At 69.5% G+C, this 57,207-nt stretch carries 45 protein-coding genes and 2 pseudogenes; 24 read left to right on the top strand and 23 right to left on the bottom strand.

Annotated features, from left to right (window positions below):
- Window positions 1-7: 7 nt before the first annotated feature.
- Window positions 8-1,252, top strand: a complete 1,245-nt coding sequence (locus ABIA35_RS32300) for a hypothetical protein (protein ID WP_370360437.1) — start codon at window positions 8-10, stop codon at window positions 1,250-1,252.
- Window positions 1,253-1,265: 13 nt separating this feature from the next.
- Here the strand turns inward: ABIA35_RS32300 and ABIA35_RS32295 are convergent, their stop codons facing one another.
- The 3 genes from ABIA35_RS32295 to ABIA35_RS32285 all read right to left on the bottom strand — a co-directional run bounded on the left by ABIA35_RS32295 (window position 1,266) and on the right by ABIA35_RS32285 (window position 7,267).
- The gene (locus tag ABIA35_RS32295; RefSeq protein ID WP_370360436.1) at window positions 1,266-3,254 is read right to left on the bottom strand and encodes an alpha-L-fucosidase; all 1,989 of its coding nucleotides are present in this window, start codon (window positions 3,252-3,254) and stop codon (window positions 1,266-1,268) included.
- Between the two features lie 62 nt (window positions 3,255-3,316).
- Window positions 3,317-4,747 carry an arabinofuranosidase catalytic domain-containing protein gene (locus ABIA35_RS32290; RefSeq protein ID WP_370360435.1) on the bottom strand — a complete coding sequence of 477 codons (1,431 nt, stop codon included), beginning with the start codon at window positions 4,745-4,747 and terminating at the stop codon, window positions 3,317-3,319.
- Window positions 4,748-4,861: 114 nt separating this feature from the next.
- On the bottom strand, window positions 4,862-7,267 hold the full coding sequence (locus ABIA35_RS32285) for a ricin-type beta-trefoil lectin domain protein (RefSeq protein WP_370360434.1): 2,406 nt from the start codon (window positions 7,265-7,267) through the stop codon (window positions 4,862-4,864).
- Between the two features lie 209 nt (window positions 7,268-7,476).
- Here ABIA35_RS32285 and ABIA35_RS32280 point away from each other — a divergent pair, with 209 nt between their 5' ends.
- Window positions 7,477-8,232 (top strand): FadR/GntR family transcriptional regulator, encoded by a 756-nt coding sequence (locus ABIA35_RS32280; RefSeq protein WP_370360433.1) that lies wholly within the window; start codon window positions 7,477-7,479, stop codon window positions 8,230-8,232.
- A gap of 25 nt (window positions 8,233-8,257) precedes the next feature.
- Here the strand turns inward: ABIA35_RS32280 and ABIA35_RS32275 are convergent, their stop codons facing one another.
- Window positions 8,258-9,754, bottom strand: coding sequence for an arabinofuranosidase catalytic domain-containing protein (locus tag ABIA35_RS32275; RefSeq protein WP_370360432.1), 1,497 nt, complete (start codon window positions 9,752-9,754; stop codon window positions 8,258-8,260).
- Between the two features lie 352 nt (window positions 9,755-10,106).
- Between ABIA35_RS32275 and ABIA35_RS32270 the strand changes: the two genes are divergently transcribed.
- From ABIA35_RS32270 to ABIA35_RS32260, 3 genes are all read left to right on the top strand, one after another.
- Window positions 10,107-11,582 (top strand): endo-1,4-beta-xylanase, encoded by a 1,476-nt coding sequence (locus tag ABIA35_RS32270; RefSeq protein WP_370360431.1) that lies wholly within the window; start codon window positions 10,107-10,109, stop codon window positions 11,580-11,582.
- 26 nt (window positions 11,583-11,608) lie between these two features.
- Complete coding sequence (locus ABIA35_RS32265; RefSeq protein WP_370360430.1) at window positions 11,609-13,942, top strand: RICIN domain-containing protein; 2,334 nt, start codon at window positions 11,609-11,611, stop codon at window positions 13,940-13,942.
- A 64-nt stretch (window positions 13,943-14,006) separates the two neighbouring features.
- Window positions 14,007-15,086 (top strand): LacI family DNA-binding transcriptional regulator, encoded by a 1,080-nt coding sequence (locus ABIA35_RS32260; protein ID WP_370360429.1) that lies wholly within the window; start codon window positions 14,007-14,009, stop codon window positions 15,084-15,086.
- Here the strand turns inward: ABIA35_RS32260 and ABIA35_RS32255 are convergent.
- Window positions 15,064-16,395 (bottom strand): glycoside hydrolase family 6 protein, encoded by a 1,332-nt coding sequence (locus tag ABIA35_RS32255; RefSeq protein ID WP_370360428.1) that lies wholly within the window; start codon window positions 16,393-16,395, stop codon window positions 15,064-15,066. The two genes, ABIA35_RS32260 and ABIA35_RS32255, sit on opposite strands and share 23 nt — an antisense overlap.
- Before the next feature lie 186 nt (window positions 16,396-16,581).
- Here ABIA35_RS32255 and ABIA35_RS32250 point away from each other — a divergent pair, with 186 nt between their 5' ends.
- Entirely contained in the window at window positions 16,582-17,283 is a 702-nt protein-coding gene (locus ABIA35_RS32250; RefSeq protein ID WP_370360427.1) for a FadR/GntR family transcriptional regulator, read from the top strand.
- A gap of 162 nt (window positions 17,284-17,445) precedes the next feature.
- The gene (locus ABIA35_RS32245; protein WP_370360426.1) at window positions 17,446-18,165 is read left to right on the top strand and encodes a hypothetical protein; all 720 of its coding nucleotides are present in this window, start codon (window positions 17,446-17,448) and stop codon (window positions 18,163-18,165) included.
- Between the two features lie 4 nt (window positions 18,166-18,169).
- On the opposite strand, the gene ABIA35_RS32240 is transcribed toward ABIA35_RS32245, so the two are convergent.
- Window positions 18,170-18,634, bottom strand: a complete 465-nt coding sequence (locus tag ABIA35_RS32240) for a GNAT family N-acetyltransferase (protein WP_370360538.1) — start codon at window positions 18,632-18,634, stop codon at window positions 18,170-18,172.
- Here ABIA35_RS32240 and ABIA35_RS32235 point away from each other — a divergent pair.
- On the top strand, window positions 18,548-19,081 hold the full coding sequence (locus tag ABIA35_RS32235; protein WP_370360543.1) for a hypothetical protein: 534 nt from the start codon (window positions 18,548-18,550) through the stop codon (window positions 19,079-19,081). The genes ABIA35_RS32240 and ABIA35_RS32235 overlap by 87 nt on opposite strands.
- Here the strand turns inward: ABIA35_RS32235 and ABIA35_RS32230 are convergent.
- On the bottom strand, window positions 19,074-20,717 hold the full coding sequence (locus ABIA35_RS32230; protein WP_370360425.1) for an RICIN domain-containing protein: 1,644 nt from the start codon (window positions 20,715-20,717) through the stop codon (window positions 19,074-19,076). The two genes, ABIA35_RS32235 and ABIA35_RS32230, sit on opposite strands and share 8 nt — an antisense overlap.
- A 330-nt stretch (window positions 20,718-21,047) precedes the next feature.
- On the opposite strand from ABIA35_RS32230, the gene ABIA35_RS32225 reads away from it, so the two are divergent.
- Complete coding sequence (locus tag ABIA35_RS32225; RefSeq protein WP_370360424.1) at window positions 21,048-22,424, top strand: cellulose binding domain-containing protein; 1,377 nt, start codon at window positions 21,048-21,050, stop codon at window positions 22,422-22,424.
- 14 nt (window positions 22,425-22,438) lie between these two features.
- Complete coding sequence (locus ABIA35_RS32220) at window positions 22,439-24,844, top strand: ricin-type beta-trefoil lectin domain protein (protein WP_370360423.1); 2,406 nt, start codon at window positions 22,439-22,441, stop codon at window positions 24,842-24,844.
- A 134-nt stretch (window positions 24,845-24,978) separates the two neighbouring features.
- On the opposite strand, the gene ABIA35_RS32215 is transcribed toward ABIA35_RS32220, so the two are convergent.
- Window positions 24,979-25,377 carry an SDR family NAD(P)-dependent oxidoreductase gene (locus ABIA35_RS32215; protein ID WP_370360422.1) on the bottom strand — a complete coding sequence of 133 codons (399 nt, stop codon included), beginning with the start codon at window positions 25,375-25,377 and terminating at the stop codon, window positions 24,979-24,981.
- On the opposite strand from ABIA35_RS32215, the pseudogene ABIA35_RS32210 reads away from it, so the two are divergent.
- Window positions 25,268-25,780 (top strand): annotated as a pseudogene (locus ABIA35_RS32210) (AraC family transcriptional regulator N-terminal domain-containing protein); the annotation flags it as partial. The gene ABIA35_RS32215 and the pseudogene ABIA35_RS32210 overlap by 110 nt on opposite strands.
- 245 nt (window positions 25,781-26,025) lie before the next feature.
- On the opposite strand, the gene ABIA35_RS32205 reads toward ABIA35_RS32210, so the two are convergent.
- Window positions 26,026-27,756, bottom strand: a complete 1,731-nt coding sequence (locus ABIA35_RS32205; RefSeq protein ID WP_370360421.1) for an L-aspartate oxidase — start codon at window positions 27,754-27,756, stop codon at window positions 26,026-26,028.
- Between the two features lie 160 nt (window positions 27,757-27,916).
- Here ABIA35_RS32205 and ABIA35_RS32200 point away from each other — a divergent pair, with 160 nt between their 5' ends.
- The 3 genes from ABIA35_RS32200 (at window position 27,917) to ABIA35_RS32190 (ending at window position 30,630) form a co-directional block, all read left to right on the top strand.
- Window positions 27,917-28,837 carry an RNA polymerase sigma-70 factor gene (locus ABIA35_RS32200; RefSeq protein ID WP_370360420.1) on the top strand — a complete coding sequence of 307 codons (921 nt, stop codon included), beginning with the start codon at window positions 27,917-27,919 and terminating at the stop codon, window positions 28,835-28,837.
- A 70-nt stretch (window positions 28,838-28,907) separates the two neighbouring features.
- On the top strand, window positions 28,908-30,266 hold the full coding sequence (locus tag ABIA35_RS32195; RefSeq protein WP_370360419.1) for an NAD(P)/FAD-dependent oxidoreductase: 1,359 nt from the start codon (window positions 28,908-28,910) through the stop codon (window positions 30,264-30,266).
- Window positions 30,267-30,351: 85 nt separating this feature from the next.
- Window positions 30,352-30,630, top strand: coding sequence for a hypothetical protein (locus tag ABIA35_RS32190; protein ID WP_370360418.1), 279 nt, complete (start codon window positions 30,352-30,354; stop codon window positions 30,628-30,630).
- A gap of 97 nt (window positions 30,631-30,727) precedes the next feature.
- Here the strand turns inward: ABIA35_RS32190 and ABIA35_RS32185 are convergent, their stop codons facing one another.
- From ABIA35_RS32185 to ABIA35_RS32175, 3 genes are read right to left on the bottom strand one after another with little or no spacing between them, the layout of a single operon-like run.
- Window positions 30,728-31,468, bottom strand: a complete 741-nt coding sequence (locus ABIA35_RS32185; protein ID WP_370360416.1) for an SDR family oxidoreductase — start codon at window positions 31,466-31,468, stop codon at window positions 30,728-30,730.
- A gap of 45 nt (window positions 31,469-31,513) precedes the next feature.
- Entirely contained in the window at window positions 31,514-32,272 is a 759-nt protein-coding gene (locus ABIA35_RS32180; RefSeq protein ID WP_370360415.1) for an SDR family oxidoreductase, read from the bottom strand.
- Window positions 32,273-32,319: 47 nt separating this feature from the next.
- The gene (locus tag ABIA35_RS32175; protein ID WP_370360414.1) at window positions 32,320-33,078 is read right to left on the bottom strand and encodes a sigma-70 family RNA polymerase sigma factor; all 759 of its coding nucleotides are present in this window, start codon (window positions 33,076-33,078) and stop codon (window positions 32,320-32,322) included.
- Between the two features lie 190 nt (window positions 33,079-33,268).
- Here ABIA35_RS32175 and ABIA35_RS32170 point away from each other — a divergent pair, with 190 nt between their 5' ends.
- The gene (locus ABIA35_RS32170; protein WP_370360413.1) at window positions 33,269-36,034 is read left to right on the top strand and encodes an AAA family ATPase; all 2,766 of its coding nucleotides are present in this window, start codon (window positions 33,269-33,271) and stop codon (window positions 36,032-36,034) included.
- Between the two features lie 16 nt (window positions 36,035-36,050).
- Here the strand turns inward: ABIA35_RS32170 and ABIA35_RS32165 are convergent, their stop codons facing one another.
- A complete protein-coding gene (locus ABIA35_RS32165; protein ID WP_370360412.1) occupies window positions 36,051-38,807 on the bottom strand; it encodes an AAA family ATPase in 2,757 nt (918 codons plus the stop codon).
- A 26-nt stretch (window positions 38,808-38,833) separates the two neighbouring features.
- Between ABIA35_RS32165 and ABIA35_RS32160 the strand changes: the two genes are divergently transcribed.
- The 3 genes from ABIA35_RS32160 to ABIA35_RS32150 all read left to right on the top strand — a co-directional run bounded on the left by ABIA35_RS32160 (window position 38,834) and on the right by ABIA35_RS32150 (window position 41,738).
- Complete coding sequence (locus ABIA35_RS32160; RefSeq protein WP_370360410.1) at window positions 38,834-39,274, top strand: WhiB family transcriptional regulator; 441 nt, start codon at window positions 38,834-38,836, stop codon at window positions 39,272-39,274.
- A gap of 137 nt (window positions 39,275-39,411) precedes the next feature.
- Window positions 39,412-40,455, top strand: a complete 1,044-nt coding sequence (locus tag ABIA35_RS32155; protein ID WP_370360408.1) for a ferritin-like protein — start codon at window positions 39,412-39,414, stop codon at window positions 40,453-40,455.
- Window positions 40,456-40,532: 77 nt separating this feature from the next.
- A complete protein-coding gene (locus tag ABIA35_RS32150; RefSeq protein WP_370360407.1) occupies window positions 40,533-41,738 on the top strand; it encodes a low temperature requirement protein A in 1,206 nt (401 codons plus the stop codon).
- A 29-nt stretch (window positions 41,739-41,767) separates the two neighbouring features.
- Here the strand turns inward: ABIA35_RS32150 and ABIA35_RS32145 are convergent, their stop codons facing one another.
- The 3 genes from ABIA35_RS32145 to ABIA35_RS32135 all read right to left on the bottom strand — a co-directional run bounded on the left by ABIA35_RS32145 (window position 41,768) and on the right by ABIA35_RS32135 (window position 43,381).
- Window positions 41,768-42,178 carry a cupin domain-containing protein gene (locus ABIA35_RS32145; protein ID WP_370360405.1) on the bottom strand — a complete coding sequence of 137 codons (411 nt, stop codon included), beginning with the start codon at window positions 42,176-42,178 and terminating at the stop codon, window positions 41,768-41,770.
- 98 nt (window positions 42,179-42,276) lie between these two features.
- Window positions 42,277-43,104 (bottom strand): SAM hydroxide adenosyltransferase, encoded by an 828-nt coding sequence (locus ABIA35_RS32140; protein WP_370360404.1) that lies wholly within the window; start codon window positions 43,102-43,104, stop codon window positions 42,277-42,279.
- Window positions 43,105-43,243: 139 nt separating this feature from the next.
- Window positions 43,244-43,381 (bottom strand): hypothetical protein, encoded by a 138-nt coding sequence (locus tag ABIA35_RS32135; RefSeq protein WP_370360403.1) that lies wholly within the window; start codon window positions 43,379-43,381, stop codon window positions 43,244-43,246.
- A gap of 194 nt (window positions 43,382-43,575) precedes the next feature.
- Here ABIA35_RS32135 and ABIA35_RS32130 point away from each other — a divergent pair, with 194 nt between their 5' ends.
- The 3 genes from ABIA35_RS32130 (at window position 43,576) to ABIA35_RS32120 (ending at window position 46,123) form a co-directional block, all read left to right on the top strand.
- Window positions 43,576-44,460 (top strand): ABC transporter substrate-binding protein, encoded by an 885-nt coding sequence (locus ABIA35_RS32130; protein WP_370360402.1) that lies wholly within the window; start codon window positions 43,576-43,578, stop codon window positions 44,458-44,460.
- A gap of 125 nt (window positions 44,461-44,585) precedes the next feature.
- Complete coding sequence (locus ABIA35_RS32125; RefSeq protein ID WP_370360537.1) at window positions 44,586-45,368, top strand: amino acid ABC transporter permease; 783 nt, start codon at window positions 44,586-44,588, stop codon at window positions 45,366-45,368.
- Window positions 45,365-46,123, top strand: coding sequence for an amino acid ABC transporter ATP-binding protein (locus ABIA35_RS32120; RefSeq protein ID WP_370360401.1), 759 nt, complete (start codon window positions 45,365-45,367; stop codon window positions 46,121-46,123). The genes ABIA35_RS32125 and ABIA35_RS32120 overlap by 4 nt, the downstream gene beginning before the upstream one ends.
- A gap of 1 nt (window position 46,124) precedes the next feature.
- Here the strand turns inward: ABIA35_RS32120 and ABIA35_RS32115 are convergent, their stop codons facing one another.
- The 3 genes from ABIA35_RS32115 to ABIA35_RS32105 form a co-directional block, all read right to left on the bottom strand.
- Window positions 46,125-46,748 carry a glyoxalase gene (locus ABIA35_RS32115; protein WP_370360400.1) on the bottom strand — a complete coding sequence of 208 codons (624 nt, stop codon included), beginning with the start codon at window positions 46,746-46,748 and terminating at the stop codon, window positions 46,125-46,127.
- Window positions 46,749-46,850: 102 nt separating this feature from the next.
- The gene (locus ABIA35_RS32110; protein WP_370360399.1) at window positions 46,851-47,345 is read right to left on the bottom strand and encodes an iron chaperone; all 495 of its coding nucleotides are present in this window, start codon (window positions 47,343-47,345) and stop codon (window positions 46,851-46,853) included.
- A 27-nt stretch (window positions 47,346-47,372) separates the two neighbouring features.
- On the bottom strand, window positions 47,373-47,729 hold the full coding sequence (locus ABIA35_RS32105) for a VOC family protein (protein WP_370360398.1): 357 nt from the start codon (window positions 47,727-47,729) through the stop codon (window positions 47,373-47,375).
- A 128-nt stretch (window positions 47,730-47,857) separates the two neighbouring features.
- Between ABIA35_RS32105 and ABIA35_RS32100 the strand changes: the two genes are divergently transcribed.
- Complete coding sequence (locus ABIA35_RS32100; protein WP_370360397.1) at window positions 47,858-50,674, top strand: LuxR C-terminal-related transcriptional regulator; 2,817 nt, start codon at window positions 47,858-47,860, stop codon at window positions 50,672-50,674.
- Here ABIA35_RS32100 and ABIA35_RS32095 read toward each other — a convergent pair.
- The 3 genes and pseudogenes from ABIA35_RS32095 to ABIA35_RS32085 form a co-directional block, all read right to left on the bottom strand.
- Window positions 50,636-51,172, bottom strand: coding sequence for a hypothetical protein (locus ABIA35_RS32095; protein WP_370360396.1), 537 nt, complete (start codon window positions 51,170-51,172; stop codon window positions 50,636-50,638). The two genes, ABIA35_RS32100 and ABIA35_RS32095, sit on opposite strands and share 39 nt — an antisense overlap.
- A gap of 15 nt (window positions 51,173-51,187) precedes the next feature.
- Window positions 51,188-52,063 carry a metallophosphoesterase gene (locus ABIA35_RS32090; protein WP_370360395.1) on the bottom strand — a complete coding sequence of 292 codons (876 nt, stop codon included), beginning with the start codon at window positions 52,061-52,063 and terminating at the stop codon, window positions 51,188-51,190.
- A 778-nt stretch (window positions 52,064-52,841) separates the two neighbouring features.
- Window positions 52,842-53,873, bottom strand: a pseudogene (locus ABIA35_RS32085) (chloride channel protein); the annotation flags it as partial.
- Window positions 53,874-54,062: 189 nt separating this feature from the next.
- Between ABIA35_RS32085 and ABIA35_RS32080 the strand changes: the two are divergent.
- A complete protein-coding gene (locus tag ABIA35_RS32080) occupies window positions 54,063-54,611 on the top strand; it encodes a MarR family winged helix-turn-helix transcriptional regulator (protein WP_370360394.1) in 549 nt (182 codons plus the stop codon).
- 224 nt (window positions 54,612-54,835) lie between these two features.
- Window positions 54,836-56,365: a Na+/H+ antiporter gene (locus ABIA35_RS32075; protein WP_370360393.1), complete on the top strand. Its 1,530-nt coding sequence runs from the start codon at window positions 54,836-54,838 to the stop codon at window positions 56,363-56,365.
- 113 nt (window positions 56,366-56,478) lie between these two features.
- Here ABIA35_RS32075 and ABIA35_RS32070 read toward each other — a convergent pair whose 3' ends face one another.
- Window positions 56,479-57,105 (bottom strand): TetR/AcrR family transcriptional regulator, encoded by a 627-nt coding sequence (locus ABIA35_RS32070; RefSeq protein ID WP_370360392.1) that lies wholly within the window; start codon window positions 57,103-57,105, stop codon window positions 56,479-56,481.
- Window positions 57,106-57,207: the final 102 nt, after the last annotated feature.

The following is a 57,207-nucleotide window of genomic DNA, read 5'->3' as shown; positions in this document are numbered from 1 at the left end:
AGCGATCGTGACCGACGGCATGTCAACGTTCTCCTGGGGCCCCGCGAGGTTGCGCCTCGACTTCGTCCTCGACGCGCACCGCCGTGTCCGGGTCGCCGGACTGCCTCTCGTCGAAGTGCTGGTGGCTGGGTACGGACGGTGGGCGGCCACCGAGCGCGCCATCGGGACCGTGTTCGGCGAGCGCATGACCTATCAGGGCCACGAGGAGTCCCGCGAGGATGGATGGCTGTGCCTGCGCGTCGACCTGGCCGATCCGGATACCGGGCTGACCGCTCAGGTGCATCTGCGCAGCCCCGAAGGTGTCGCCGCGATACAGAGCCGGGTCCGGCTGGCCAACCGGGGCGAGCGGAGTCTGGTCCTGGAATCGGTCACGTCCCTGGTGCTCGGCGGCATCGCCGATGCCGACGGCGGCGTGGCAGGGCTGGACGTCTGGCACGCCGACAACGAGTGGCTGGCCGAAGGCCGCTGGCAGCGGCGCGCGCTGCGCGAGGTGCTCGTCGACATGAACTTCGGCGGGCGTCGGCAGCAGGCGCGCAGCAGTTTCTTCCGGGCCAGTCAGGGGACCTGGTCGACGGGACGTCACCTGCCGACCGGAGCGCTCACGGCACGCAGCAGTGGACGAACCCTGATGTGGCAGGTGGAGAACGCCGGGGGATGGCGCTGGGAGGTGGGGGAGTACACGGGCATCGCCTACCTCGCCCTGATGGGGCCCACCGACCGCGATCACCAGTGGCGGCACAGGCTCGATCCCGGTGAGGAGTTCACGACCGTTCCCGCTGCCGTCGCGGTCGGGACGTCCCCGGACGGCTCAGGCGATGACGCCGACGAGAACGCCTTCGCGCTGTGCAACGCGCTTCTCGGCCGCGTCCATCTGTCCGGGCACCTGGATCGGATGACGCCCGAGCAGCGCGCTCTGGTCGCCGACGCGATCGCCGTCTACAAGAGGATCCGGACGGACATACCGGCCTCGGTGCCCTTCTGGCCGCTGGGCCTTCCGGGCTGGACGGACCCGTGGATCGCGCTGGGGCTGCGCGGCCGGGAGAAGACCTACGTGACTGTGTGGCGCCGTCCCGGCGAGGATTCCGGAGACGCGCAGACGCTCACCGTGCCGCACCTCAAGGGACGCGAGGCGGCCGTCGATGTCCTGTTCCCGCAGGACACGAAGGCTGTGATCGCTTGGAACCCGGGGACGGGGGAGCTGACCGTGCAGCTCACCCGTCTCGGGACCGCGTGCCTGATCGCGATGCGGTAGGAACGCCTCCTTCTCACACCGCGACGATCGACCACTCGTTGTTCGGACTGGAGTTGGGGCTCCACATGACCGTGGTCGACCCCGCCGTCGTGCTGCCGGCGCCGTCCAAAGCGGTGCCGGTGCCGCGGTTGACGATGTGGTAGAGCCCGTTGCCGACGCTGGTCAGGCTCCACTGCTGGTTGTTGCCGCCGTTCCACGCCGCCTGGCGGGCCGGCGCCCCGTTCGCGCTGTTGCCCCAGCTGTCGGCGACCATGCCGTTGGTGTTGTTCACGATCCGGTAGTAGCCGCCGCCGAGCGGCACCAGCTGCCACTGCAGGTTGGTGCTGCCGTCGTAGCTCCACTGCTTCAGGTTCGAGCCGGAGGCGACACCGCCGCCGCTGTCCAGGACCAGCCCGCTGGCGGCGTTGACGATCTTCGCCCACCCCGTCGGGACGGGCCCGGAGCCCAGGGCCGGGATCTGCCCGGAGAAGGTCAGCTTGACGGTGTAGGCAAGGGCGGCGAAGGGCGGGTTCGACGACGGCATCGTGAAGTGCAGGCCGCCGGCGTCCTGGACCGGGGAAGGCAGGTTGATGTAGGTCCCAGCGGCGTTGTTCAGCAGCTGCGCGGAGACCAGGGTGCTGAGGTTGATCTGGTTGGAGTTCAGCGTGCTCACGGTCATCGTGCCGCCCTGCCAGCCCAGAGCCGTGGCGTACAGGACGGTGTTGTCCTTGCTGCGGGTGAAGCGGACGTCCTGCGGCGTGCCGGCCTTCGGGCCGGAGAAGGAACCGCCGCCCATCGCGGTGGGCCCCTCGCCGTAGGAGCTCCACGAGCGGGTGGCGTAGATCGCCTCGCCGAAGCGGCCGAGCCAGTCGCCCATGCCGAGCAGGATGCTCTGCTGGCCGGACGGGATGGTGCCGTCGGCCATCGGGGCGATGTTCAGCAGCATGTTGCCGCCCTTGGCCACCCGGTCGATGAGCGCGTGCAGCAGGGCCTGGGTCGTGTAGTAGCCGATGCCGACGGTGTAGCACCAGCTGGAGGAGGAGATCGAGTCGTCGGTGAGCCAGTACGGGGTCAGCAGGCCGCCGGGGCCGCCGCGTTCGAAGTCGAAGACCTCGCCGGAGGTGTCGAAGCCGTCCTTGTACGTGGCCACGACGTCCTTGTTCCAGGACACCGCCTGGTTGAAGTAGTACGCCAGGAACGCCAGGCGCTCGGACTCCTGGACGTTGCTCAGGTCGAAGTCCTGCCAGATCATGTCCGGCTGGTAGCCGTTGATGACCTCGACGAGCTTGGTGTACCAGAGCTGGTTCTCCGCGGTCGTGCCCATCTGCCCGTACAGCTTCTGCAGCGTCGCCGTCGACTGCTGCGGAACCCACTGGTAGTAGCCCAGGAAGTGGTACGCGTGGTGCAGGGACGTCATGAACTTCAGGCCCTGCCCGCGGATGGCCTGCGCGTGCAGGCCCACCAGGTCCAGGCCCGGGCCGGTCTTCACCGAGTTCCACTCGTTGACCTGGCTGTTCCACATCGAGTAGCCGTCGTGGTGCTCGGCCACGGGACCGGCGAACTTCGCGCCGGCGGCCTTGAACAGCTGGGCCCAGGCGTTCGGATCCCAGTTGCCGCCGGCGCTGGTCAGCTTGGGGGCGAACTTGGTGTAGTTCCCCGCCTTGTCATACGCGCCGAGGATGAAGTTGTGGTACGGCCACACCGACGGATCCCCGTAGGTGGCGATGTGGTGCTGGTTCTCGATCGAACTGGCGTTGTACATGTTGCGCGGGTACCACTCGCTGCTGAAGGCCGGGACGGAGAACGCGCCCCAGTGGTAGTAGATCCCGAACTTGGCGTCCTGGAACCACTCCGGCGTCGGCGGGTGCTGATCCACCGAGGACCACGACGCCGTGTAGCTCTGCGGGCCGTTGTTCGCCGAAGCCGAAGGAGCGAAGCGCAGCAGGCCGAACGCGGCGGCCGCGCCGGCGCTTCCGGCGGTGAGGAGAGTGCGGCGGCTGACGGGGAAGGAAGAGGAGGACATTCGACGTCCTTTCGGGCCGGGGCGACGGTCGCTCGCCGCCGCCCCGGCGTATGGGGAGGAGATCAGCCGAGGGTCCATTGCTGGTTGCTCTGGCCGTTGCAGGTCCACAGCTGGACCAGGGCCCCGTTGGCGGTGGAGGCGCCGGTGACGTCCAGGCAGAGGCCTGACTGCACTCCGGTGACGGTGCCGTTGGAGTTCAGGGTCCACTGCTGGTTGGTCTGGCCGTTGCAGGGCCAGATGATCACCTTGGTGCCGTTGGTGGTGCCCTTGTTGTTGGCGTCCAGGCAGTCGGTCGTGCCGCCGTCGGTGACCGTCAGCTGGCCGGACGAGGTGTGGGCGAACGTCTGGTTGCTCTGGCCGTTGCAGGAGTAGATCTGCACCTGCGTGCCGCCGGTGGTGCTGGCGTTCGGCACGTCCAGGCACTTGCCCGCGCCGACCGCGTGCAGCGCGCCGCCGGGCGGCGGGGCCGGCGCCGAGTAACCGGCGCCGGTGATGGAGGTCTGCACCGCGTTCTCTGTCGCGTCCGAGGGGAAGCCGGTCGTGACGGCGCCCTCGAAGAACTCGCCCTGGCCGCCGTTGCTGTTGTCGCCGCCGGTGCCCAGCTCGACGTCCGGCTGCACCTTCATCGGGGAGTAGTTGTTCGGCAGCGATCCCGAATATGTCGTGGTCAGGCCGCCGGTGGTCGCGTCGCCGTTCTTCAGGGTGAAGTTGGACGTGCCGTTGTTCTTCTCCCAGGCGCTGACGAACGCGTGGCTCACCCCGGGGTTGTTCGACGTGTTCGGACCGGTGTTCGTGCTGTACATGCCGTTCTCCAGGTCGGCCTCCACCCAGGGCCCGGGCCCGGTGCAGCCGCCGAACCAGCACGCGTTGCCCCACTCGATGGCGTTCATCGTCGCGTTGCCGTCGTCGCTGTGGTCGGTCTCGGCGCTGCCGAAGTCGAAGCAGCACTGCGAGTTGTAGTAGTTGGAGGAGGTGACCATGTAGTTCCCCTCCGGCTGCGATCCGGTGGGCACGCCGACGGTGTTGTCGACGCGGTAGCCGACGCCGGGGTGGACCTTCACGCCGAAGACCGCGTGGCCGTTGACGGTGACCGGCAGCGCCATCGCGTCCGCGCCGACGTCCGAGCCGTTCGGACCGGGGCCCTTCCAGAACCCGCCGGACGAGATCGGCATGTCGTTGTGGTGGGAGCTCTGGTCGTAGAGCTTCGTGATCGTGCACGACGTGTTGGCACAGAACGAGACCTGCGCGGCACCGTTGGCGTAGTCGCCGGCGGCCAGCAGACCGACATCCATGCGGCCGCTGTCGGACGCGCGCTGGATCTGGTAGAGCGGCCCGTCATACGAGGTGTAGAGCGCGCGCACGGTGCTGTACGCCGCGGCGCACGGCGTCCCGCCGCTGGCATAGACGTCGCAGGGCAGCGACGTGGCGGCGCGCGCCGTCGTCGCGCCGACCTGCATCCCGGCCACGGCCAGGATCGCCGCGAACGCGAGCATCAGGAAGGGACGCAGGGGCCTGTGGCGTTTGGTGAGTCTGTGGCCTCTGGTGAGGATGGATCTGAGCACTGTTTCACCTCCGAGATGTGGCTGTTCTCGAACCGATTCGATGTCTCAGCCGAGGGTCCATTGCTGGTTGCTCTGGCCGTTGCAGGTCCAGAGTTCGACCAGGGCGCCGTCGGCTGTCGAGGCCCCGGTGACGTCGAGGCACAGGCCTGACTGCACGCCGGTGATGGTGCCGTTGGAGTTGACGGTCCACTGCTGGTTGGTCTGGCCGTTGCAGGGCCAGATGATGACCTTGGTGCCGTTGCTGGTGCCCTTGTTGTTCGCGTCCAGGCAGTCGGTGGTACCGCCGTCGGTGACGCTGAGCTCGCCGGCGGAGTCATGGGTGAAGCTCTGGTTGGCCTGGCCGTTGCAGTCGTAGATCTGCACCTGCGTGCCGCTGGTCGTGGTGGCGTTCGGCACATCCAGGCACTTGCCCGCCCCGACCGCGTGCAGCGGGCCTCCGGTCGGCGGGGGAGGAGTGGTGCCGCCGGAGATGCCGGAGTTGTTGATGGCCTGCTGGGCGGCGCTCGGCCAGCCTCCGCTCACCTGGGTGTTGCCGGTCAGTACGTTGTTGTGCGGGGAGCCGGTCGCGACGTTGGTGGCGCCGGAGTTGTACCAGTTGTAGGAGAAGGTGCTGTCGTTCGTGTTGTTGTTCGCGTTGGCGTTGGTGAACGCCCACACGCCGGTGTCCTGGACGACGTTGTTCGTCAGCGTCAGATAGCGGGAGCCCTCGTCCAGATACAGGCCGACGGTGTTCTGGTTGTCGTAGATGTAGTTGTCGTCGATGACGCCGCCGGGGTTGGCCGACAGGTTGTAGATGCTGCCGCCGTCGTGGAAGACCTTCTTGGTCCCGTGCACCTTGTTGTAGCTGACGACGGTGTTCTTGAGCGTCGTCGGCGTGGTGTAGATCGGCTGGTAGTTGTAGGTGCCGCGGTTGACGTAGTCCTGGCTGCCGCCGGGGTCGTTCATGCCCCAGCCCCAGCCGACGTCGATGCCGTCGTAGGCCAGGTTCGACACCTCGTTGTGCTCGATGTCGGTGTGGGTGGCGTACGTCGACAGGATGCCCGGCATGTCCTTGTAGTCCTCGGCGACGCCGGTCACCGAGTTGTTGGTGATGGTGACGTTCTGCACGGTCATCGCGGTGTTGGACGGGTGGTGCGCGTCCGGCTCGACGCCGCCGACCACGATCCCGGCGCCGGAGTCGTCGGTGAAGGTGTTGTGGTCGACGGTGACCCCGGAGGCCCCGAGCCCGATGCCGGACGCGGTGGCGTCCGCGTCGTTGCCGATGCCGAGCGCGACCTGGCCCAGGTGGGTGAAGGTGTCGCCGCTGAAGGCGATGGTCGACGCGGCCGAGACCTGGACGGCCGCGGGGGCCTGGTTCCAGCTGTTGCGGGTGGCCTCGAAGAGCTGGCAGCCGGACTGGCAGGAGGTCAGGAAGTCCGACGGCTGGGTGTACTGCTTGGCCAGGAACGTGCCGGTCTGCTGGTCGGCGTAGCCGATCGACGTGCTCGGCCCGAGCCAGGTGGTGTGCTCGAAGGCCAGACCCTGGAACGTGATGTGGGAGACCGGGCTGCTGTAGCTCCCGCTCATCTGGATCAGCGAGGTCAGGCGGGGGAGCTCGACGTCGTGGCTGCTGGGCGACTGGCCGGAGGCGGCCTTGTAGTACAGCTGGCCGGCCTGCGGGTCTATGTACCACTGCCCGGCGTTCTTCAGGAACGAGTAGGAGTTCTCCAGGTACACCTGGCCGCCGGCGAAGGGCTTGGCCAGGGTGTCGTATCCCCAGTTGTTGTTGTTCCAGGCCGGCTGCTGCATCGTGATCGAGGTTCCGCTGATGCTCGACACCGGCGCGTACCGGTCGGTGAACGAGTTCTGGCTCTCCAGCTCGATCCGGTTCTGTTCCGGCAGCGAGGCCAGGTAGTCCAGGGCCGAGTTCACGATGGTCATGCCGTTGGCGGTGATCTGCACGTCGCTGCGCGAGATCGGGATCGCGGCGCGGGGCGCGAGCGCGCCGTCGACGTAGAGCTGCCGGGAGTCGGCCCCGGTCGGGATCGGTGCCGACCAGATGTTGTTCCCCGAGTCGTGCAGCGTCCAGCCGGTGACCTGCTGCCCGCCGGACAGGACCGGCGTCGCGCCGGGGGCGGCCTGCCAGATGACGGTGTGCCCGTTGGTGCCGGAGTCGGAGGCGTTGAAGACCAGCGGTGCGGTCAAGCGGTAGGTGCCGCCGGCCAGCTGTACGACGATGTCGCCGCTCATGCTCGAGGTCATCGAGCGCACCGAGGTCTGGGCCTGGGTGATGGAACACGGCGCGGTGGCCGAGCAGGCGGTACCGCTGCCTGTGGGGGAGACGTACAGCGTGGCGGCGGTCGCGGCGTGGGACAGCGCCGGCATGCCGAAGGCGGCCGTGACGAGGGTCGCCGCGGCCGCCAGGAACGTGGGGCGGGAGCGGCCGCCGCGTCGGCGGGTTCTGGGGATCATGGTCCTTCCTCGCTGTGAGAAGGGGACGAAATGTGTGCGACTTTGATCCCTCATCAGAGTCCCAGGAGCGTGCCCCGTCAAGAGAATGAGCATGCTTATCATCAAGATTCTTTAACGATGCGTTCACGACCTGGCATTCGGCGGTCGGGCCGTCATGAATGAGTCATACACATCGAGGTCCCGCTCGGCCGAGGTGTAGTTTCTCCGGCATGGTGAGCGTGACATCGCACGACGAGGACGGCGCTCAAAGCGCCGGCCCCTACCGTCCGGGCTACGAACTCGCGGCCGAGCGGATCCTCGAGCTCATTGCCGGGGCCGGTCTGCGTCCGGGGGACCGGATGCCGACCGAGAACGAGCTGGCAGCCCGGCTCGGCACCAGCCGGACGGTAGTCCGGGAGGCGGTCAAGATCCTTTCGGCGCTCGGCCGGGTCAGCGCGCAGAAGGGCCGCGGCCTCTACGTCGCGGACGACGAGGGGATGCTGGGCTCGGCCGGCTGGGGCGGCTTCTTCCTGCCGACCGACCTGGACCACGTCTACATGCTCTTCGAGTTCCGCCGGATCCAGGAGGCCGAGGCCGCCCGGTGCGCCGCGACCCGCGCCACGCCGGCGGAGCTGCACGCCATCGAGGCCGCGGCCGACCTGTGCCGCGAGGGCCACGCGACCGGCCGGACCGAGCTGTTCGACCGCGGCGACGACGACTTCCACCTCGGCATCGCCGCGGCGTCGCACAACGCCTTCCTGGTCGCCGCGGTCCGCGAGGCCCGCCGGTTGCAGCGCCAGTCCAGCATCATCGGCTTGCAGGGAACGCTCGGCGGCCACGCGGAGGAGGCGGTCGCCGAGCACGCCGCGATCTATCGCGCGATCAGGGACGGCGACGCCGACGCCGCGGCGCGGGCGGCCGCCGTCCACATGGACAACACGTTGGAGGACTACCGCCGCGAGATCCAGCGCCGGCTGTTCGGCTGACCTCGCGGCGGCTGCATCGTCCGCCCTAATTGAGCGTCCATTGCTGGTTGCTCTGGCCGTTGCAGGTCCACAGCTGGACCAGGGCTCCGTCGGCGGTGGAGGCTCCGGTGACGTCGAGGCAGAGGCCTGACTGCGCTCCGGTGACGGTGCCGTTGGAGTTCAGGGTCCACTGCTGGTTGCTCTGGCCGTTGCAGGGCCAGATGATCACCTTGGTGCCGTTGGTCGTGCCCTTGTTGTTCGCGTCCAGGCAGTCGGTGGTGCCGTTGTCGGTGACGGTGAGCTGGCCGGACGAGGTGTGGGTGAAGGCCTGGTTGGACTGGCCGTTGCAGTCGTAGATCTGCACCTGCGTGCCGCCGGTGGTGGTGGCGTTCGGTACGTCCAGGCACTTCCCGGCACCCACCGCGTGCAGCGCGCTGCCGGAAGGACTGGTGCCGCCGGTGGAGTACCCCGCGGCGACGATGTTGGCCTGCACCATGTTCTCGGTGGCGTCCGACGGGTAGCCGGAGGTCATCACGCCTTCATAGAAGGTGCCGTCGGAGCCGCGGCTGTTGTCGCCTCCGGTGCCCAGGATGATGGCGCCCTGCTTGCGCATCGGGTTGTAGCCGGAGACGTTCGGTCGCGGGCCGCTGTAGAAGGTGGACAGGCTGCCGGATTGGGCGTTGCCGCCGCGGATGGCCCACTGGTTCGCGCCGCCCTTGATGATGGCGGTGGTGAACCGGTCGCTGATGCTGGGGTCGTTGGGGTTGGAGCCGGCGTTCTGGCCGGAGTACAGGCCGTTCTCCATGTCGGCCATGATCCACGGGCCGTTTCCGGAGCCGTAGCCCCAGACCCGGATGTTCCCGAAGTAGATGGCCTCCATGGTGCCGTTGCCGTCGTCGTTGTTGTTGGTCTCGGCGTTGCCGTAGTCGAAGCAGCAGCCGCCGTTGTAGTGGGTGCCGTCGAAGATCGCGTACTCGCCCTCGGGGTTGTCGCCGGTGGCGATGCCGTTGGTGGAGTCGTCGCGGTAGCCGGTGCCGGCCGGGATGAACACGCCGTACGCCTCGTGCCCGCTCAGCGTGACCGGGGCGGCGGTGGCGACCGCGAGGTTGTCCGCGCCTTGTGCGGCGCCGCCGCCGAGGGCCTGGGTGAGGTTGTTGCCGCGTCCGGACTGGTCGTAGATCACGGTGATCACGCAGGTCGTGTTGGCGCAGAAGGAGTCCTGCGCCGCGGCGTTGGCGAAGCCACCCGCACCCAGCACACCGATGTTCGCGGTGGCGTTGTCCGACGAACGCCGGACCTGGTAGAGGTTTCCGGAATAGGCGCCATACAGCGCGCGCGTGGTGCTGTGGGCCGCCACGCATGGCGTGCCGCCGGACGCGTAGATGTCGCAGGGGCCGGTGGTCGCCGCCCGCGCCGGGCCGGCGTTGACCATGCCGGTCACCAGGACGCCGGCCACGAGGAGGATTGCCGCCGCGAGGAATGTTAGCGCTCGCAGTCGGTGACGAGGAGGCGGACTTCCGGATAGCAGTGCGCTGTGACCCATCTGAGCTCCTTGAACGTGACTCGTTCCGATGAAGTGCGCCGCTTTCCGATGCTCGCTGCTGCCGGTCCGGAGCGGCGGAATGTTAGCGCTAACATTTTGTTCCGCGCCGATCGCCCCATCAGGCGGCTGTCGCGGGGGTGTCTCGGCGGTAGACGGTGCTGCACGTTGCGTGTTCTGTCAAGAGCACTCTGATGACCAGTCACGTTGTTTCGGCGGGGCTACGAAACTTTCGCAGTTGCTTGACACCCGCGCTACGGCAGGCTTTTGTGTGAGTCGCAGCGTCGCCCATTGCGGATGCCGGGCCGATCATCGCGAGCTGCTCCCCAGTCATGTCCGACCAGCGGAGTTCCAGATGATCCATTGCAGAATCCCGGCACGTCGTGGCTTTGCCCGAAGCCTGGCCGTGGCGGCCGCGGCCGTCCTGGCCGTCCCCGTCGCCGCAGCCCTCACAGCCCAGCCGGCCGCCGCGGCCACGTCGCTGCGCAGCCTGGCCGAAGCGCAGAACCGTTACTTCGGCACCGCCCTGACCGACGGTGACCTCGGCGTCAGCGGCGAGACGAACATCGCCGGGGCCCAGTTCGACATGGTGACCCCGGGCAACGAGATGAAGTGGGACACCACCGAACCGTCGAACGGCTCCTACAACTTCGGCCCCGGCGACCAGATCGTCTCCTGGGCCCAGAGCCACAACGCCCGGGTGCGCGGCCACAACCTGGTCTGGCACAGCCAGCTGCCGGGGTGGGTCAGCAGCCTGCCGTCGAACCAGGTCCAGGGCGCGATGGAAGCGCACATCACCACCGAGGCGACGCACTACAAGGGCAAGGTGTACTCCTGGGACGTCGTCAACGAGCCCTTCAACGAGGACGGCACCCTGCGCCAGGACGTCTTCTACAACGCCATGGGTACCGGCTATATCGCCGACGCCATCCGCACCGCGCACGCCGCCGACCCCAACGCCAAGCTCTACCTGAACGACTACAACATCGAAGGCGAGAACGCCAAGAGCGACGGCATGTACAACCTGGCCAAGTCGCTGCTGGCCCAGGGCGTGCCGCTGAACGGCATCGGCCTGGAGAGCCACTTCATCGTCGGCCAGGTGCCGTCCAGCATGCCGGCGAACATGCAGCGCTTCGCCGCTCTCGGCCTGGACGTGGCGGTGACCGAACTCGACGACCGGATCCAACTCCCGACCAGCTCGGCGACCCTCCAGCAGCAGGCCTCCGACTACTCCACGGTCGTCAAGGACTGTCTCGCTGTCAGCCGCTGCGTCGGTGTCTCGCAGTGGGGCGTGGACGACGGCCACTCCTGGATCCCCGGCACGTTCCCCGGGTACGGCGCGGCCACCATGTACGACAGCAACTACCAGCCCAAGCCCGCTTACAACTCGTCCGTGACAGCCCTCGGCGGATCCTCCGGCGGTGGCGGCGGTTCGGGCGGCGGTGCGCTGCACGCGGTGGGCGCCGGCAAGTGTTTGGACGTACCCAACGCGACCACCACCGGCGGCACCCAGGTGCAGATCCACGACTGCAACGGCCAGGCCAACCAGAGCTTCACCCACAACTCCACCGGCGAGCTCACCGTCACCGACAACGGCACCACCGACTGCCTGGATGCCAACAACAAGGGCACCGCCAACGGCACCAAGGTCATCATCTGGCCCTGCAACGGCCAGACCAACCAGCAGTGGAACCTGAACTCCAACGGCACCGTCACCGGAGTGCAGTCAGGCCTCTGCCTCGACGTCACCGGCGCCTCCACCGCCGACGGCGCCCTGGTCCAGCTGTGGACCTGCAACGGCCAGAGCAACCAGCAATGGACCCTCGGCTGAGACATCGAATCGATTCGAGGAACGAGATGCGAATAAGAGTTCGATCAAGCGTGAGACGGCTCGCGATGGCGACCGCGGTGGTCCTGGCCCTGGCGGTACCGCCGCTGTCGTCGGCGCATGGACAGACGACGCTAGGACAGACGACGCCAGGACAGACGACGCAGGCCGCGGCCGGGCAGGCACAGGCCGCGGCGGCCGGTGAGGCGCTGAGTGTGAACCTCGCGGCGCCGACCAGCCCGGCCACTGGAGTGGGGGAGGGCTTCCTCTACGGTCTGACCGTCGACGGCACCCAGCCGGCCGACCAGTACCTGCAACCGCTCGGGGTCACGGCGCACCGGGGCGGCGGCTGGTACTCGGGCGGCTGGATCAAGGACGGCTACCGCAACGGCTCCGCCACCCAGGCCGACGTCGCCTCGATCGTCGATCAAGCACGCCGGCTCACGCAGCCTCCATACCACGCGCAGTACCAGGTGCTTCTCACCGACATCTACGGCCTGAACGGCGGCCAGCCCTCGAACACGACGTACCCGTGCGACAACGGCGACTGCTCGAACTGGACCGCGTTCATCGACGCCTCGGTCGGGGCGTTGCAGGCCTCGGGCCTGAAGCTCGCCTACGACATCGACAACGAGCCGGACATCTCGGTCTTCTGGACGCGGGGTGTGAACAGTGCCCAGTACTTCCAGATGTGGGACACCGCGTATCGGGAGATCCGGCGGATCGCGCCCGGCGCGCAGATCGTCGGTCCGTCGTTCGCCTACACCCCGCAGAGCCGGTCGAGCCAGTGGCAGACCTGGCTGGCGCACGTGAAGGCCGCCGGGACCGTGCCGGACATGATCACCAACCACGACGAGGGCGACGTGGACGATCCGGTCACGGTCTCCCAATCCCTGAACGGTGCGCTGTCGTCGGCGGGGATCGGCCCGATCCCGTTGTCGGCCAACGAGTATCAGCCCTCTGACCGGCAGACCGCCGGGGTGACCGCGTGGTACCTCGCACGGTTCGCGCAGTCGGGCTACACCAACGCGATGCGCGGCAACTGGCAGTGCTGCATCTCGCCGAACCTGACCGGCGTCATCGATCCGAACGCCAGCGGCGGCGCGGCCTATACCGGCAACTGGTGGGCGATGCGCGCCTACGCCGACATGACCGGTTCCCTGGTCTCCACCTCCGGTCAGGTCGGATCCACGGCGATCTCGGCAGCCGAGGACAGCACGCACCGGCGCGCGGTGGCCGTCATCGGCGACTCGAACGGTTACACCGGTGCGGCGTCGGTGACGTTCAACGGGCTGTCGTCGGTGCCCTGGCTGGCGAACAACGGAACCGTCGAGGCTGTCGTCTACCGGATCCCGGACCAGTCGGCGCTCACTGCGCCCCAGGTGGCGTCCGACCAGCTCGTGAGCGTCTCCGGGGGCTCGGTGACGTTGCCGTTCTCATTCCAGGCGTCGCACGACGCGTTCGCGGTCTATCTGCTGCCCGGCTTCGCGCAGGGGTTCGCCAGCGGTCTGGTGAACCAGGGCGACAACCTGTGCATGGAGAACCCCGGATTCACCACCGTGGCGTCGGCGCAGTTCGACCAAGGTGCCTGCGGAGCGGGCGCTGATCAGCAGTTCCAGTTCGTCCCGACCTCGGCGGGCGGCAGTACCTACTTCATCCGTTCCATGACCCCCGGCGACTGTGTGGAGGTCGCCGGCGGCTCGACGACCGCGGTTGCGGCGGTGACTCAGAACCCGTGCTCATACGGCGGCGACGAGCAGTTCACTCTGCATTCGGTGGCCACCGGCGTTTACCAGGTGACCGCTGTGAATTCAGGGCTGTGTGTAGCTCCCAGCGGCAGTAGCACCTCCGCCGGTGTGGGACTCGTCCAGACCGCGTGCACCACCGCGGCCTCCGACGAGTGGAAGATCCAGCAGGGGCAGACGACCGGCTTCCCCAGCGGCTACCACCAACTGGTGGTCGGGAACGACAGCCTGTGCCTGGACGTCTACGGTGCCAGCGGAGCGGCCGGAGCCGTGATCGATCAGTGGACCTGCAACAGCCAGACCAATCAGCGGTTCCAGTTCGTGCCCGTGTCCGGCGGGTACGGTGAGCTTCAGGTCCAGAACTCCGGCGACGACGTGGCGGTGTCCGGCGGCTCGACCACGGCCGGGCAGCCGGACATCGTGCAGCAGACGCCGAACGGGGCCGCCGGCAGCTTGTGGCTGCCCGTCCAGCAATCTGACGGCGGCTACTCGTTCCGGAACCAGAACAGCGGTCTGTGCCTGGACGTCTACGGCGCCGGCAGCAACCTGGGCCAGCAGCTCGACCAGTGGCAGTGCAAGAACGCCTCCGGCGGCAACCAGGACTTCACGGTCCGTTGACGTCCCGGCCGCGGCCGTACACTTCGGATCAGTCAACGGTTCGATCTGCCGACCGCGGAGGCCCATGAACATCGGAGAGATCGCGCGCCGCTCGGGGGTGGCGCGCAGCACCGTGTCGTATGCGCTCAGCGGCAAGCGGCCGGTCTCGGAGGAGACCCGGCGGCGCATCCAGGACGTCATCGACGAGCTGGACTACCGCCCGAACGCCTCGGCGCGTGCGCTGAAGGAGGGCCGGACCCGCACCGTGGGCCTGGTGATCCCGCCGGCCGGGGCGCGCATGACGTCCATGCAGCTGGACTTCGTCGCCAGCGTCGTGGAGGCCGCGGCGCGTGCGGACCTGGACGTCCTGCTGTCCCCGTCCGGCGGGGATCAGGACGGCTCGTTCGAGCGCTTGATCAGCGGACGGCGAGTGGACGGGGTGATCCTGATGGAGATCCGGCTGGAGGATCCGCGCGTCGTCCGGCTCGCACAGACCGGGATACCGTTCGTGACCATCGGCCGGATCGCGGACCCGGACGGGACGTGGTGGGTCGACGTGGACTACGCGACGCTGGTCGGCCAGTGCGTCGACCACCTCGCCGACCTCGGCCACCGCCACATCGCGCTAATCAACCGCTCGTCCGCGCTGGTGTCCTCCGGCTACGGTCCCGCCCTCCGGGCGCAGGAAGGGTTCGCCGAGGCGGTCGGCCGGCGTGAGCTGACCGGGTCGGAGTTCTGCTGCGAGGACGACGCCGCCGGGGGCGAGCGCTGTGTGGCGGAGATCCTGGCCGCGCGCCCCGCGACGACCGCGATCGTCACCGTCAACGAGGCGGCGCTGTCCGGCGTCCAGCGCGCGCTGGAGCGGGCAGGCCAGGAGGTCCCGAGGACCTTCTCCATCGCCGGGGTCGCGGCGGATCAGTGGGCTGAGGAGTTCCGCCCGCCGCTCACCGCCGCCGACGTCCCGTCGCTGGAGATCGGCGCCGTCGCGATGGCGCTTCTCATCGACCGCATCGCCGATCCGGACGCGGCCGCCCGGCACCGCATGTTCACCCCGCCCATCTCGCTGCGGAGCAGCACCGGTCCCGCGCCGCGGCCGTCGGCGCGACCGGCGTTCTTGAGCCCGCCGGCCGCGCCGCCGTGGCTCAGCGGAACAGACGAGGATTGAACGTCAGGGCGGGCACCGCGTTCTCGGCGAGGGTGAGCGCCTGGGCCGGCCACCAGGCGCCGGCCGCCGGGTCCACCGCGCCGCCGTACTCGGGGTCGCCGGGTCCGGCAGTGCCGCGGGTGCAGCTGCCGTCGGACTCGCCGATCGTCTTGATGTACAGGTAGGCGTCGACGAGCGCGACGCCGGTGGCGGCGGTGGGCTCGGCGCCGATGCCGCGACCCGGCGGATTGCACCAGACCTGGGGGTCGCCGGAGTACTTGCCGGGCGCCGGCGTCCAGGCACCTTGGCCGTTGCGGCTGGTGTCCACGACGAAGTGGGCCAGCTGCGCGGCCGGGGGCGTGCCGACGTTCTGGTCGAACCAGGCGTCGGTCCAGTGCCAGGTGCTCGGATCGGTCGGGGACACCGCGTCGCCGGGCTTGCCGTCGTTCGGCGCGGCCGAGGAGTAGTACTGGCTGGCGCAGTAGTCGGTGTGTCCGGCCGCCCACGCCGGACCGTCGGTGGCGAACCATATGCACTTGGAGATCCAGGTGCCGTACTGGTCGGTCTGGTCGGTGGGCTGGTAGTTGGACACGTTCAGGAAGAAGCCCTGGACCTGGCCGACGCCGGCCTGGATCAGCCGGCTGGCCATGTCCCCGACGGAGTGCCACTGGCTGTTGCCCGCATCGAGGTAGACGACCGTCTGCGGCTTGGCCTCCAGCGCGGACACCGCGTACTTGATGTCGGCGACGCGCCCGGCGGTCAGCGCCCCGGTCGGGTCGGTGGCGGCGCCGCAGTCCGAGGGCAGGTTCGCCAGCGCGTCCGGCTCCACGATCACCACGGCCCGGCTGGAGCCGACACCTTGGGCGAACGCTGATATCCACTGCTGGTACGCGGCGTCGGACGCGGCACCGCCGGCCGAGTACTGACTGCAATCACGCAGCGGGATGTCGTAGGCGACCAGCACCGGCACGGCGCGCTCGGCCGCGGCGGTCCGGATCGTCGCCCGCACCTGGTCGCGCACCTGCTCCGGCGTACCGCCGGTGAACCACGTCGCCTCGGGCCAGGTGGCCAGCTTTGCCATGGCCGCGGCGCCGGTCAGGTCGCCCTGGTGCAGATCGGTCAGCGCCTGCTGGGCCGCCTCGTTGTCGGGGCTGACGGCGAAGCGGGTGTTCGCGGGCAGGGTGTGGCCGGTGGCCGGGGCCGTCGGCGTGGTCGCGGTGGCCGCGGTGGCCGGGCCGGTCGCGACCGAGGCGGTGGCCGCCGGGCCGAGGGCCACGGCCGACGCGGTGAGACCCGCGGCGAGCAGGAGTTTCGCGGTTTTGGACAGCATGATCCCCCACAGGTGTAGGTGTCGGTGGAAGCAATGTCCACGCGCTGCGAAATCGTGTCAACGCGTCGCTGTGCCGTCCCGGGCGGCTCGCTTCTCAAGGGCGGTCCGCCTTCCGCCGCCGATGAAAGTTTCATCCGGTCAGCCCTTGATCGGAAGACATGGGATGTCGCTGTTACGCTGCCGCCCATGTCCCTGTCCGACAAGGCGATCGCCCGCATCCGTGAGCTCATCCACTCCGGCCACCTGCCGCCCGGCTCCCGGCTCCCGCCCGAGCAGCAACTCGCCTCGGAGCTGGGCCTGTCCCGGAACCTGACCCGCGAGGCGGTCAAGGCCCTGGTGGTGGCCCGGGTGCTGGAGATCCGGCGAGGTGATGGGACGTATGTGACCAGCCTGGAGCCGGCGGTCCTGCTCGAAGGGCTCGGCGCGGCGGTCGAACTGCTGCAGGGCGACACCCAGCTGGAACTGGCCGAGGTGCGCCGGCTGTTCGAACCGGTCGCCACCGGTGTGGCCGCCGCCCGGATCACCCCCGCCGAACTCGGCGAGGTGGAGCGCCATCTGGCGGCGATGTGTGCGGCCAAGGACGACGTGGAGCTGCTCAACGAGCACGACGCCGCGTTCCACCGTGCCGTGTTCGCCGCGACCGGCAACCGGACCCTGGCCTCCCTGCTGGAAGGCATATCCAGCCGCACCGTCCGCGCCCGTATCTGGCGCGGACTGGTCGACGACGCCGTCGCCGACCGCACCATCGCCGAACACCAGGCCATCTATGACGCGCTCGCCGCGGCCGACCCGGCGTTGGCCCAGGCCGCAGCACTCCTTCACATCAGCGCCACGGAGAAATGGTTCCGCGAGCATCTGGCCGGTTTCGAGGACGAAGCGGCAGGCTAGTCGAAGCGCTTCGAGCGGTTTCGCGAAAACGGGATGTCTGTTCGATGACGAATTCTTTACCCCTCCACGGTTCGTGAGTGTATTGACTCAGTGATGTAGCAGGCTGATTATTCGAAGCGCTTCGACTTTCGTTCGCACCACTTCCGGACCGGAGGCTTCGCCATGGCAAAACTCCTCCCCCTGTTCAAGCGCCGCAGCGTGCTCGTCCTGACCGCGGTCCCCGCCGCCGCGGCGACCGTCGCGCTGGCGGCCGGGCCGGCGCAGGCGGCCGTCTGGTCCTCGTCGGACCAGTGGGCGTCGTGGAGCAACAACGGCTACACCCTCTACAACGACGTGTGGGGCAGCGGTGCCGGGCCGCAGACGATCTGGGCCAACTCCGCGAGCAACTGGGGCGTGTGGTCGAACCAGCCGAACACCGGCGGCATCAAGTCCTATCCCAACGTCAGCAAGTGGGTCGGCACGCCGATCAACTCGCTGAACTCCGTGACGTCCGGCTACTCGGTCTCGGTGCCGTCCTCCGGGGCCTTCGAGAGCGCGTACGACATCTGGGACTCCTCGAACGCCGACGAGATCATGGTGTGGCTGAACAAGACCGGCGCGATCGGCCCGATCGGCTCCTACGTCACCAACGTCTCGGTAGGTGGGTACGACTTCAACGTCTACAAGGGCTGGAACGGCTCCAACAACGTCTACTCGTTCCTCAACACCGGCTACGCCACCTCCGGAACGGTCGACATCCTCGCCGTGCTGAAGTGGCTGGAGAACTCCGAGCACTGGATCGGCGACGTCACCCTGGGGAACGTCCAGTTCGGCTGGGAGATCACCTCCTCCAGCGGCGGCATGAACTTCCAGGTGAACAACTATTGGGTGTCCGCCTACTGATGGATCAGAGCCGTCTCGTGGTGAACAGGGTGGTCCCATGCACCGGGTCCACTTCTTTCCGCTCGGTCTCGGTGAACCCGAGCTTGGCCAGCACGCGGCGAGAAGCGGTGTTCCAGTCCCAGACCGTGGCCCACAGCCGTTCGTAGCCAGACGTTCTCGCCCATTCCAGCACCGCCAACGAGGCCTCGGTCGCGTATCCCTGACACCAGACCCGTCGTAGCAGTTCGAATGCCAGTTCCGGTTCCCCTGCCGCTCCACGCCCGCTGTCGGCCAGCCCGCAGTAACCGATGACGTCACCAGAGCCCTTCCGCTCGACCGCCAGCAACCCGATCGACCGAATCTGGTTGGTGCGGATTGCATCCTCGAGCTCCGCGATTGTGGGATGTCCGCCCGCGTCAATGCGGCGGTGCGGCGGCACCCGTGGATCACGTTCGGTCCACAGCTCACGCTGGACGACAGCCTCGGCCACCCGCCAAGGTCTGAGCAGCAGGCGGCTCGTCTCGAGGACAACTTCGCCGCTCGGAGTCGCGCCAACTGTCATGACAGCAACCATCTCACGGGCGAACGCGCTGCCGTGCCGCGGGACGCGCGGCCGGTCCTACGGATCGTCGAGCGCAGCGAACTCAACCGCACCATGCCGGTACTCTTCCGTGGCCGCTTCTGGGGGCCGGCCCTGCTGATCACCCACAGCGCCGAAAAAGGTGCCCTGCCGATCCTGCGGGCAGCCACGGACCCTGACGCGCATGGCGGCCAGTACTACGGCCCGGACGGCTGGAACGAGTTCAAAGGCCACCCGAAAGTACTGGCCTCTACCGACTTGTCCCATGACACCGAGACCCAGCACCGCCTTTGGCAGGAATCGGAACGCCTGACCGGCATCGTGTACTCCTTCGCACCCCCCACCAAGCTCAGCTGAGCGTCCACTGCTGGTTCGTCTGGCCGTTGCACGTCCACAGCTCCACCGGTGTCCCGTCGGCGGTGGCCGCTCCCGTGACGTCCAGGCAGAGCCCGGACTGCACGCCGGTGATGGTGCCGTTGGAGTTGACCGTCCATTGCTGGTTGGTCTGGCCGTTGCAGGACCAGATGATGACCTTGGTGCCGTTGGTGGTGCCCTTGTTGTCGGCGTCCAGGCACAGCTGGCCGCTTCCGGTGTAGACCGTCAGCTGGTTGGAGCCGCTGTGGGTGAAGGTCTCGTTCGCGCCGCCGGAGCAGTCGCTGATGTCCAGCTGGGTGCCGCCGGTGGTGGAACTGTTCGGCACGTCCAGGCACTTGCCGGCGCCGACGGCGTGCACCTCGCCGGGGCTCGATCCGCCGCCTCCGCCGCTGGTGCCGCCGGCGACCCGGACCATGACCGTTCCGTGCCCGGGGACCGCGGCGCTGATCGTGTTCGTGGTCGTCGACGTCGCGCCGCTCCACAGGTCGGTCAGGGTGTAGCTGCTCGCGCCGGTCTTGCCGATCGCCGCGGCCGTGGTGGAGATGGTGGCGGTGGTGCTGTTCTCGTTGAACAGCGCGACCGAGACGTCGCCGTTGGCCAGCGGCTTGGCCAGCACGTCCAGGCCGCCGGAGGAGGAGACCTCAGTGCCCTGCTTGCCGAGTGAGTCCTGGTCGACGGCGATCACCCGCGAGTTGGTGAGGGTGGCCAGGGTCGTGGAGCTGGCGTTGGCGACGTTGGTCCCGGAGATCAGGGGAGCGGCCATCTCCGCCCACAGACTGAACTCGCTGCGGTCCTCGGTGGCGGACATGCCGTTGCCGATCTCCAGCATGTCCGGGTCGTTCCAGGCGCCGGGGCCGGCGGAGGAGGCCAGGCCGACGTTGCTGTGGAAGATGGACAGCATGCTGCCGAAACTGGCGTTGATGTCGCCGGTGGTGCGCCAGGAGTTCCCGACGCCGGCACCCCAGGTCCACGGGTTCTGGAAGCCCCAGTCGCACAGGCTGAAAAGAATCGGCCGGCCGGTCGCGGCCAGCGCGTCGCGCATCGTGGTGTAGCGGCTCTGGGCGCTGGGGCCGCCGTTGCTGGTCTGGTTGACGCCGTCGGAGTAGCAGTTGTCGTACTTCAGGTAGTCCACGCCCCAGGAGGCGAACGAGTTCGCGTCGGTGGTCTCGTGGCCCAGGCTCCCCGGGTAGCCGGCGCAGGTCATGGTGCCGGCGTCCTCGTAGATGCCCAGCTTCAGACCGAGGGAGTGGACATAGGCGGCGGTGCCGGAGATCCCGTCGGGGAACTTGGCGGGGTCCGGGACGAGGTGCCCGGAGGAGTCCCGGTTGTGGGTGAGCCAGCAGTCGTCGATGTTGACGTACTGGTAGCCGGCGGCCTGCATGCCGTCGTTGTGCATGGCCAGAGCCGTGGACTTGATCAGCGACTCGGACACGTTGCAGCCGTAGGCGTTCCAGTCGTTGAACCCCATCTGCGGCGTCAACGCCAGTGAATTGTTCAGTGCGTGGGCGGGCTGCGCGGCCCCGAGGGCGAGAAGTGGCGCGGCGGTCAGCGATACGGCGACGGCCACGGTCGCGCGCCACGTCCGCCGCAGGCGTGTTCGCAGATTGTTTCGAGCCATGGGGCGCCTCCGGAAGCGGGCGATGAATGTTAGCGCTAACAATCTGTGCGCCGACGTAGACGGTGCATCGTTCAGTGCGCTGTGTCAAGGTGCGACGAAGGGAGTGTGGCCTGGAAACGTCGGGTTTCCTGAAAGTTTCGGCTCCACCACACGACCGGCCGGACCGGGCGTCTGTCGCCCTGACATGTGCTGACCTGCACGGTCCGACGCGACGCCTTCCCGGGCACCTGCGAACCGGTTCGACGATCGCTTGCGATCCGGCTCCGGCCTTGGCAGCTTCACCGGCGAGGCGTGTGTACGTCGGCGGATGTTCGAAAGGATGGCAACCGGGTGTCTCGTCTTCTCAGGCTGCGTGCCCTCGCGGCCGCTCTCGCGATCGCCTTCACGGCGGCGCTCTCGGCGGCCGCCATGCCGGCCGCGCAGGCCGCCACGACCACGTGCTCCGGGACCGGCACGATCCCGGCCGGCGACTACATGATCCAGGCCAACGAGTGGAACTCGACCGCGCAGCAGTGCATCACCTACAACGGTGGGACCGGTTGGACGGTGAGCACCGCGAACTTCAACCTCAGCGGCGGCGCGCCGGCCACCTACCCCTCGATCTACAAGGGCTGCCACTGGGGTTTGTGCACCAGCAACAACAGCTTCCCGATCCAGATGAGCAAGCTGGGCAGTGCCACCACCTCCTGGAGCACCACGCAGCCCTCGTCGGGTGCCTATGACGTCTCCTACGACATCTGGTTCAACTCCACGCCCACCACCACCGGCCAGCCGGACGGCACCGAGGTGATGATCTGGCTCAACAGCCGCGGCGGGGTGCAGCCGTTCGGCTCGCAGACCGGGACGTCGAACGCCGCCGGCCTGAACTGGAACGTGTGGACCGGGCAGCAGACCTCGTGGAAGATCATCTCCTACGTCCTGAATCCCGGTGCGACCTCCGTGTCCAACCTCGATCTCAAGGCGCTGTTCCAGGACGCGGTGTCCCGCGGCTCCATCAACCCCTCGAACTACCTGCTCGACGTCGAGGCCGGCTTCGAGATCTGGCAGGGCGGCCAGGGGCTGGGCACCAACAGCTTCTCGGTGACGGCGACCACCGCCGGATCCGGCGGTGACACCACGCCGCCCTCCGTGCCGGCGAACCTCGCGGTCACCGGGACGACGTCCTCGGCAGCCTCGCTGTCCTGGTCGCCGTCCACGGACAACGTCGGCGTGGCCGGATACCGGGTGTACCGCAACGGCGTCCAGGTCGGAACGACCGCCGGGACCACGTTCACCGACACCGGACTGTCCGCCTCGACGCAGTACACGTACACCGTCGCCGCCTACGACGCGGCCGGCAACGTCTCGGCCCCGTCCTCCGGCGTGACCGCGACGACGGCATCGAGCGGGGGAGGAGGAGGCAGCGGATGTACGGCGGCGTACTCAGTGACCAACCAGTGGAGCACCGGGTTCACGGCCAACGTGACCGTGACGAACAGCGGGACGGCGCCCACCAACGGCTGGAAGGTGGCCTGGACCTGGGGCGGAAACCAGCAGATCACCAGTGTCTGGAACGGTGTGCTGGCTGGCAGCGGGCAATCGAGTGTGGCGGTCACGAACGCGGCCTACAACGGCTCGATCGCCGCGGGAGGGAACACCTCGTTCGGCTTCCAGGCCGGCTACTCGGGTACTAACGGGTCTCCGACGCTGACCTGCACCGCGAGCTGAGAGAGGCGACGACCGTGTCAAGACTCATCGGAATCCTCAAGCGCCTGCGCGGGTCCACGGCGGCGCTCGCCGGCCTCGCGCTGGCCGCGAGCGGCGTGGTCGCCGTCGTGGCCGCGCCGGCCCACGCGGCCACGTCGATCACCATCAACGGCGCGTCCGGCGGCCGCACCTTCGACGGCGTCGGGGCGATCAGCGGCGGAGGCGGCAACAGCAGACTGCTGATCGACTATCCGGAGCCCGAGCGCAGCCAGATCCTGGACTACATGTTCAAGCCGGACTACGGCGCCGCGGCCCAGATGCTCAAGATCGAGATCGGCGGGGACACGAACTCCACCTCCGGCGCCGAGCCCAGCATCGAGCACAGCCGCGGCGTGGTGAACTGCGACGTCGGCTACGAGTTCTGGCTCGCCGAGCAGGCCAAGGCCCGCAATCCGAACGTCAAGCTCTACGGGCTGGCCTGGGGTGCGCCCGGCTGGATCGGCAATGGGAACTTCTGGTCCACCGACATGGTGAACTACCTGGTCTCCTGGCTCGGCTGCGCGAAGTCGCACGGTCTGAGCATCGACTACCTCGGCGGCTGGAACGAGCGCAATTACAACGTCTCCTGGTACGAACAGCTGCGCAGCGCGCTCAACGCCAACGGATACAGCGGCGTCGAGATCGTCGGGGCGGACTCGGACTGGTCGGTGGCCAACGACGTCGACTCCGATTCTTCCTTCGCCTCCGCGGTCGGCGTCATCGGAGCGCACTACCCGTGCGGGTATCGCTCATCGCAGGCCACCTGTACGGTGCCGTCGGCGGCGAGCTCGTCCGGCAAACAACTGTGGGCCAGCGAGAACGGTTCGGACGACTACAACGCCGGCGCGCAGGCGATGGCGCGCGGCATCAACCGCGGCTACATCGACGGACGGATGACCGCGTACCTCAACTGGCCGATCGTCGCCGCGATCACACCGAACCTGCCGTATCCCACGATGGGCGTGGCGTCCGCCCCGCAGCCGTGGTCCGGCTACTACTCGGTCGGCAAGAACGCCTGGGTGATGGCGCAGACCACGCAGTTCACCGCACCGGGCTGGAAGTATCTGGACTCCTCCAGCGGCTACATCGGCGGCAACCGCGACAACGGCAGCTATGTGTCGCTGAAGGCGCCGAACAACAGCGACTACTCCACCATCATCGAGACGATGGACGCCGGAAGCGCGCAGACTCTGAACTTCACCGTCAACGGAGGCCTGTCCACCGGCCAGGTGCATGTGTGGGCGACCAACGTGAACTCGAACAACTCTGCTGACTACTTCGTGCACAGCACGGACATCACGCCGTCCGGCGGGAGCTTCAGCCTGACGGTGCAGCCCGGGTATGTCTACTCCCTGACAACGACGACGGGCCAGGGCAAGGGCACGGCTGCGGGCCCTGCACAGGGGGCCATGAGCCTGCCGTACAGCGATACTTTCGACAGTGACGCCACCGGCAGCGAAGCGAAGTACCTGATGGACTGGCAGGGCTCGTTCGAAGTCGCGGCTTGTGGCGGTGGCCGCAGCGGCCAGTGCGTGCGGCAGGTGAGCCCGCAGACGCCGATCACTTGGGACACGCTGTCGGACCCGCATGCCCTGCTGGGTGAGGTGAGCTGGAGCAACTACACCGTCAGCTCGGATGTACTGCTGGAGAAGTCCGGCTATGCGGGGCTGATGGGCCGTGCCAACACCCAGTCTTACACCGGAGCCGGTGGCCTGAACGCGTACCACCTGCGCGTCAGTGACACCGGCGCGTGGTCGATCCTGAGCTCGAACACCGGCGGCACCGTCAGCACCCTGGCAAGCGGCACCGTCGCGGCACTGGGCACCGGCCGCTGGCACACCCTGTCCCTGACCTTCGCCGGCAGCACCATCACCGCATCGATCGACGGCACCCAAGTCGGCACCACGAACAACACCACCTGGGGCGCCGGCCAGATCGGCTACGCCACCAGCCAAGGCGAGACCGCGCAGTTCGACAACCTGTCGATCACACCTGGCAGCGGCGGTGGTGGCGGCAGCAGCGGCGAGATCATCGGCACCGCCTCCGGCAGGTGCGTCGACGTCCCCAACGCCTCGCAGACGCAGGGCACGCAGGTGGAACTCTGGGACTGCAACGGCGGCACGAACCAGCAGTGGACCGCCACCTCCGCGGGCGAGCTACGGGTCTACGGCAGCGACTGCCTCGACGCCTCCGGCCAGGGGACCAGCACGGGCACCAAGGTGGACATCTGGCCCTGCACCGGCGGCGCCAACCAGAAGTGGACGCTCAACGCGGACGGCACGATCACCGGCGCCCAGTCCGGCCTGTGCCTGGACGCCACCGGGGCCGGCACCGCCAACGGCACGTTGCTGGAAGTATGGACGTGCAACGGCGGCAGCAATCAGAAGTGGACGCACAGCTGATCGGCTGATCAGCTGACCGGCTGATCTCGACACATTGACACACATTGACATGGAAGGCAGGCCGCGCCGCCGTTCTCACGGAACCGGCGCGGTCTGCTCCTGTGCCGTGTGGGTGGGTGCCGGTCCGGCTTCGTTCAGACCTGCTCGGTCGGGCGTACGAGCAGCTCGGCGACGGCCACGTGCCGGGGCCGCGTGACGATGTAGCCGACGGTGTCGGCGACGTCCTGGCTCTGCAGCCGCTCGATCTCGCCGAAGGTCGCGGCGAGCTGCCGCTGGACCGCGTCGGAGTTGTGCGTGCGCAGCTCGGTGTCGACGCTGCCGGGCTCGACCACGGAAACCCTGACGTGCTGGCGGGCCAACTCCTGACGCAGCGCCTCACTGAACGCGCCGACGCCGAACTTGGTGGCGCAGTACACCGCGGACATGGCGAAGGCGCCGCGGCCGGCCAGCGAGCCGACGTTGACCACGTCGGCAACCCGGCGCGGTCCCTGCGCGGCCGCCTTGAGCAGGTGTGGAACAGCCGGCCATTTCATCGACGCCACCCCGCGGCGCCCGGCCCTCGGACTCTGCCTGCTGCTGCACTCCTCGGACGTCGCCGATCTACTCATGCGGGCCGCGTCCCACCCCTTCGCGCAGACCGAGCCCGTCCCACCACCCGCCGTCGCCTTCAGCGACGCCTCCGACACCCTCCTGGACGCCGCGATCCGACTGGTCCGCCTCCTCGACCAGCCGCGCGACAGGGAGGTGCTCGCCCCACTGGTCAAACGCGAGATCCTGTGGCGCCTGATCACCAGCGAGCACGGTGCGACCGTCCGCCGCATAGGCCTCACCGACACCAGACTCGCCCCGATCGCCAAAGCCCTGCGATGGATCCGGGAGAACTACAAGGACCCGTTCCAGGTGGAGGACCTCGCAGCACTGGTCGGAATGAGCGCCTCCGCCTTCCACAGGAACTTCCAGGCCGTGGCCGGAACCACCCCCATCCAGTTCCAGAAGAAGATCAGACTCCAAGAAGAAGACTCCTGCTGGCGGCCAACCCGCAGGACATCGCAAACATCGGATACCTCGTGGGATACGACAGCCCGTCTCAGTTCAGCCGGGAATACCACCGTCACTTCGGCGCACCGCCCAGCCGAGACACATTTCCCCGCCGATGACGACCACACGAGCGACCACTGTGCTCACTCAACGAGTTTCCCCTCGGTGGACACGTCGCGCATGAGCGCGGCGATCTCGTCCGGGACGGGGGCGATCTCCTCATGCTCGACCTGTCCGGGGCCGGACCAGACGAGGTTCACGCGAAGTGACGGGTCCGGGTGCGGGTAGTCGGACCGGTTGTGGCAGCCGCGGGTCTCGCGGCGCTCGAGGGCCGATTCGAGGGTGGCGCGGGCGGCCAGGGCCGCGGACTTGAGGTCGAAGGCGTGGGCGAGGTCCTGGCAGCCGGCGATGTCGGGGTGGACGCCGACGTCCTTCATGCGGGTCTGGAGTTCGTCGAGTTCCGCCAGGCCCCCGCGCAGGCCTTCCTCGTCGCGGACGACGCCGGCGTGTTCGGTCATCGTGTTGCGCAGGGTGCGTTGCAGGGCTCGGACGTTCTCCGGGCCGTCAGCCGCGAGCAGGTCGTCGATCTCGGCGCGGGCCTGTGCCGTCGCCTCCGCCGACCGCTGTTGCGCGTGCAGGTTCCGCGAGTAGCCTGCCGCGGCTTCGCCGACGATGCGGCCGTAGACCAGCAGCTCGATCAGGGAGTTGCCGCCGAGGCGGTTCGCGCCGTGCAGGCCGCTGGCGGCTTCGCCGAGGGCGTACAGGCCTTCGACGCCGGTGCCGTGGTCTTCGGGGCGGACCCAGATGCCGCCCATCGAGTAGTGCGCGGTGGGTGCGATCTCGATCGGCTCGCGGGTGATGTCGAGCATCTGGAGTTCGAGCAATGTCTGGTAGACGCGGGGCAGCCGTTGCATGATCGTCTCCCGGGGCAGATGGGAGACGTCGAGCCACACGCCGCCGGCCGGGGTTCCGCGCCCCTCTTTGATCTCGGTGTAGGCCGCCAGGGCCACCCGGTCGCGGGTGGACAGTTCCATCCGCTCGGGGTCGTAGCGCTTCATGAACCGCTCGCCGAGCGCGTTGCGCAGCACTCCGCCTTCGCCGCGCGCGGCTTCGGAGACGAGCGTGCCGGCGGCGTTCTCCGGGGCGATGAGCCCTGACGGGTGGAACTGCACGAGCTCCGCGTCGCGGATCCGGCCGCCGGCCAGCAGAGCGAGCCGGAAGGAGTCACCGGTGTTCTCGTCCCGGCGTGATGAGGTTCTGCGCCAGATGCGGGTGTGTCCGCCCGCGGCGAGGACGACGGCGTCGGCGTGGATCACATACCGCGTGCCGTCCTCCAGGTCGAAGCCGTAGGCGCCGAACACGACGTTGTCCCGTACCAGGATCCGGGTGATGTAGACCGTGTCCAGGATCGGGATGTCGAGCTGCGCCGCGCGGTGGATCAGCGCACGCTGGATCTCCAGCCCGGTGTAGTCGCCGGCGAAGGCGGTGCGCCGATAGGTGTGGGCGCCGAAGAACCGTTGGGAGATGCGGCCGTCGGCCTCGCGCGCGAAGGGCATGCCGTAGCGTTCGAGGTCTGAGATGCCGCGGGCGGCGTTCTCGGTGACGATCCGCACCGTCTCCGGATCCCCCAGCAGGTAGCCCTCCTTCAGGGTGTCCGCGGCGTGCTGCTGCCACGAGTCCTCGGGGTCCATGGTCGACAGCGCGGCGTTGATGCCGCCGGCGGCGAGGCTGGTGTGCGCGTCGTTCTTCGGCCGCTTGCCCACCGCCAGCACGTCGATGCCGCGCTCCGCCAGCTCGATGGCAGTGCGCAGGCCCGCGCCGCCGGTGCCGATGACGAGAACGGATGTCGCGATCTGCTGCTCGTTGCTTTTCATGCCTACTCCTGCTGCCCCCGGCTGGTCCGGAACGTCGATCACCAGCTGAGACCGGACAGCGCCCGTTGTTGTGACAAGGGCCCTCCGAAGTTGGTGCGGACGGCGGCCTAGGCTCAGGATGAAAGAAGGTGCACGCAGTGACGCGATCAGACAGAGGCCGATGGTGACCGATTCGCACGTGGACGTCGAGGTGGCCGCCGCCGACGATGACAACACAAGTCTTGAGCAGGCCGTGACCGTGTTCGAGAGTGTGCGGCCGCGTCTGTTCGGGATCGCGTACCGCATGCTCGGCAGCGCCGCCGAGGCCGAGGACCTGGTGCAGGAGGTGTGGCTGCGCTGGCAGACGTGCGATCGGGGCAAGGTGGCCAATCCGGCGGCGTTCCTGGCCACGGCGATGACCCGGCTGGCGATCAACGAGCTGCAGTCGGCGCGGGTGCGGCGGGAGACGTACGTCGGACCGTGGCTGCCGGAGCCGGTCGACACCAGCGCCGATCCGTATCTCGGTGCCGAGCGGGGCGAGGCGCTGGAGTTCGCGGCGCTGGTGCTGATGGAGAAGCTGACGCCGAACGAGCGGGCCGCGTACATCCTGCGGGAGGCGTTCGGCTACTCGTACGCGGAGATCGCGAACATCGTGCAGTCGACCGAGCCCGCGGTGCGTCAGCTGGTGAGCCGGGCGCGCAAGCACGTGACCGGCGAGCGCCGCACCCCGGTTCCCGCGGAGGCACAGCGGGAGTTGCTGACCAAGTTCCTCGCCGCCGCGCGCACCGGCGAGATGGGCGCGCTGGAGAAGCTCTTCGCCGCCGATGTGACCAGCCTGTCCGACGGCAACGGCCGGCATCAGATCGCGCGCCGGGCGGTGGTGGGTGCGTCGTGGGTGGCGAAGTTCCTGGCTGCGATGTCGTGGTTCTGGGAGGGCGTCGAGACGGAGTTCGCGACCATGAACGGGCAGCCCTGCGTCGTCTTGATGGCCGGCGGGTCCGTGTACGGCCTGCTCGCCATCGAGGCCTCGGCGGACGGCATCGACCAGCTGTTCTGGATGCTCAATCCGGAGAAGAACGCGCAGGTTCCCGCCCCGGCCTGACCCGCCGTCGTCACGAATCGGGCTGCTGCCCGGTCATAGCTGGCGACTCCGAGAGAACGGCGGGACCGGCGTGCGTACGATTCTGGTGGTTGGCGGCGGCTACGCGGGCTTCTACACGGCCTGGAGGCTGGAGAAGAAGCTTCGGCGGGACGAGGCGCGGATCGTCGTGGTCGATCCCCGGCCGTACATGACCTACCAGCCGTTCCTCCCCGAGGTGCTGGCCGGGTCGGTCGAGGCGCGCCATGCCGCGGTGTCGCTGCGTCGGCATCTGCGCCGCAGTACGGTCATCGCGGGTTCGGTCGTCGCGATCGACCATGCCCGGCGCACGGTGACGGTCCGGCCTGCCGAGGGCCCCGAGTTCGCGATGGGGTACGACGTCATCGCCGTGACGGCCGGCGCGGTGACCCGCAAGCTCGCCGTCCCCGGCGTGGCCGAACAGGCGATCGGGCTGAAGCACGTCGAGGAGGCGGTCGCGATACGGGACCGGTTGCTGACCGCCTTCGACCGGGCCTCGACGCTCCCTGGCGGGCCGCGGCGCCGCAAGCTGCTCACCGTCACCTTCGTCGGCGGCGGCTTCTCCGGGGTCGAGGGCTTCGCCGAGTTGCTGTCGCTGGCGAACGCGCTGCTCCGGTCCTATCCGGAGCTGGACCCCGCCGAGCTGAGCTTCCACCTCGTCGAGGCCGGACACCGGATCCTTCCCGAGGTGTCCGACCGGCCCGGGCAGTGGGTGGTGCGCTCGTTGGAGAAGCGTGGAGCGCGGGTGCACCTGGGCGCCACGCTGGTCTCCGCGCTCGACGGGCATGTGGTCCTGTCCACCGGTGAGGCGTTCGACTCCGAACTGATCGTGTGGACTGTCGGCAATGCCGCGAATCCCATGGTCCGCGGTTACACCGATCTGCCCGTCGACGCGCGCGGGATGCTGGTTGTGCGGTCCGACCTGCGGGTCGGCACCGAGAACGAGCCGGTCCCGGACGCCTGGGGCGCGGGCGACGACGCGGCCGTCCCGGACCTCGCCGCGCATCGGCCCGGAGCCACGACGGTGCCCAACGCCCAGCACGCCGTGCGCCAGGGGAAGCTGCTGGCCAAGAACATCACCGCCGACCTGCGCGGACGCACAGTGCGGCCCTACGTGCACCACAGCCTCGGCGTGGTCGCCACCCTCGGCCTGGGACGCGGGATCTTCCAGTACCGTGGCATCGTCATCAAGGGCTTCCCGGCGTGGCTGATGCACCGCGGGTATCACGTCCTGGCGGTACCGAGTTGGGAGCGGAAGGTGCGCGTGTTCGCGATCTGGCTCACCGCCGCGGTGTTCGGCCGCGACTTCGTCTCGCTGGCATCAGTGCAGGACCCGCGCCGGGCGTTCGTCACCGGCGGCGAGCCGTCCGAGCCGTCGCCAGAGCCGCCGGGTCACTATGCGCGATCCGCATGACGATCTCGTACACGGTTTCGCAGAAGCCTGCCGGAACCGGGACACTGTCGCGCTTCGCGACACGCTGGACGCCGATGTCATAGCCGTGACCGACAGCGGAGGGCTGCTGCCGGCCGTACCGGGATTGGTCCACGGCGCGCGGGACGTCGCGCGACTCGCCGCGGTGCTGTTGTGCGAGTCGGGCGGCACAGGGCTGACAGAGCTGACAGAGCTGAGCGTCGAGGCTGTCAACGGTCGGCCGGGGCTGGCACTGCGCCGTACCGGTCGGGCCGTCGCGGTGGTGGGTATCGACGGGAGCGGCACCGGAATCACCGCGCTGTGGATCGTGCTCGACCCGGACAAGCTATGCGGCTGGCACCGCTGACGCCGATGACCGGGCCCGCGCGAGTCGTGTCGCGCGGGCTCGGTCTTGTCCGGTCAGCGGTCTGTTGAAAGCCCGTCAGAAGCCCGTCAGAAGCCTGTCAGCGTGCGAGCCAGTCCTGATAGGCGGTCTTCGCGATGACCGCGTAGTCTGCGTCCTTGGCGATCAGGGCGTTGCCCGACGCGGCGGCGAACAGGCCGGCGGTGTCGTCGACGACGACCGGACGCGGATCGTCGTTCGCGGCCAGGGTGATCCTGCCGAGTTCGGCGAACGTGAAGACGTCCGGGCCGGCGATGTTGCGGGTGCCCATCAGCGGGCTGCCCACGCTGACCTCGGCCACCGCCTGAGCCACATCGGCGGCGGCCATCGGCTGGATGAGCGTGGCGGGCAGACGGACGCCGGTCTCGTCCGAGGTCCAGGACATCGCCGCGTCCATGAACTCGAAGAACTGCGTGGCCCGGACGATCGAGTACGGCACGGGGCCCACCTTGAGCATGGCCTCCTGCAGCACCTTGGCACGGTAGTAGGCCAGATCCGGCACCAGTTCGGCGCCCAGGATCGACAGGACGACCGCGTGCCCGACACCGGCCATCTCGGCAGCCGCGAGCAGGTTGTCCATGGACTCCTCGAAGAATGTCGGCGAGTCCTCGTCGAAGGTGGGCGAGTTCGTCAGGTTGACCACGACGTCGGCCCCGGCCAACGCATCGGGCAGGCCCCGCCCGGTCACCAGGTTCACACCGGAGGACTGCGAATGCGGGACAGCCTCGTGCCCGTCGTCGTTCAGGATCTTCACGACCTGCGACCCGATGAGGCCGGTGCCGCCGATGACTGCGATCTTCATTGCGTTGATCTCCTGGTTTCGGTTCGTCTGCGGGGGCTGGGCCGGCTACTTCGCCGGGGGCGGGTTCAGCGGAAGCCACTCCTCCAGGCGCGTCGCACCCAGCTGCGCGTCCGGGCCGGGCAGCAGCGTGTCCTTCTCCAACAGGACGCCCCAGTAGCGCGCCTCCGGGTGGGTCACGATCGTGCGCGGGTCGCCGCGGAAGGCCAGAGCCGTGCGGACGAACTCGTCCACCCCGAACCGCTCGGGGCCGCCGATCTCGACGGTGCCGTTCACCGGGGTGCCGACCGCGACCCGGGCGACGCCGTCGGCCACGTCCTGGGAGGCCATGGGCTGGATGAGGGCGTCGGACACGTGCACCTCGTCCCCGTGCGTGGCCTCGTCGGCGATGCCGCCGACGAACTCGAAGAACTGCGTGGCGTGCACGATCGAGTACGGCCGGCCGGAGTCCTTGATGAGCTTCTCCTGCACCTCCTTCGCCCGGAAGTACCCGCTGTCGGTCAGCCGGTCGGTGCCGACCACGGACAGCGCCACGTGGTGGCCCACCCCGGCCTTCTCCTCCGCGGCGAGGATGTTGGTGGTGGAGGTGCGGAAGAAGTCCATCACCGGGTCGTCTGCGAAGGAGGGGGAGTTGGAGACGTCCACGACCACGTCGGCGCCGGCCAGCGCCGCGTCCAGGCCTTCGCCGGTGAGGGTGTCGACCCCGGTGTTCGGCGCCGCGGGGACGGCCTCGTGGCCGTGTTCGCGCAGGTTCGCCACGAGCTTCGACCCGATGAGGCCGGTGCCGCCGATGACCACGATCTTCATGATGGAGCCTTTCCGTCGGTGCCCCGGTGGGTCCGGGGCGTCGGTCATCAACTGAGACCGGACAACCCCGCGATCTGTGACAAGGATCCGGGGGAGGACGGCGCAGGCCGCGCTCTGCTTGAGGCATGCGGGTGACGGCAGGCTGAAACGGGATGGCTCACTGTGCGTTCGTAGTGAGCGATGACGTCTTCGATCAGGACGCGCTCGAGGTCGGCCACGGCACCGTCCTGCGCGGCGGCGAGGAAGGCTTTCAGCAGGCGACTGGAGTCCACCGCCGGCGCCAGCGCCGGGTCGCGCCCCCGTTCGGCGAGTCGGACACGGGCCCTGCGAGCCAGTTGCCGCGCGTTGGCGTTGCTGATCGCGAGAACTTCCGCGATCTCGCCGAATCGGTAGCCGAACGCTTCCCGGAGTACGAAGACGGCACGTTCGATCGGCGAGAGCCGCTGGACCAGAAGCCGGACGGCGATCTCGACTTCGTCCAAGCGTTCGGCCCTCAGCGTCGGGTCTTCGTGGGTGGGAACCCATTCCGTCATCGGGCGGCCGACCGTGATCTCCCGACGGAATCGGGCTGAGGTGGCGACGTTGAGAGCGGCGTTCGTCGTCGTCTTGACCAGGAATGCGACGCGATCATTCACCCGCGCCCGGTCCGTTCCCTGCCAGCGCACCCAGACGTCCTGGACGATGTCCTCGGCGTCGGGCACCCGACCCAGCATTCGATACGCGATCCGGAAAAGGCGGGGCCGGACGTTCTGGAAGTCCTCTATCCCCTCGGCCGATCCGCGGACGTTGACGTCTGACGTGTACATCGCGATCTTCCTGTTCTCTGTGGACCTGGACCTGGACTTGGACCTGGACCAACGCCAGTGACACGACAACGTTCGCTCCGCCCGGGGCGGGTTCGCGCCAGTCGAAACCCCGGGCAAACCCACACCGTGGGATCATTGACGTGACCCGCGCCCACCGGCGTCGGGCCCGGACGCTCGCACGGTGGTGAGGATGTCCATCAGCGATCCTCGGCGCAGCCTGCGGGGCAGGCGTGACGAGTGCGCGGCGCTGGATCGGTTGCCGGCCGAGGTGAAGGCGGGCCGAAGCCAAGTGCTCGTCCTGCGCGGCGAGGCCGGAATCGGTAAGTCCGTGCTGGTGGAACACCTGGTCGATAGCGCGGCGGGCTGCCGGATCGCGCGGGCTGCCGGCGTCGAATCCCAGATGGAGCTGGCGTTCGCCGGGTTGCACCAGTTGTGTGCGCCGATGATGGAGCATGCCGACCGGCTTCCGGTCGCACAGCGCGCGGCGTTGGCGGTCGCGTTCGGGGTGAGCCCGGGGAGTACGCCGGACCGCTTCATGGTCGGGTTGGCGGTGCTCAGCCTGATGGCGGAGGTGGCCGAGCACGAGCCGCTCGTCTGCGTCGTGGACGACGCCCAGTGGCTTGACCAGGTGTCCGCGCAGGCGCTGGCCTTCGTCGCCCGTCGGCTGCTCGCCGAACGGGTGGCATTGGTGTTCGCGGTGCGTGCGCAGGCGCTTGGTCCGGGGGAGGATCCGTTGGCCGGGCTGCGGGAGATGACCATCGGGGGTCTGCGCGACGACGACGCGCGGGCGCTCCTGAATTCCGTGGTCCCCGGAAGAGTCGACGAGCGCGTCCGCGAGCGCATCATCGCCGAGGCGCGCGGCAATCCGCTGGCCCTGCTGGAGCTGCCTCGAGGGCTGACCGCGGTGGAGCTGGCCGGTGGCTTCGGGCGTCCGGACGCGCGCCTGCTGGCGAGCCAGATCGAGCAAAGCTTCCAGCGCCGGGTCGTGTCGCTTTCGGACGCGACACGACGGCTGCTCCTGACGGCGGCCGCCGAGCCCGTAGGAGATGTGGCGTTGCTGAGAAGGGCGGCCGAACTGCTTGCCGGCGGAGCGGACACCGGGCAGGCGGAAGCGGAAGCGGAGGCGGCAGGGCTGATCGAGTTCGGCACGCGGGTGCGGTTCCGTCATCCGTTGGTGCGATCAGCGGTTTATCGCGCGGCGGACCCCATCGAACGCCGGGAGGTGCACCGTGCGCTCGCCGAGGCGACTGATCCCGGATCCGACGCGGAACGCAGAGCCTGGCATCGCGCCCACGCCGCTGCCGGACCCGACGAGGCCGTGGCCGGGGAACTGGACCGCTGCGCCGACCAAGCCCAAGCTCGCGGGGGTGTCGCGGCGGCGGCCGCGTTTCTGAGGCAGGCGACGGAACTGACGCCGGATCCCGCCGGACGCGCGGCCAGAGCGGTGGCTGCGGCCCGGGCCACCTTCGAAGCCGGAGACCCCGATACGGCGCTGGAGCTCGTGGCCGCCGCGCAGATGGGCCCGTTGGACGAGCTCCAGCACGGCTTGCTGGCTCGGCTCCGTGGCCGGATCGCCTACGCGCGCAGACGAGGAGGCGAGGCCATGCCGTTGTTGCTCGACGCGGCGGACCGGTTGGTCGGTGTCGACGACGGACAAGCGCGTGAGGCGTACCTCGAAGCGATCGGTTCAGCGGTTTCCGCCGGCCGGCTGGGCGAAGCCGGTGCGCTTCAGAAGGTGGCCGTGGCGGCCCGCTCCGCTCCACCGGGACCACAGCCGCCGCGCCTGGTGGACTCCCTTCTCGACGGTCTGGCGACCTCGTTCGCCGAGGGCTATGTCCAGGGTGCGCCGTTGGTGAAGCAAGCTCTGTCGGGGATCCGGCAAGAGGCCGCGAACAGCGAGGACATCATGCGCTGGTTCTGGCCGGCCTGGCTGGCGGCAGCGGATATGTGGGATGACGAGACGTGGCACGAGCTGACCGCCCAAGCGGTGCGCGGTGCACGCCAGGCCGGCGCGCTCAACTTCCTTCCGCTGGCCCTCACCTGCCGCGCGGTCGTGCACGTCTACAGCGGCGAGTTCGAGGAGGCCGCGGCGTTGGCCGAGGAATCCGCTTCGATCTTGAGGGTCACCGGGAATTCGCATCTCGGCTACGCCGGACTGCTGCTGAAGGCCTGGCGCGGTGACGCCGCGACACCGACGGCGGCCGCGGCCGGCGCCCAGTGGGCGAGCAGCTGGAACGAGGGGCGCGCGATCGCCGGGCGTCACTACGTGAACGCGGTGCTGTACAACGGCACCGGCCAATACCAGGACGCACTGTCCAGCGCGCGACAGGCGTGCGAGCACGACGATCCGGGCCTGTTCGGATTCGCCCTCGGCGAACTGGTCGAGGCGGGCACCCGCGCCGATGCCGTCGATCCGGCCGCGGCCGCCCTGGGCCAACTGGAGGAACGAGCGATCGCCAGCGGCACGGGTTGGGCGCTCGGCGTGTCGGCCCGGTCAAGAGCCCTGCTCAGTGCCGGCCCAGATGCCGAACGGCTGTACCGCGAGTCCATCGAGCAGCTGGCACGCAGCCGCGTCGCCGTCCATCTCGCGCGCAGCCACCTGGTGTACGGCGAATGGCTTCGCCGCGAGAACCGGCGACGTGACGCGCGCGAGCAGCTGCGCACCGCATACGAGATGCTGAACCGTTTCGGCGCGGACGCATTCGCCGAGCGCGCTCGTCGCGAGCTGCTGGCCACCGGCGAGTCGGTGCGCAAGCGTACGGAGGAGGCGCGCGACGCTCTCACCGCGCAGGAAACCCAGATCGCCCGCCTTGCCGGCGAGGGGAGGACGAACCCTGAGATCGGAGCCGAGTTGTTCATCAGCCCCCGGACCGTCGAATGGCACCTGCGCAAGATTTTCACCAAGCTCGGCATCGACTCGCGCAGGAAACTCCGGGCTGTGCTCGTCGATCGCTGAAGGGCCGACCTCGGCCTCATTCGCTTAGAGCGGTGCGGATCTGTCTGCGGGATGTGACGCCCAGCTTCGCGAAGATGGTGGTCAGATGCCATTCGACGGTCCGCGGGCTGAGGAACAGCCGCGCACCGATCTCCGGGTTGGTCAGCCCGTCACGGACAAGGCGGGCAATCTGTGCCTCCTGAGGAGTGAGCTGCGCGGGCGTCTCGACGATCCGCCTGCGAACCGTCGCCCCGGTCGCCTCGTATTCACGGCGCGCACGCTCGGCGAGCGCCTCGGCCCCGATCCGGATCAGCAGATCGTGGGCGCGGCTCAGCTGTTCGCGCGCCTCATCGCGGCGATCGGCGCGGCGCAGCCACTCTCCTCGGAGCAGTCGCAATCGGGCAGCCTCCATCGCTACGCCAGCCCGTTCAAGCCGCTCGACCGCCTCCCGGTACAGCTCGTCCGCCTCGGGCCCATCGCTCACCTGGGCGGCCACTCCCGCCGCGGTGCCCAGTGCCCAGTCGGTGCCGCTCGCCCGCGCCATCGCGCAGATCCTGTCCGCCGCCGCGGCCGCTTCCGCCGGCCTGCCGGTCCGTACCGCGGCCTCGACCAGCTCGACCGTCGACCCGATGGACAGCCCCAGCTCCTGCGGGTACTGCGAACCTCGACGGGCGGCGGTGTACGCCTCTTCGTAACGTCCCAGGCTGTTGTGGAGCACCGCCGCCGCCCACCCGGTCGCGGTCAGCACCTTTCCCTCCCCGCGCAGGAGCATGTCCTGGGTGATGACGTCGATCACCCGGTGCGTCTCGGCCTCGGCGCCGCGCCACGGTTCGAGCACCATCGCGCCGTAGTGGGCGAAGAAGCCGCTACCGGTGGCCTCACCGATCGCCGTGGCCTCGGCCACCAGCGAGGACGCCTCAGTGAGATCCCCGGCGTAGACCCGGTTCGACAGCCGCAACAGGAGAGCCGACGGCAGAACGGACAGGGCACCGGTACCACGTGCCAGCTCGACCAGCCTGGCCGAGAGAACGGACCAGGTGTCGAACTCCCAGGCGTCGTGCGCCATGCGGCAGGCGAGAGGGAGCCAGCCCAGCCCGTCGTCCCGGGTGAGGTCCACACCCCTTAAAGCAGCGAGTGCCTCCCGCAGCAGCGGAACACCCGCCTCGTACCCCTCGGTGGTCACTCGTGCCAGACCTTCCAGGAGCAGACCCGTTCGTGTCGCGTCCGGGCTGGGCGCCATGGTGAGCGTGGCCCTGGCGACCTTCTCGATGGCTTCGTCGCCCGGCATCCGACCCGCCGTGAGCGCCGCGTAGATCGCGTCGCGGTAGGTCGCGCGAGCCAGGCCGGCGTCGAGCGGTTCGAGGAGTTTCGCCGCGTCGAGCAGGGCCGGAAGGCCTGCGCTGGCGCTGCGGGAGGCGAACATGACCCGGCCGCGCAACAGGATCGACTGCGCGCGTGCGAGCTCGTCGAGCGGATTGAGGTCGGCGGCGTCCAGCAGCGTGAGCGCCTCGCTGAAGGCGCCGGCCTGATGCTTGGCCTGCGCCGCCGCCAGTGAGCGGGCGCCGCGGCGGGCCGGGTCGGCGGTGAGCTGCGCGGCACGCTCCAGGAAGGCCGCCGCGGCCGCGGCACCGCCACGAGCCCGCGCCCGGTCTGCGGAACGCTCCAGACCAGAGGCGACGGACTCGTCGACTCCGACGGTCGCGCAGGCCAGGTGCCAGGCTCGACGGTCCGGGTCGGACCCGGCGTCGGTCGCCTCCGAAAGCGCCCGGTGCACGGTCTGACGGTCGTGTGGGGGCGCCGCGCGGTAGGCCGCCGACCGGACCAGCGGGTGCCGGAACCGCAGCCACGTGTCCGCGGTGAGCAGCCCAGCGGCCTGCGCCGGGGCCATCGCGTCGTCCGCCGCGATGCCCAGGCTCTGCGCGGCTCGCCGCACCAACGGCACGTCGCCCACCGGCTCGGCGGCCGCGATGAGCAGAAGGCGCTGTGTCGCGGCGGGCAGCGACCGGATCCGGCGGAGAAACCCCTCTTCCATCTGGCTGGCGAGCGGACGGTCGTCGGGACTGCCGAACCCGCCGGCCAGCTCCGCCGCAGTCATCGTCCGCGGCAGCTCCAGGAGCGCGAGGGGGTTGCCGTGCGCCTCGGCCAGGATCCGGCCCCGGATCCGTTCGTCGAGCGGTCCCCGGGCCGCCGAGTCCAGGAGCTCACCGGAGGCATGGCCGTTCAGGCCCGCCACCTCCAGCCGCGGCAGCGACATCAACCCGCGGTCGGCACCGGTATCGCGCATCGCGAACACCAGTGCCACCTGCTCGGCGAGCAGGCGGCGCGCGACGAAGACCAGGATCTGTGCCGACACCTCGTCCAGCCACTGGGCGTCGTCGACGAGACAGACGAGCGGCCCTTCGGCGGCCGCCTCGGCGAGCAGGCCCAGCGTCGCCAGCCCGACCAGGAAACGGTCCGGCGGCGGCGCGGCGTTCATGCCGAACACCGTCCCGAGCGCGTCGCGCTGAGGGCCGGGCAGCCGGTCGGCGCGCTCCAGGAACGGCGCGCACAGCTGGTGCAGCCCGCCGAAGGCGATCTCCATCTCGGACTCGACGCCGGTGACCCGGCCGACCTGCCAGCCGGTGGCGTTCCGCAGCGTGTACTCCAGCAGCGCCGTCTTGCCGATGCCGGCCTCACCGTGTACCAGGAGCGCCGCGCTTCGACCGCCCCGGACCCCGGCCAGGACGCCGTCGAGGGCTTCGCACTCGGTACGCCGCCCGACCAGGAGTTCCGGCGCTCGGCTGCTTGTCATCATGTCTCCACCAGGAGACTACTAGCGCCATGTCGTTGGTACATCCCGGCTGTCGGCCCACTGTCACAAAAGCGCAGGGTTTCCGGTCAACACCGTCGGATGCAGATGAGGAGCTGACGACGATGAACGGAACAGGGCCACGGCCCATCGCCGCCCTGTGGAAATGGCAGGAGTCTGCGGCATGCCGCGACATGAACAGCTCACAGTTCTACTCGCCGACGGGCGAGCGCGGCGAAGCACGGAGAAGGCGAGAGGATCACGCTCGCGAGATCTGCGACGGCTGCCCCGTGCGCACCGACTGCGCCCGGTTCGCCCTGGCGAACGGTGAGGAACACGGGTTCTGGGGCGGCATGACCGACCAGGAGCGGATCAAGCTGCTCCGTCGCCCTCGTGTCGGGTCCTCCAGCGCTTCGGCGGTCAGGTCCGGCGACCGGTGGGACCAGCCAGGCAGCCCGCTGCGCACACCATGAACACGATGTAGGTGGCCGGAGCGTCAGACAAGGCGTTGCTGTTCTGGTGTGGATCACGTCAGCGGGCGGCTGTCACAAACCGGGGCCGGTCCCGGTCTCAGTTGGTGTGAACCGACCCGCCGAACCGAGGTACCACCATGGAGAACAGGGACGCCCACGCCATCGGCACGCTGGACGATCTGCGTCGTCACCTGCAGTGGGCGATCGAGCTGGAGCACGCGACCATCCCGCCCTACATGTGCGCGCTGTACTCGCTGCACCCCGGCCGCAATGGCGAGGCCGCGCAGGTGATCGGGACCGTGCTCACGGAGGAGATGCTGCACCTGGCGCTGGCTGCGAACCTGCTCAACGCCGTGGGCGGCGCGCCGGCGATCGACACCCCGGAGATGTTGCCGCCCTACCCCCATCCGCTGCCGCACGGTGACGAGTCTGTGGCGATCCACCTGCTTCCCTTCGGCCCCGAAGCCCTCGACCTGTTCCTGCGGATCGAGCAGCCCGCCTCGGCTGACGCACCGCCCCAGTCCGACCGGTACCGGACGATCGGGCAGTTCTACGCCGCCATCGACGCTGGCTTGCGCTCCCTGTGCGACGAACTGGGCGAAGAAGCCGTCTTCTGCGGCGACCCCCGGCGGCAGATCGGCGAGATGCATCTGGCGGGCGGTGGCGGCCAGGTCATCGCGGGCGACGATCTGAAGTCAGCCCTGGCCGCTCTGGCCGAGATCATCGAGCAGGGCGAGGGTGCCGCACGCACCGATGTGTGGGACGGCGACGTCGACGTCTTCCATCCCGAGCGTGACGAGGTCGCGCACTTCTACCGCTTCCAGGAGCTCCGCTTCGGCCGCCGCTACCAGGCCGGAGACACGCCGCAGTCGGGTCCCACCGGCGAGGCGATCGCGGTGGACTTCGACGCGGTGCAGCCGATGCGGCGCGATCCCCGCTCCGCAGACCATCCGGAGATCAGCCCGATCCGGGCGGCCCAGCAGCAGTTCGACCAGACCTATTGCCTCCTGCTGTACCTGCTGGAACAGGCCTTCAACGGAGACCCGAGCCAGCTCAAGGACTCGGTCGACGTGATGTACCAGCTTCGCGCCCAGGCGCAGAGGCTTGTGCGGATGCCCGACGGTGACGGCATGACAGCCGGACTGACCTTCGAATACGTGCCGCCGGAACTGCGCACCTGAAGACAGCACCGGACGCGGGCGCGGAGACACGCCGGATTCCGCCGCCCGCCGCCCGCCGCAGGAAAGGAGCAGGGACCATGACCGAAAGCGATGCCGGTTCCGCGGACCGCGGGCTGTCGAGGACGTTGTCGCGGGTCATGGTCCGGCGCGACCCCGGGGAAGCGCACCGCGCGGCCACCCCGCTGGAGCTCTTGTTCGATCTCTGCTTCGTGGTCGCGGTCGCGCAGGCGGGTGCCAGGCTCGTGCACGCGGTGGCCCAGGGGGATGCGGGACACGGGGTCCTCGGCTACGCCATGATCTTCTTCGCGATCTGGTGGGCCTGGATGAACTTCACGTGGTTCGCCTCGGCGTACGACACCGACGATGTGCCCTACCGGCTCGTCACGCTGGTGCAGATCGTGGGCGCACTCATTCTGGCAGCCGGCGTTCCGCGGGCCTTCGACCGCGGGGACTACTCCGTCGTCCTGGCCGGATACGTGGTGATGCGGCTGGCCCTGACCACGCAGTGGCTCCGGGCAGCGCGTGGTGAGCGGGGCGGCTCCCGAACCACAGCTCTGCGGTACGCGGGAGGTATCGCCCTTCTGCAGGTCGGGTGGGTGGGCTTCGGGCTCGGGCCGCACAGCGATAGCCAGGTATGGGTGTTCGTCCTGCTCGCGGCCGCGGAACTCGCGGTACCGGTGGTCGCCGAGCGCAGCGGCCCGACCCACTGGCATCCCCGCCACATCGCCGAACGGTACGGGCTGTTCACCCTGATCGTCCTGGGCGAGACGATCTCCGCCGCGACCGTGGCCGTGCAGACGACCGTGGACAAGGGGAGTTACCGGAACCTGCTGCCGATCGCGGCGGGTGGACTGCTGATCGTCTTCGCCGCCTACTGGATCTACTTCGTCGTCCCCATCCACGAGCATCTGCGCGGCGCGCGAAGCGCCTTCTTGTGGGGATACGGCCACTACCTCATCTTCTCCAGCGCCGCGGCCATCGGCGCCGGGATCGAGGTGGCGATCGAGCAGGCGGTCGGCGAGGCTTCTGTCAGCACTCTGAGTGCCGCCGCCGCGATCACCATCCCGACAGCCGTGTTCGTCTTCTTCACGTGGCTCCTGCACGCGAGACGCCACGAGTCGTCCGCGCGACAGCAGGTCGTCTTACCGCTGACCGCCGTGGCGATCCTGGCCTGTACGTTCGCGGGCAGGTGGGCCGTGTTGTACGCGGGCGTCGTGGCGGCGGCGAGCGTGGCGGTATCCCTGTGCATGCGCCGCCCAACCCCCGACGCGAGCGAGGGTTAGGCGCGCGCCGGCTACGCCGCCGTGGGCGATCAGGGCTGGTTGAACCGCAGGTGTCGACGCGCGGCGAGCTCCTCCGCGCCGACCAGGGTCAGAACCGGGGTGCCGGGAAGGGCGAACATGGTCACCACCAGCTGCGACTGTGCGTCGGCGAGGTTGTTGCCGCCCTGGTAGTGGATGACGTCGCCACCGGGCTCGAACACGGCGTCGCCGGCTTTGAGCACCCGGGGCGGCCGACCCTCCAGCTCGAAGAGGATCTCGCCCTCGGTCACGTAACCGAAGAGCGGCCCGGGGTGCCGGTGCGGCGGCGCGCCGGGATCGCCAGGCGCGAGGGTGACCCGGACGGTCCTGGCCTCCGCGCCGGCCGGGATCCGGGCCGCCGCCGCCGGCATGGTTTCGATGATCTCGACGCCGGGCGGCAGGTGTGTGTGCTGAGCGTTCATGTCTTCCTCCGAGAGAGAGCTGTCTACAGCGAGGACAGGACTGCCTTCTCGTTTGTGACAGCCGTCTTGGCAGCCACCGCAACCGCCAGCGCGCATCGTCAGCCCAGAACGGTCGCGCCCTCGTACAGCCCGAATCGCTCGGCGGCGTTCCCGCCCCGGATGACGAGTTCGGCGAATCCGAACCCGGAGCTGCCGACGGTCAGCGCCGGTACGCCGTGCGGCACGTCGGTGAGGCGGCGGTGGCACTGCACGTCGTGCAGGCTGCCGTCGGCCTGGTCGCGTATCCGCAGCGTGCCGCCCGGTGCGTAGCCGGCGATGCGGGTGGCCGGCCGGTCCAGTTTGCAGTTGCCGAAGTTGTCGATGACCGTCACCCGCACGTCTTCCTGGTTCAGCGGGCTGATCGGGCTGGGCGTGTGGGGTACCGGCCGGCCGTCGTGGACCCACTTGGCCAGCAGCGGCTGGTACCACAGGGACCGGAACTGGGAGTCGGCGATCGCGTCGATCTCGTCCCGGCTGAAATCGGCCCAGTTCGCGGCGGCGGCCTCCAGCGTCGTGCGGATGTCGGTCACGTGGATCTCGGTGATGCCCAGGTGTTCGCGGACCAGGGACAGGACGCGGTCGCCGAGTGTGGTCACCACGAGGTCGCGGCCGTGGTGGAAGTAGCCGAAGGGGACCCCGTTGGGCCATGCCCCGTCGCGGGGCGCGATGTTCACCAGGATCACCACCGGTTCGCCGGCCGAACCCAAGTGCTGCGTCGCCCGAAGGACGTCGAGCAGGGTGAGGGCCGCGGTGCGCTCCGGGTCGGCTCCGGTCAGCGGCAGGATCGTCGGGTTCTGGCCGAACAGCGCGGCCAGGCGGACGCCGAGCCGGGCGGTGGCGTTCGGGTCGGTGCAGTCGGTGATGTGGACGACCGGCGGCTGGGGCATGGCGGGCTCCTGCTGGATGCGGATGGCTGTGGGCGGATGTGGCTGGATGCGGATGGATGTGCATGGATACGGCTCTTCACGGGCAACAAAAAACGGACCCCCTTCGGAGGTCCGTCGTGAACTCGAGCGCAGCGCGAGATCAGCGATGATCCTCCGGGGTCCCGGACATCATCGGCATCATCATCATGGCGAGGCCGCGCTGCATGCCCGCCAGGATGCCACGCGGTGGCCCGGCCGCCGGTGCGGCGTCCACATCCCGACACACGAGCGTGCCCATCTCATCATCCGACCGGTTTGAAGCGGGGTGCCGTCCGCGGTCTACTTTCTAGCCATGAACGGAAGCCCGGTGTCCCTCACCCGCCGGCGGCACGTGGACCACAGCCGCTGCTCGGCTGACCTGTGTCGGGGGCACGCCGGCCGGTCGTGAAACCCTCCCTCTTTCCGTTCCTGACATCCCACATGGAGCCTGCCATGTCCCTGCCCGCGTTCCGTACCGCGCTGACCCTCGGCGTCGGGGCCGCTCTGGTCCTGGCCGCCGCCGCGTGCTCGCCGGCGAGTTCGAAGCCGTCCGCGGCCGCCACGAACACCACCCCCGGCGCCGCCGACTGCTCGCCGGCGGCCCTGCACCTGGTCACCAAGGGCACGCTGACCGTCGCCACCGACACCCCGGCCTACGCCCCCTGGTTCGACAACAACACGCCGTCCGACGGCAAGGGTTTCGAAAGTGCCGTCGCCTACGCGATCGCCGCGAAGCTCGGCTTCACGCAGAGCCAGGTGAAGTGGGTCGTCGAGCCCTTCGACAACAGCTACGCGCCGGGGCCGAAGAACTTCGACTTCGACCTGAACCAGATCTCGATCACCGACGAGCGCGAGAAGGCCGTGGACTTCTCCTCCGGCTACTACACCGTCACGCAGGGGGTCATCACGTTGAAGACCTCGAAGTACGCCGGCGCCGCCTCCCTGGCGGCCCTGAAGCCGGCCAAGATCGGCGTCCAGGTCGGCACCACCAGCATGCAGGCCGTGCAGGGCAAGATCGCGCCGTCGCAGCAGATCGCCGTCTTCAACACCACCGACGACGAGGTCAACGCCCTGAAGAACGGCCAGATCGACGCGCTGGTCACCGACCTGCCGACGGTGTTCTACCTGACCGGCTCCTCGATCGACGGCGGCAAGGTCGTCGGCCAGTTCGACTACACGGACTCCGGCGTCGAGCAGTTCGGCGCGCTGTTCGCCAAGGGCAACCCGCTGGTCGGATGCGTCGACGGGGCCATCGCCCAGCTGAAGTCCGGCGGGCAGCTGGCGACGCTGACCACGCAGTGGCTGTCCACGTCCGCCGCGGCCCCGAAGCTCGGCTGACCCGGGCCGTGTCCACGACCGCATCGCCGGCGCCGCCGGGCTCCTCCGAGCCCGGCGTTCGCCCGCCCAGCTCGCGCCAGCTGGAACGTGAGGCCTACCGGAAGCGCAAGCACCGCCGCGACCGGATGATCGCGATCGGCTGCACGCTCGGGTTCGCCGTGGTGGTCGGCGTCCTGGTGGCCACCTCGCCCGGCTGGCCGCGCTTCCGCGAGTCGTTCCTGTCCTGGTCGGTGTTCCGCTCCTCGATGCCGGACATCCTGCGCGGCTTCTGGCTGAACATCCAGATCTTCATGGTCGCCGAGCCGATCATCCTGATCCTGGGCCTGGCCGTGGCCCTGGTCCGCACCACCAAGTCCCCGGGGCTGCTGCCCTTCCGGCTGGCCGCGACCTTGTACGCCGACGTCTTCCGCGGCGTCCCGACGCTGCTGCTGGTCCTGGTCGTCGGTTTCGGCCTGCCGGCTCTTCAGCTCAGCGGGACGCCGAAGGACCCTGTGGTGCTCGGGGTGGTCGCGCTGGTGCTGTCGTACGTCGCCTACGTCTCAGAGGTCTTCCGCGCCGGACTGGAATCGGTCCACCCCTCGCAGCGCACCGCGGCCACGGCGCTCGGCCTGTCGGAGCGGCAGACGCTGCGCTACGTCATCCTTCCGCAGGCGATCCGCAACGTCGTGCCGCCGCTGCTGAACGACTTCTCGGCGCTGCAGAAGGACACGGCCCTGGTCTCCACGCTCGGCGTGGTCGAAGCCCTGCGGCAGGCACAGATCCACGAGTCGCTGACGTTCAACTACACGCCCTACGTCGGCGCGGCGCTGCTGTTCATCGCGGTCACCGTCCCGCTGGCGCGCTACACCGACCGCCTGGCGCGGCGCGCCGCCGCACGGCAGCAGGCCGGGGGAGGGGGAGCCCGATGAGCGGCGAGACCCTCGACGACGGCGCGCTGCTGCGGTTGCGCGGCGTCCACAAGCGCTTCGACGGCCGCACCGTCCTGGACTCGATCGACCTCGACGTGCCCGCGCACCAGGTGGTCTGCCTGATCGGCGGATCCGGCTCGGGCAAGTCGACCCTCTTGCGCTGCGCCGACCTGCTGGTCGAGGTGGACGACGGCACCATCCACCTGGGCGACACCGAGCTCACCGATCCGGCCCTCGACCGACGCCTGGCACGCCGCCGCATCGGCGTGGTGTTCCAGGCCTACAACCTGTTCCCGCACCTGAGCGTGCTGGACAACGTCGCCCTGGCCCCGCGCCGGGTCCTGGGCCGCTCGCGCGAGCAGGCCGAGTCCGAGGCGATGGCCCTGCTGACCCGCCTCGGCCTGGCGGACAAGGCGAAGGACTACCCCGACCGGCTGTCCGGAGGGCAGCAGCAGCGCGCGGCGATCGCCCGCTCCCTGGCGACCGAACCCGAGGTCCTGCTCTTCGACGAGATCACCTCGGCCCTCGACCCGGAACTGGTCGGCGAGGTCCTGGCCGTGGTCGCCGACCTCAAGGACCGCGGCTTCACGATCCTGATGGCCACCCACGAGATGGACTTCGCCCGGCACGCCGCCGACCAGGTCTGCTTCCTGGAGAACGGCGTCATCCGGGAGCGCGGTGAGGCGGAGCAGGTGCTGACCGAGCCGCGCGATGCCGCGACGCGACGGTTCCTGGCCCGGCTGCTGGATCGCTGATTCAGCAGGCCGCACGCACGGCCTCCCAGCCCAGGCCGTCCGGGTCCGTGAAGCTCCGGTCCCCGCCGGCGGTGATGGCCAGGCGGCGGGATCCGGTGCCCTCCGGGTCGATTCCGGCGTCCTTGGCGGCGGCGCGGCGGGTGTACATGGCGAGCTTGACCGGCGAGGGCGCCGTGTCGAACTCGACGTACTTGCTGCCGAAGCTCTTCGCGACGGTCAGTCCGCGGTCGACGTAGAACTGCTTGGTGGTCTTGACGTCCGTGACGCCGAGCAGGAGGACGAAGGCGTCGATGGCGCGCGTCGCCGGGGCGCTGTCCTTCTTCTCCGAGGTCGAGATCTTCCAGATGGCGCCGTCCGGTGCCTGGATGATGCCGCCGTAGCCCCAGAAACTCTTCTTGGCCGGCTGGAGCACCTTGGCGCCGTGTTCGAGTGCTGCCGCGGTGAGCAGGTCGGCGTTGCCGGGCTGGGAGACGACGAGCGACAGCAGGTAGCCGCGGAAGCCGGTTGTCGGTGCCTCGGTCGCACGGACGCGCAGCCGGTCGTCCAGGCCGAACGCGGCGGCGTAGAAGGCCTCGGTGGCCTCGGGCTCGGGGGACTCGAGGATGACGGATTCGATGACGGGCATGGCGGTGCTCCTTCGGTGTGTCGGGAGGTCGGGAGGTCGGGAGGTCGGGGAGTAGGGGAGTAGGGAGGCCGGGGATCGTGGCGGGCCGGGCGGCGTGGTATCTCAGGCCGCCGCGCGCGCCACCAGGTCGGCGATCCGCTGCTCGTCGGCGGCGGACAGCGTGGTCAGGGCGAAGGCGGTCGGCCACATGGCGCCGTCGTCGAGGTTCGCCGGGTCGTTGAAGCCGAGGGTCGCGTAGCGGGCCTTGAACTTCGCCGCGCTCTGGAAGAAGCACACGATCTTGCCGTCCCGCGCGTACGCGGGCATCCCGTACCAGAGCTTCGGTGTGAGGTGGGGCGCCGCCGCCCTGACGACGTTGTGGACCTGCTGGGCCAGTGTGCGGTCGGCGTCGTCCATTTCGGCGATCTTCGTCAGGACGTCGTTCTCGCCGTCCGCCTCGGACGCCTTCGCGCCGCGCCGCTTGGCCGACTTCAGCTCCTGCGCGTGGTCCTTCATCGCGGCACGCTCATCGGCGGTGAAGCCGTCGTAGCCGGTGCTCGCGTCGGCCTTCGCGGCCGGCTTGGCGGTGCGCTTGGCGGTGGTCTTCGTGGTGGTCATGTGATTCTCCTATTTCTGTAGCGCCGGTCACTGGTCCTGGAGCAGTCCCAGGACGTTGCCGTCCAGATCGGTGAAGGTGGCGACCAGCCGGCCCCGGCCCACGTCGCGCACGGGCTCTCGGACGCGAGCCCCTGCGGCAGTCACCGCCGCCAGGGCCGCCGCTATGTCCGGCACCTGCCAGTAGGCCACCGGCGAGGTCATGCCCTGCGGTCCGCCGTCGGGCACCAGGCCGACGTGGAGTCCGGCGACGTCGAATCCGACGTAGTACGGCGTGTCGGTCTGCGGGTCCATGCCGAACAGCGCCGCGTAGACGGCCTTCGCGTTCGCCAGGTCGGCGACCGGGTGCAGGAAGGTCTTGATGCCCTGCGTCGCGGGTTCGGACATGTTCGCTCCTGTTGGTCGGGGGTCCCGGCGGATCGGCCGTGCTCACAGCCTCCCGCCGGGCGGGGTGCGGTCACATCCGTGGCGGCCACGGATCCGACCACGGAACGGCATACGGAACAATGAGCGGCGTGGACACGACCGCGGAGGTCTCGGCCCGTGAGGCAGAGGTGTTGGCGCTGCTCGGGGAGCACCTCACCAACGCCGAGATCTCGGCACGGCTGTTCATCTCCGTCCGTACCGTCGAGAGTCACGTCTCCTCGTTGCTGCGCAAACTCGGAGAGCCCGATCGGCGGGCGCTGGCCCAGCGGGCGGCGGCCGGCGCGGCGGACACCGGCGAAGCGCCCCGGCCGGCGCCGAAGCTGCCGCGGCCGCTGACCCCGTTCGTCGGCCGCGTCCGGGAGAGCGCTGAGCTGGCCGAACTGATCAGGACGAACCGCCACGTGGTCGCGACAGGGCCCGGAGGCGTCGGCAAGACGCGGCTGGCACTGGCGGTCGCCGCGCAGGCGTCCGGTGACTTCCCCGCCGGGGTGTGGTTCGTCGACCTGGTGCCGGTGACCGAGCCGGGCATGGTCGCGGCCGCCGTCGCCGCCGCGCTCGGCATCGGCGAGCAGCCCGGCGCCGGTCTGGAGGAGTCGGTGGCCGCGGCGTTGGCCGGCCGCCGTGCCCTGCTCGTCCTGGACAACTGCGAGCAGGTCCGGGACGGCGTGGCACCGTTCCTGGAGCGGCTGCTCGGGACCTGCCAGGAGCTGACGGTGCTGGCGACCAGCCGCGCCCGGCTGATGGTGCCCTTCGAGCGGGTGTATCCGGTCCCGCCGTTCTCCCTGGACGGCGGCGCCGACTCCGACGCGGTCGCGCTGTTCGTCGGCCGGAGCGAGGCGGTCGGCTGGGTGCCGGATGCCGCGCAGCGCGGGCGCGTCGTCGAGATCTGCGAACGGCTCGACGGTATGGCGCTGGCGATCGAGCTCGCGGCGGCGCGGCTGCCGACGCTCGGACTGGACGGTGTCGGCGCCGCGCTGTCCGATCCGCTGCGGATGCTGACCGGCGGTTCGCGCGCCGACGACCGCCACCGCTCCGTGCGCGCCGCGCTGGACTGGAGTCACGCGCTGCTGGACGCCGACGACCAGGCGCTCCTGCGGCGGATCTCGGTGTTCGTGGCGCCGTTCACTCTCGGCGCGGCCGCCGAGGTCGCCGGGGCCGAGACGGTCGTCGCGGCCGACGGCCTGGCGCGTCTGGCGGAACAGAGCCTGCTGACCGTGACGGTGTCCGCCTCGGCGACCGCGTACCGCGCGCCGGAGACGATCCGCCGGTACGGGACGGAGCGTCTGGCCGCCGTCGGCGAGCTGGACGACGTGCGGCTCCGGCACCTCCGCTGGAGCCTGACAGCCTCCGCCCGACTCGCGCAGGACGCGTCCGCGGACGCCGCATCGGACCGGCGCGCCCGCTTCGACGCCGTGGCCGACGACCTGCGCGCGGCGCTGGCATGGGCGGCCGAGCAGCCGGATCAGCGGGCTGACGCGTGCCGGCTCGCGGGCCACCTGGCGCGGGCGGCGTTCGCCCGACAGCTGATCGGCGAGTCTCAGCGCCGCTACGAGCAGGCGGCCGGGCTCGCCGACGCCCCGGCCGTCGCCGCGGAGATGCTGCGGCACGCCGCCGCGGTCGCGGGATGCCGCATGCGGGGCGACGACATGCACCGACTGCGCATCGAGGCCGCCGACGCCGCCCGCCGCGGCGGGGACCTCGGCGCGGCCGCACGCGACCTGGCGACCGCGGCCGGCGACGCGTACCGGTTCGCGAGCAAGTTCGCGCAGCCCTTGCCCCCGCAGGAGGCGAGTGCGCTCATCACCCAGGCGCGCGAGCTCGCCGCCGACGATCCGGCCGCCCTGGCCGCGGTGGCGACGGCCGAAGCCGGACGGACGCTCACCGACGCCTTCGCCGGCGGGCGCACGGCCCAGGACGCCGCCGCGGGGGCCATCGCGTCCGCGGAACACGCGGTCGACCTCGCGCGGCGCGTCGGCGACCCGCTGGCCGAATCAGCCGCGCTCGACACCCTCGTCGGTGCCCGGAGCTGGGCCGGCGACGCCTTCGCCGCATCGGCCACGGCACGGCGTCGGGCCGAGCTGCTGGAGTCCGTCGCGGACACGCCGTCCGGCACGCTCGAACTGATCGAGGCACTCGGCGAGGCCGCCGAAGCCGGCGTCGGCACGGGAGACCTGCGGGGCGCTCGGCGGTGGGCCCAGCAGCTCGCGGACCATCCGCTGCTGGCGGAGGTCGGTCACCGCGCCACCGGCGGTCTGCTGGTGACCGGCGCGCTGAGCGGCGACATCCCGGAAGTACTGGCGATCAGCGACCGCTTCCTCGAAAGCTGGCAGCGGGCCGGCCGCCCGACCGGATCGGTCCTGGGCCCGGCGGCGGCCGGCGTGGCGATGATCCACGGCCTCCGCGGAGACCACGAAGCCGAGCGCGCATGGGACAGGGTGCTGCGGCAGATCGACGAATCGCCGTGGGCGACCTACGGATACGGCGCGGTCTTCGCGGCACTGAACCTCCTGCACCACGGCCGGGCCGAGGAGGCGCTTCAGCGGATGACGCCCGGCCCGGACGCGGTCTGGAGGTGGGTGACGTGGACCTGGCTCCACTGGTACGTGGCGCTGCGCGCCGAAGCCGCTGCCCTCGCCGGCAGCCCCGACGCCCGCGATTTGGTCACGCAGGCGCGCGCCGTCGTGGCGGGCAACCCCATTGCCGGCGCGCTGGTCGAGCGGGCCGAGGCGCTCCTGGACAACGATCAGGAGCGGGTGCTCGCCACGGCAGCCGTGTTCGACGCCGCCGCCTGCCGGTACCAGTCAGCCCGGACCCTGGTGCTCGCCGGAGGGGACCACGCCGTGCTGGGCGACGCGGCGATCGCCGATCTAGGCCTGGTTCCCGTGGTTCCGATCCGGCGGCCGTGACGGCATCGCTGACTGCCCGCACGCGACCATCAGCAGTATCCCGACCGGTACGACGACCACCCCGATGAGGATGGTGACGAACCCGACGACGCCCGCAGCGGTCAACCCGGCCGACAGCGACCAGGCGCCAACCCTCGCATTCCGCGAATCGGCCAGGATCCCGCGATGGAGCAACAGCCCCACGACGATCGCGGCGACGAGGGGAATCGCGGCGATGCCGAGCGCGGAAGCGCCGAAGTGGGTCAGCAGGGTGACGCGTGGCGCAGCGGTGAAGACAGGAGCCGCCGTGGATACCGCGCTCGGCAAGTCCGCGGCCGGGGCGACTGCCGAGGTCGGAGCGGATTGCACTGTGACAACGGGCAGGATCGCGGCGGCCGCCAGAATGACCAGCCCCAGCCCCGCCGCGATCCCTACGAGGACCACCAGTGCCCTGACCCGTGTCCGTACCTCGTATCGAAGGTCCGGGCTACGGCTCGAGCCCGTATTCTCCCAGCTCATGTGAACACCTCCGGGTCAGACCATGGCCAGGATCCGGGAGAGATCGAGGTCTTCGCCGCTGACTTCGGCGAGCCAGTCGTCGTGGAGGTACTCGAAGGTGCGGGTCTCGGTGTCGAGCAGGCCGATGCTTCCGGCCGAGACCCTGTGCTCGGGGTTGGCCGGCTCGGGGTTGTATCGGGTGGTGTTGGGGGTGACGAGCTGAGCCAGCGCGTAGGAGACGGTTCCGCCGTAGTACCGGGGCCCGTTCTCGTGGTGGACGTGCCCGCTGATGTGCAGGGGCGGCTGGAGGTGGTCGATGAGCGCGGTCAGCTTCGCAGAGCCTTGCATCTCCCCGCGCCGGTTGCGGGACATGCCGTGGGGGCCTTCGTGGGTGACGAGCACGTCGACACTGCCGGGTTCGGCGGCGAGCAGCCTCGCGTAGGCGGCCTCGTCGAAGTCCATCTTGCCGGGCGCCTCGATGAGGCCGAGGAACGCCACGCGCAGCCCGGCGACCTCCATGACGTGTCCGCACACGACGTGGTGAAACGCGCCGAGGGGATCCACCGTCGCGATATCGGACGCCGCGGCTGCGTGCAGGGACGCGAGCCATTCGTGGTCTTCGTGGTTCCCGCTGAGGAACAGGATCGGGGGCATTTGCGCGAGCGCGGCGCGAACACCGGCCGTCAACTCGGGTGAGGGATTGAGCAGGCGGAAGAAATCACCCTGTGCGGGGTTGTCCGCGATGAAACGGCGGCTGGGTTCATCGAACCGGTCGGCGCCGGGATACGCACCCAGATCTCCGACCTGGATGACGGCATCGAGACGGATGTTCCGACGGCTCTGCACCATGAGGACGCTGCCGAACGCGTGCAGCACGCATCCGTGCACGTCGCCGATGAAGGCGACCTTCATTTCCTGGTTCTCCTTCGCTGTGGGACGTAGTGGTGGCGTCCCCAGCGGCCGAGCGGCTCAACGGCGAGATGTCGACTACCGGTACCGTGCCCGGTCGCCCACGACCCATCGCTGAGCCGGCAGGTCGGCCGACAGGGGTCGGGAGAAGTATCGCCGACGGTGCGGGACGGCCGTCAAGGCCGGGGAAACCCGGTGCCGACGCGGTTCTCCGGCAGCGCGCTCGCCGCCCAAACGCAGCGGGAAACGTGTAACCCCCTGACGTATCTCTTCCGAGCGGGGCCGTCGTGGACACGAGGGCCGACCCGCTCTCGCCGATTCGAGAGGAAGAGATGAGCAACCGATCAAGTGGGTCTGCGACGTGGGGGAGACCAGGCGGCAGATCCAGGGCGGGGACGGCGTTGGTCGCCTTGGCGGCGACCGCGGCGTTGACGCTGACGGGGGTGTCGGCGGCGCAGCCCGCGCGGGCGGACATACCCATCGGTACCATCGGGACGATCTTGGGTGACGTGAACACGGTCGGCAGCTATATCCAGACGGAGCAGACGCTGTACGGCCTCTACAGCAAGTACATCCTGGGGAATCCCAGCGACCTGGACCAGATCACGGCCCTGATCAAGCAGTCCCAGCAGCAGATCGTGGGCCAGATCGACGCCGTGGCCACCGGGCAGGTGAACTCCGAGGCCGATCTCGCCGTCGAGCAGTTCGAGAACATCGAGACCATGTCGCCCGACACCCTGGCGAGTTTCACGAGCCAGACGGTCAAGGCGGTCACCGACGCCATGTGCTGGGCGATCTGGCCGAAGACCGATCCGGCCATCGCGCCCATGAACAGGGACGGGGCGAACACGCCGCCGGAGCCGCCGATGCCGATGGTGAGGCTGGTGGCGGCGATCTTTCCGACCAGCAACACCAGCAGGAAGCCGATCGCGTACTTGCCGGCCACCGCGTTGCCCAGCACCGGGTATCCGACCCCGTACATCTGCGGCAGGAGCAACAGCAGGACACCCAGCAGCAGGCCGCCGACGGCCGGCCGGGCCCACTCCGGCCAGCGCCAAGCCCAGTCGCACACGTCCTCGATCAGGTAAAGGATCTTCGAGAAGCCGACGCCGACCGCCCCGGCCACCACACCCAGGACGGCGAACAGCAACAACTGTCCGGGACGAGCGGTGTGGAAGGCCGGGAGCACCAGGAACGGCACGTTCCCGAACGCCGCCCGGCCGATCACGGATGCGACCACCGATGAGAGCACGATCATCCCGAAGCCCTCGGCGGCGAAGGACGTGAGGATCAGCTCCATCGCGAAGAACACCCCGGCCAGCGGCGCGTTGAAGGTCGCCGCGATCCCGCCGGCCGCGCCGCACGCGACCAGCAGCCGCATCCGGTCCTCCCCGGCTCCGACGACCCTGCCGAAGGTGGAGCCCAGCGCGGAGCCGATCTGCACGATCGGTCCCTCCCGTCCCACCGACCCGCCCGACCCGATGCAAAGCGCCGAGGCCAGGGACTTGACCACCGCGACCTGCGGGGCGATCCGGCCGCCCTTGCGCGCGACCGCGAACATCACCTCCGGCACGCCGTGCCCGCGCGCCTCCGGTGCGAACTTGTAGACCAGCGGGCCGTAGACCAGGCCGGCGAGCACCGGTGTGAACAGCACGAACCACATCCCCAGCCACGGCACGTGCGGGTTGGCGGCGTGGCCGGCGGCAGAGTAGTCGGCGTGGCCGGAGAACGCCTGTGTGAGGGTCTTGATCAGCCAGCGGAACACGACGGCGCCGACCCCGGCCCCGGCCCCGACGAGCAGGGCCAGGACCACCAGACCGCTGCGGCCCGCAGCCAGGGTGTTCAGCAGGCGGTCCAGTCCGTTCCGGGAAGGCAGCGGCAGGTTTCGGGAGGGGGTTCGAGGGGCCGTGTCGCTTGCGGAGGTCATGGTTTGCATTATGCAAACAATGGCGTCGGTGCGGTCAAGTCGGCCCCATGCGGCAAAGGCGGTAGAACAGTGGACATGAGTCCGCGAACCACCAGCGCACGGGACAGCGCGAAACCCTCCGGGCAGACCCGGGGCGCCGACGCCGGAGCCGGAGCTGTCGGCGACGTCGACCGGGTCACCGAGGCCGTGCTGACCGCCTCCCGTCTGCTGGTCGCGGTCTCGGCGCGGTCGCTGAACGAGGTCGAGGACAGCCTGACGCTGCCGCAATTCCGGGCCCTGGTCGTCCTGGCCTCCCGCGGGCCGCTACGCCTGACCCACCTGGCCGAGCACCTCGCGGTCAACCCCTCCACCGCGATGCGTATGGCCGAACGTCTGGTTGTCTCAGGGATGATCGACCGCGCCCCCAACCCGGAAAACCGGCGGGAGTCCATCCTGACCCTGACCGACACCGGACGCCGCGTCGTCGAACAGGTCACGGGACGACGGCGTGCCGAGATCGCCGCCATCGTCGAGAGCATGCCCGCTCCTCAGCGCGACGGTCTGGTGGAAGCTCTGGAAGCATTCAGCGCCGCCGGCGGTGAGCCCCCGGCCGGCCATGACCCGATCCCCTTGGGCTGGGAATGACCGGGCGGGTTTCGGAGGAGTCGCCGGCTGCCGGCATCGCGACGTGGTCAAGACATCCTCATCGCTGCGCGCCTCTGGCATGAGCAGGTCGTGAGATCGGTGTAGCGACGGCGTTTGCCGATCATTAGGATCGACCATGGTGTGCCGGGAAGACTGGTCGGCTCGGGAATCCCGATACCCGCCGGAGGTGTCGGACCCGACTATCGGGTCCGAGGTGAGCTCCGGTGCTGCACGTGGTGGGGGTCGTGCTGTTTCTGGTGGTGCTGGGCACCGCCGTGGCGACGTTCGCCCGCCGGTGGGGGATCCCGGCGCCGTCGCTGCTGGTCCTGGCCGGGATCGCGGTCGCGCTCGTTCCCGGCGTGCCCGGGGTTCATGTGGCTCCGGATGTCATCGCGTTGGTGGTGTTGCCGCCGCTGTTGTACGCCTCGGCGGAGGAGATCTCCGTGCGGGCGTTGCGCCGGGTGTGGGCGCCTGTGCTGGTGCTCGCCCTGGGGCTGGTATTGGCCACCGCTGCCGTGATCGCTTCGTTGGCCTTGGCGTTGACCGCGCTGTCGGCGTCGATGGCGTTCGTGCTGGGTGCGGTGTTGGCCTCGACTGATCCGGTGGCGGTCACGGCGTTGGGCCGCCGGCTGTCCCTGCCCGGGCGGATCCAGGTGCTGGTGCAGTCGGAGAGTCTGTTCAACGACGCGACTTCGCTGGTGCTGTTCAAGGTGGCGGTCGCCGGGGCCGTTGCCGGATCAGTGGGCGTGCTGGGCTCCGTGGGGAAGTTCTTCGTGCTGGCCGGCGGCGGGATCGGGGTGGGTCTGGCGGTGGCGGCGGTGGTCGGGGTGTTGCGCTCGCGGACTGCCGATCCGGTGCTTCAGACGGTGATCGCGCTGATCACTCCGTACTGCGCCTACCTGCTGGGCGAGTCGATCGACGTCTCCGGCGTCACCGCGGTGGTGGTGGCCGGCGTCGCCGTCGGCAGCCTCGGCGATCGGATCACCGATGCCGGGACCCGTCTGCATGTGCAGAGCGTGTACGCGGTGGTGGTGTTCGGTCTGGAGTCGGTGGTGTTCTCGCTGATCGGGCTGGAGTTGCCGACGCTGGTGCGGGATCTCGGACGGGGCAACGGATGGTGGCCGGCTCAAGCAGCGCTACTGGCGGCTGCGCTGATCGGTACCAGGGTGCTGTGGGTGTGGCCGACCACCGCGGCGGCCCGGTCGGCCCTCGGCTATCCGCGCTGGCCCTTGACCCGGGTGGTGACCTGGGCCGGGACCCGCGGCGTGATGCCGCTGGCGGCTGCCTTGTCGATCCCGCTGGTCGCCGACGACGGCGCGCCGCTGCCCGGCAGGCCGCTGGTGCTGGTCCTGACCACCGCCGTGGTCGCCGCCACCCTCACCGTGCAGGGGCTGAGCCTGGCCGGGATCGTGAAGACCTCCGGGCTGGCGATCGCCCCGGAACACACCGCGGCCAAGGAGACGGCAGCCCGCGAGGCGATGGACCGCGCCGTGGTGGAGTACCTGGACGATCTGGCCGCCGTCGGCGGAATGAATCCGGTCGCCGTGCAGCGGCTGCGCAGCCGCTACGCCGAACGCCTGGACCCCGACACCGACGCCGCGCTGCTGGACGACTTGGCCACGCTGCGCCGGGACGTGCTCAGCGTGCAGGCTGCCGAGCTGCGCCGGCTGGTCGCCGAGGAACGGATCGGGGACGGGATGCGGCGCCGGTTGCAAGCCGAGCTCGACCGCCGAGAAGCGGGGTTGGACGCCTGAGTTGGACGCCTGAGAGGAAGTACGCATCCGGCAGGCCGGAGGCGGGCGGCCATCGGGTTCGCGGGCCGCGAAGAAGACCGAGCCCGTCGAGCGCCAAGGCACCGACTGACGGCTCAGCGAGGCCTTGTGTGCTGCGCGATGTGATCGATGGCCGCGTCCAAGGCGACTTCCAAGGGCTTGACCCGGCGCTGTAGTTGGGTGAGCAGCAGCCCGCCCTGAAGTGCTGCCAGAGTCGCCAGGGCCAGGTCGTCGGGGTCCGCGTTCAGTTCGCCGCGGGCGTGCATCGCCCGCAGGCCGGCCTGGATCGCCGACTCCCAGCGCAGGAAGCCGGAGGCCACGGCCAGGCGGGCGTCGGGGTTGGTTTCGGCGACTTCGCTGCCCAGCGAGCCGATGGGGCAGCCGCCGCGGCACTGCATGCGCAGTTGGTACTCCACCAGCGCGTCACGCCACTGGCGCAGGCCCTCCAGCGTGTCCAGTTTGTCGAAGAGGGGCCGCTGAAGCTCCAGCACGGCCTCGGTCTGGTACTCGATCACGGCGAGCAAAAGGGCCTGCTTGTCCGCGAAGTAGTGGTAGATCTGCGAGCCGCTGACGCCCGCCGCCGCGCGCACTTCCTCCAACGTGGCCTCGGTGACGCCCTGTTCGTACATGAGCTGGGCGGCGGCGGCGACGATCCGTCGCCGGGTCTCCTGGCCCTTGCGGGTCAGCGGCTTCGTGCTCGGAGCGTGCGTCTCGGCGGTCACGTCTCCACGCTAGAGGGCTTTCGGATCGGGTGTCGCGGGTTGTAGGTCGAGTCCGGTCTTGGCGATGAAGCCGGCCAGGGTGCCTGGCCGGTACTGGAGACG

The organism is Catenulispora sp. MAP12-49, assembly GCF_041262705.1.
Classification (GTDB): Bacteria; Actinomycetota; Actinomycetes; order Streptomycetales; family Catenulisporaceae; genus Catenulispora.
The sequence above is the reverse complement of the archived record's forward strand: the minus strand, read 5'-3'. Positions and strand labels throughout refer to the sequence as shown.

Coding starts and splice junctions, on each gene's coding strand:
- ABIA35_RS32150 (WP_370360407.1), top strand. CDS start 40,533: ATGACCGAAAGCGATGCCGGTTCCGCGGACCGCGGGCTGTCGAGGACG.
- ABIA35_RS32165 (WP_370360412.1), bottom strand. CDS start 38,807: ATGATGACAAGCAGCCGAGCGCCGGAACTCCTGGTCGGGCGGCGTACC.
- ABIA35_RS32080 (WP_370360394.1), top strand. CDS start 54,063: ATGAGTCCGCGAACCACCAGCGCACGGGACAGCGCGAAACCCTCCGGG.
- ABIA35_RS32125 (WP_370360537.1), top strand. CDS start 44,586: ATGATCGCGATCGGCTGCACGCTCGGGTTCGCCGTGGTGGTCGGCGTC.
- ABIA35_RS32095 (WP_370360396.1), bottom strand. CDS start 51,172: ATGAGCTGGGAGAATACGGGCTCGAGCCGTAGCCCGGACCTTCGATAC.
- ABIA35_RS32200 (WP_370360420.1), top strand. CDS start 27,917: ATGGTGACCGATTCGCACGTGGACGTCGAGGTGGCCGCCGCCGACGAT.
- ABIA35_RS32160 (WP_370360410.1), top strand. CDS start 38,834: ATGTCGTTGGTACATCCCGGCTGTCGGCCCACTGTCACAAAAGCGCAG.
- ABIA35_RS32115 (WP_370360400.1), bottom strand. CDS start 46,748: ATGCCCGTCATCGAATCCGTCATCCTCGAGTCCCCCGAGCCCGAGGCC.
- ABIA35_RS32265 (WP_370360430.1), top strand. CDS start 11,609: ATGCGAATAAGAGTTCGATCAAGCGTGAGACGGCTCGCGATGGCGACC.
- ABIA35_RS32290 (WP_370360435.1), bottom strand. CDS start 4,747: ATGCTCGCGTTCGCGGCGATCCTGGCCGTGGCCGGGATGCAGGTCGGC.
- ABIA35_RS32175 (WP_370360414.1), bottom strand. CDS start 33,078: ATGTACACGTCAGACGTCAACGTCCGCGGATCGGCCGAGGGGATAGAG.
- ABIA35_RS32235 (WP_370360543.1), top strand. CDS start 18,548: ATGTCCGCCCGCGTCAATGCGGCGGTGCGGCGGCACCCGTGGATCACG.
- ABIA35_RS32120 (WP_370360401.1), top strand. CDS start 45,365: ATGAGCGGCGAGACCCTCGACGACGGCGCGCTGCTGCGGTTGCGCGGC.
- ABIA35_RS32280 (WP_370360433.1), top strand. CDS start 7,477: ATGGTGAGCGTGACATCGCACGACGAGGACGGCGCTCAAAGCGCCGGC.
- ABIA35_RS32205 (WP_370360421.1), bottom strand. CDS start 27,756: ATGAAAAGCAACGAGCAGCAGATCGCGACATCCGTTCTCGTCATCGGC.
- ABIA35_RS32285 (WP_370360434.1), bottom strand. CDS start 7,267: ATGATCCCCAGAACCCGCCGACGCGGCGGCCGCTCCCGCCCCACGTTC.
- ABIA35_RS32180 (WP_370360415.1), bottom strand. CDS start 32,272: ATGAAGATCGTGGTCATCGGCGGCACCGGCCTCATCGGGTCGAAGCTC.
- ABIA35_RS32090 (WP_370360395.1), bottom strand. CDS start 52,063: ATGAAGGTCGCCTTCATCGGCGACGTGCACGGATGCGTGCTGCACGCG.
- ABIA35_RS32145 (WP_370360405.1), bottom strand. CDS start 42,178: ATGAACGCTCAGCACACACACCTGCCGCCCGGCGTCGAGATCATCGAA.
- ABIA35_RS32270 (WP_370360431.1), top strand. CDS start 10,107: ATGATCCATTGCAGAATCCCGGCACGTCGTGGCTTTGCCCGAAGCCTG.
- ABIA35_RS32295 (WP_370360436.1), bottom strand. CDS start 3,254: ATGTCCTCCTCTTCCTTCCCCGTCAGCCGCCGCACTCTCCTCACCGCC.
- ABIA35_RS32215 (WP_370360422.1), bottom strand. CDS start 25,377: ATGAAATGGCCGGCTGTTCCACACCTGCTCAAGGCGGCCGCGCAGGGA.
- ABIA35_RS32130 (WP_370360402.1), top strand. CDS start 43,576: ATGTCCCTGCCCGCGTTCCGTACCGCGCTGACCCTCGGCGTCGGGGCC.
- ABIA35_RS32250 (WP_370360427.1), top strand. CDS start 16,582: ATGTCCCTGTCCGACAAGGCGATCGCCCGCATCCGTGAGCTCATCCAC.
- ABIA35_RS32230 (WP_370360425.1), bottom strand. CDS start 20,717: ATGGCTCGAAACAATCTGCGAACACGCCTGCGGCGGACGTGGCGCGCG.
- ABIA35_RS32255 (WP_370360428.1), bottom strand. CDS start 16,395: ATGCTGTCCAAAACCGCGAAACTCCTGCTCGCCGCGGGTCTCACCGCG.
- ABIA35_RS32275 (WP_370360432.1), bottom strand. CDS start 9,754: ATGGGTCACAGCGCACTGCTATCCGGAAGTCCGCCTCCTCGTCACCGA.
- ABIA35_RS32170 (WP_370360413.1), top strand. CDS start 33,269: ATGTCCATCAGCGATCCTCGGCGCAGCCTGCGGGGCAGGCGTGACGAG.
- ABIA35_RS32135 (WP_370360403.1), bottom strand. CDS start 43,381: ATGGGCACGCTCGTGTGTCGGGATGTGGACGCCGCACCGGCGGCCGGG.
- ABIA35_RS32140 (WP_370360404.1), bottom strand. CDS start 43,104: ATGCCCCAGCCGCCGGTCGTCCACATCACCGACTGCACCGACCCGAAC.
- ABIA35_RS32155 (WP_370360408.1), top strand. CDS start 39,412: ATGGAGAACAGGGACGCCCACGCCATCGGCACGCTGGACGATCTGCGT.
- ABIA35_RS32185 (WP_370360416.1), bottom strand. CDS start 31,468: ATGAAGATCGCAGTCATCGGCGGCACCGGCCTCATCGGGTCGCAGGTC.
- ABIA35_RS32110 (WP_370360399.1), bottom strand. CDS start 47,345: ATGACCACCACGAAGACCACCGCCAAGCGCACCGCCAAGCCGGCCGCG.
- ABIA35_RS32245 (WP_370360426.1), top strand. CDS start 17,446: ATGGCAAAACTCCTCCCCCTGTTCAAGCGCCGCAGCGTGCTCGTCCTG.
- ABIA35_RS32105 (WP_370360398.1), bottom strand. CDS start 47,729: ATGTCCGAACCCGCGACGCAGGGCATCAAGACCTTCCTGCACCCGGTC.
- ABIA35_RS32260 (WP_370360429.1), top strand. CDS start 14,007: ATGAACATCGGAGAGATCGCGCGCCGCTCGGGGGTGGCGCGCAGCACC.